The following is a 42183-nucleotide window of genomic DNA, read 5'->3' on the forward strand; positions in this document are numbered from 1 at the left end:
AAAGAGACGGGGGGGGCGGGGGGGGGGGGGGGGGTGGGGGGGGGGGCGGGCTACGCCGGGCCGAGGGTCCAGCTGATCACCGAGAGCGTCGCCATCGACACCAGCGTCGACCAGAGCACCGCGTCCCGGGCGAGCTCCGTGCCCTGCCCGTACTCGCGGGCGTAGGTGAACACGTTCTGCGCGGTCGGCAGTGCGGAGAACAGGACGACGGTGAGGAGCTGGTGGGCGGGCAGGTGGAGCAGCGGGCCGGCCACGGCGAGCGCGGCGAGCGGCTGGACCAGGGTCTTGACGGCGACGGTCAGCCCGACCTCGGCCCGGAGCGAACGGCCCTCCGCCGGTGGGCGGTTGTGCAGCGATATGCCGAGGGCGATCAGGGCGGTCGGCACGCCGGCGCCGCCGAGCAGTTCGCAGGAACGATTCAGCTCGGCGGGCAGGTGCACCCCGGTCGCCGAGGCGACGGCGCCCAGCGCGGTGGCGAGCAGGATCGGGTTGCGCAGCGGCAGGGTGCGCAGGGCTCGGCGGCCGGCCGCACCGCCGTCCAGCACGGCGAGGACGGCGGGGGTGACCAGCAGGATCTGGAACAGCACCACGGGGGCCACGAAGGAGGCGTCGCCGAGGACCTGCACGGCCACCGGGATGCCCAGGTTGGCGGAGTTCACGTACCCCGAGGCCATCGAGCCGATGGCCAGTTCGCCGGGCTTGCGCCGGAAGAGCAGTCGCCCGGCGAGCAGTCCGAGGCCGGTCGCCACGGCGGTGCCGGCGGCGAAGGCGAGCATCGACGGGTTGGCGAACCGGCCGAGCGGGGTGCGGGAGATCATCAGGAAGAGCGCGGCGGGCATCGCGACGTGGAAGACGAACCGGTTGAGCACCGCCTCGGCGTGCGGCCCGAGCAGGCCGGAGCGGCCGACGACGTAGCCGACTCCGGTGAGCGCCCAGATCGGGGCGAAGCCGGACAGCAGCGGATGCAGGGATGGCATGGTTCCTCGGATCGCTCGGACGTGCCTGCCGGGTGTGGCGGGGTCGCCCGCCGGGGGGCGTCAACTCCCGGGCCGGTGGACCTTCGAAGCCGTGAACTCCCCCGGGGCAGTAAACCAGTGGCCGCCGGAGCGTTGATCACGGGCCTACGATGAGCCGATGGACGAGCCGAGGGTCGAGCCCGTGGACGACGAGTACCTGAGCCTGAACGAGGTGGAGGCGATCGCCCGCCGTGCCCACCGGGGACAGGTGGACAAGAACGGCCACCCGTACAGCGAGCACATCGCAGCGGTGGCGCGCGGGGCGGCCGCGCGCGGCGGCAGCGAGGCGCAGATCGCGGCCGGCTGGCTGCACGACACCGTCGAGGACGACCGGCTCAGCCGGGAGTGGCTGGCGGCGGCCGCGCTGCCCGAGGAGACCAAGGCGATCGTGGACGCGCTCACCCGGCGCCCGGACGAGCCGGTCGAGGAGTACACCGCGCGCATCCTGGCCACGCCCGGCGCGCTGCTGGTCAAGCGCGCCGACCTGGCGCACAACTCCGACCCGGCCCGGCTGGCCTCGCTGGACCGGGCGACCGCCGAGCGGCTGGCGGCCAAGTACGCGCGGATGCGCGAGCTTCTGGGGCTGACGGGGGAGCTGTGACGGCCGGCGGGCCTGAAGGCGGCCGGGCCTGAAAGCGGGCGGCCCTGAAGGCGGCCGGCCCCGAAAGCAGGCGGCCCTGAAACGGCCGGGCCGTAGCGGCGCCCGGGCCGGGGGCCGGAGCGCCGGGGGAACCACGAGAGGGCCCGGGCCACGCGGATCGCGCGGGTCCGGGCCCTCTCGGGCACCCCGGTGGTCCCTGTCCGACCCCCGGGGTGAGGGGAGTGGTCAGGGTGCGGGAGGGGAACTGGGGTCGGCTTAGTACCAGTGGTGGTTCTGCCAGAAGGCCCAGGCGGCGTTCGGGCTGCCGTAGCGGGTGTTCATGTAGTCCAGCGCCCACTTGATCTGGGTGCGGGGGTTGGTCTTCCAGTCCGAGCCGGCCGAGGCCATCTTGGAGCCCGGCAGGGCCTGGGCCAGGCCGTAGGCGCCGGAGCTCGCGTTGGTCGCGGTCACGTTCCAGCTCGACTCGTGGGAGATGATGTGGCTGAACGAGGCCAGCTGGTTCGCCGGGACGATCTGGGCGGCGATCGCCTGCGGGGAGACGGTGGCGGCGTTGGCGGTGGCGGGCAGGACGCCGGCGCCCAGGGCGGTCAGACCGGCGGCACCGGCAAGAATCGCGGCCGAAGTACGCATACGGAGCTTGAAAGCGGGCATGAAGAACAAGACCTCAATCGGGTTGGGCCGGGTCACGCCCCACCCAGGACCACGGCCGGACAGGGGCCGTTGCGGTCACGGGGCGTGACTCGGCGATAAGCCGTTCACCGGCGGGACAGGTGCCGGTGCGGCTGGCGACGGAAGCCATTGTTGCCAGACCGGATCGGCACCCGCCAAGACCCCCTCGTTACGACCGGCGGTCGTACACGGGCGGTTGCCGTGGATTCGAAGGGCCGGTTGCGCGGAGCGCGCCGACCCCGTCTGACGTGGGCGGACGTGGGGGGTCCGGGGGAGGGGCGGATGGCCCGGCGGCGTCTACTACGGCCCGTCGTGGCCGTTGATTCCGTGTGAGCGCACTCACCGTTCGGGCCTCCGGCGCCGTCACCGGCGGGTCCGGTGGCGGCACTTTGGGTACAGACGATCAATCCGTCGCTGAGACCGGCGCCACACCCGGGTCGGATGGCCGGTGGAGGTCGCCCAGCCGCCGGTGCCGCACCGCCCGGGCCGCGAGCCGCTCCGCTTCGGAAGCCGTCGCGAGGGCGCCCAGCGCGGCGCCGACCGCCTGGCCGAGCCTGGCGCAGAAGGCCTCCGGTTCGTCGGCGGCGTCCGGCAGCTCCGGGACCACCTCGTCCACCAGCCCGACCTCCGTCAGGTGCCGGGCCCCGATGCCCTGGGCCCGGGCCAGCTCGGCGGCGTGACCGCCGTCCTGGTGGACGATCGCCGAGGCGCCCTCCGGCGGCAGCGGCGCCAGCCAGGCGTGACCCGCCGCGAGCACCCGGTCGGCCGGGAGCAGGGCGAGTGCGCCGCCGCCCGAACCCTGCCCGAGCAGCACCGCGAGGACGGGGGTGCGCAGGGCGAGCAACGTGGTCAGGCAGTGCGCGATCTCCACCGCGATGCCGTCCCGCTCGGCCTCGGCGGACAGCTCGGCCCCGGCCGTGTCAACGACGGTGACCAGCGGCAGCCCGAGCTGTTCGGCGAGGTGTGCGGTGCGCCGGACGGCCCGCAGGTCGGCGGCGGTGAAGGGGCGCTCGTGCTCCGGCGTCCCCCGCTGCTGGCCGACCACCAGGACGGGCCGGCCGGCGAGGACGGCGAGCGCGCGGACCAGCGCACCGCCTCGGCCGCCGGGGGCGTCCAGCAGCACCAGCTCCTCGGCGGTGTGCCGCAGCAGTTCGCGGGTGCCGGGGCGGTCGGGGCGGCGGGTGCGGCGGACGGAGTCCCAGGCGTCGGGCTGCTCGGCGGAGGCGGGTCCGGTGGCGTCGGTAAGAGGGGTGCCGGTAGGAGGGGTGTCCGTGGCGGGGTTGTCCATAGGAGGGGTGTCCGCGGGAGGGGCGTCCGGCGCGGGCGGCGGCGGGGTGCACAGGACGGCGAGCGTGCGGCGGACCAGCTCGCGCAGTTCCTGCGGCGCCACGACGGCGTCCACCAGTCCCTGCTCGGCCAGCGTCTCGGCCCGCTGGACGTCCGGCGGCAGCTCCACGCCGCGCAGTTCCTCGTACACGCGAGGGCCGAGGAAGCCGAGCCGGGCGCCCGGTTCGGCGAGGACCAGCTGGCCGAGCGTGCCCCAGGAGGCGAAGACCCCGCCCATGGTGGGGTTGCGCAGGTAGGTGAGGTAGGGCAACCCGGCTGCGCGGTGGGCCTGGACGGCGGCGGTGATCCGGAGCATGCAGAGGAAGGCCGCCGTGCCCTCCTGCATCCGCGTGCCGCCGGAGACCGGCAGGGCGAGCAGCGGCAGCCGCTCGGCGGTGGCGCGTTCGACGGCCCGGGTGATCCGCTCGGCGGTCGCGACGCCGATCGATCCGCCGAGGAAGCCGAACTCGGAGGCGATCAGTGCGACCGGGCGCCCGTCGATCAGGCCGAGGCCGGTGAGGACGGCCTCGTCCAGGCCGGTGCGTGCGCGGGCCCGGTCGAGCGAGGCGCGGTAGTCGGGGTCGGCGGGCGGCGGGCCGGGCGGCTCGTCCCAGCGCTGGAAGCCGCCGGGGTCGACCAGCAGGCCGATCAGCTGGTGGGCGGTCAGTGCGGCCCGCCGTGCGAGCGGTGGAGGCGTGGCCCCCGCGTCGTCCCCGTGCGCCGCCATGTCCACCCCGTCAGAGATCGTTCCGGTCCGTCGTGATCCGTCACTCTATGCGGCGGGGTCCGGGCGCGGCGAGGCCCCGTGGGGCGGGGCGGGACGGCTCCGGCACTAGTTCGATGACGGTCGACCGTTGCACCGTCAGGGCGGTTCGTGGACGGTGTCGGCGGTCCGGCCGGGGAGAGGCGTCGGGGTCGGGGTACGGGCCAAGTCCTCGCAGGTAAAGGGTAGTTACTCGCCGGTTAATACTTTGGTGGAGGGCTTCCGGACTTGACCGTGTCTCGCCACACTGGGGGACATGACTCGCACTCTACGCGCGTGGAAGACCCGCGCCGCCGCCGTCACCGCCGTCGCCCTGATGACCCTCGCACCGATCGCCGTCGCCACCGAGGCGCACGCCGACGTGAGCGGCACGGTGTGCCTCTCCACCCTCCCGCCGGAGGCCACCGACACCCTCAACCTGATCGCCTCGGACGGGCCGTTCCCCTACTCCCAGGACGGCGTGGTCTTCCAGAACAGAGAGCACGTCCTGCCCGGCGAGTCCTACGGGTACTACCACGAGTACACCGTCGTCACCCCGGGCTCCCCGACCCGTGGCGCCCGCCGGATCGTGACCGGCCAGGGCGACCAGGAGGACTACTACACCGGCGACCACTACGCCACGTTCTCCCTGCTCGACCAGACCTGCTGACCCTCCCGGCAGCACGGTGGCCCCGGCGCACCCCCTGAATGCACCACCCCGCCGGGGCCACCGTCGTACCGGAGGCCGGGGCCGGTCCCGGCCGCGACTCCGGTCGGAGAGTCGGGACCCGGCCGGGACCCGGTCAGAGCTCCGACGGCCCCCAGGCACCCACCGCCAGCTCGTCCCCCACCCGCAGCGTGCCGCCCCGCAGGACGGCGAACTTGCTGCCGAACGCGACCCCGCCCGCCGCCGCCCGCCGGTACCGGGCCAGCGTGCGCAGCGGCTCCGGGCCCGCCTTGGACCCGGTGGACTGGTCCACCATCGTCACCGCGCAGCGGATGGCCAGCTTGGCGTAGGCCAGCACGGCGCCGCCCACCGCGATCCGGCGCGTCAGGTCCTCGGTGTGCGGCTCCGGCCAGCCGTCCACCACGACGTTCGGGCGGAACCTGTCCGCGGACAGTGCGGGAGCGTCGGAGAGCTCGTTGAAACGCTCCAGCGTGGAACGGGACAGCAGGTGCACGGCGCAGCTGTCGGCGTAGCCGGAGGTGCCCGGGACCAGGCCGTCCGTCACCCGGTCGTGCTCCGGCGGCACCCGGACCAGCCGGCTGCGCGCACCCAGCACCTCGGACAGCCAGTCGGCGGCCTCCGCGCCCTGGTCGATGCCGCGGAACGGCGCGCCGAACAACCGCACCTCCCGGCGCGGCCCCTCCGAGTCGACCGCGAACGCCACCGGCTCCACCTCCGGGGCGAAAAGCGCCAGCCGACGGCCGTCGTCCTCGACGGCCGGGCGGACCGTCGCCAGCAGCGGATCGCGCCGCTGGGAGCGGAACACCCCCTGTTCGTCCACCACCATGAACGCCCGGTCGTGGGCCAGACCCGCCCGGGTCAGCTCGGCCTGCGCCGCCGAGACCCCGGCGCACCCCTTCACCGGGTAGTACCGCAACTCCGTCACCGTGGCCATGACGTCCCCCCGTTCCTCCTGGACTCGACGACTCCGAAGGGTAGTTGAGCGGCCCGGCGGGAGGTGCCGGAGGGCCCGGAGGTGCGGGGCGTCCGGGGTGCGGGTGCCGGTGCGGGTACGGGTGCGGGCGGGCGCGGACCGGCCCGCCTGCCGCCCGCCCTGCCATCCGTCCGCCCGCTGTCCGTTCGGCCCGCTGTCCGTTCGCCCACCCCGGCCGCTTGCTAGGGTCGGGCCCATGGCACCGAGCAGCGCGAACCCCCCGGGACGGCTCCGGCGGGACGCGCAGCGCAACCGCGACCTGCTGCTCGCCGCCGCCCGCGGCATGTACTCCCGGAACGGCCTGGACGTCCCGCTGGACCAGATCGCCAAGGAGGCCGGGGTCGGCAACGCCACCCTCTACCGGCACTTCCCGACCCGCGAGGCCCTGATCGGCGAGGTGTTCGCGGATGCCGGAGCCGTCCTGGCCGGGGCCGGCGAGGAGGCGCTCGCCGCCGAGGACGCCTGGACCGGCCTCGAACGGTACTTCGCGCGGATCTTCGAACTCGTCGCCGCCGACCGGGGCATCAACGACCTGGTCACCCAGGCCATCCCGACCGTCCCCGGCATGATCGAGATCAGCCGCCGGCACGCCACCACCGTCGGGGTTCTCATCGCCCGCGCCCAGGACCAGGGCACCATGCGCCGCGACGTCGTCACCATGGACCTGCTGTTCCTGCTCGGCCCGCTCTGCCGGGCCCTGCCCGCCGCCACCGAGCTGCGCCCCGACCTCTGGCGCCGCTACCTCGCCCTGCTCCTGGACGGCTTCCGCACCCGGGCCACCCACCCGCTGCCGGTCCCGCCGATCGGTGAGGAACACCTGGACCGGATGTTCGCGGACCTCTGGGAGGCGCGGCCCCCCGAGGCCTGAGCATGCGGCGCCCCGGACGTCAGGGTCGCGTACGGAACACCGGGCGGCGCGTCAGGACCCCGTCAACGCCCCGCGGCCGCACGGCCGCGGGGCGTTTTGCTGGGTGCCACGGGGTGACCGGCGCGGCGCCCCGGCGGTACCGGGTCGCGGCGGGAGAGGCAGGGGACAGGCATGGTGGACAACGCGGACAGTGGTGCGGACGGGCGCCGGATCGTGGTCGGCGTCAGCGGTTCCCTCGGCAGCCTCGCGGCCCTGCACCACGCCGCCACCGAGGCCCGGCGGACGGACGCCGAGGTGCTCGCGGTGCTCTGCTGGGTCCCCCTGGGCGACGAACTCGGCTACCGCCGCACTCCCTGCCCGCCGGTGATCACCGCCGGTCGCGACGCCGCCGTGGTCCGCCTGCGCCAGGCCCTCGACGAGGCCTTCGCCCGCCGGTACGCGGGTCTGCGCCTGCGCTGCCAGGCCGTCCGCGGCGACACCGGCCACACCCTGGTGCGGTGCGCCGACCGCCCCGGCGACCTGCTCGTCCTCGGCGCCGGACGCGAACGTGGCCGCCTCGCCCGGCTGGTGCACCCGTCGGTCAGCGCCTACTGCGTCCGGCACGCGGCCTGCCCGGTGCTCACCGTCCCGCACCCGCCGCTGCAGCGCGACCTGGAGGCGCTGGAACGGGGCGGGCACGGACTGCGGGCTGCGGCTGCGGGGAACTGAGCGGCGGGTCACGGCCGGTCGCCGTGCGCCTCCGCCGTGACCACGGGCCGGGCGCGGTGCCGCGACGGCCCGGGTGCGTTTCCCGTCGGCCCCGGCCCCGGCCCCAGCCCCGGACCCGGCCACGGCCCGGCTCGGCCGGTGCGACAGCCGGGCCCGGCCGTCACGACAGCCCGGCCGTCACGACAGCCGGCCGTCACGACAGCCGGCCGTTACGACAGTCCGGCCGCCTCGGCGAGGACGGAGGCGGTACGGCGGCCGGCCGCCACGGTGTCGGCGGCGGTGGCGGGGATGCAGCGCCCGGCCTGCGGGCTGTAGACGGTCAGCACCACGCCCGCGTGGTCGGTGGGGAGTTCGACCAGCGTGGCGGCCGGTACGGCGGTGCTCAGCTCGCGGGTGTGCCCGGCGTCCACGATCTCGTCCGCGGTGCCGTGCACCAGCCAGAGCGGGACGGGGGAGGGGGTCGCGGCCAGCCGTGCGAGCGGGGCGTCGCCCGTCGTCACGGCCGGGTCGGCGTACTTCGAGGCGATGCCGACGGCGGCGCCGGGCCGGAGTTCGGCAGGGGTGTCCGGATGGGTGGCCACCGCGACCGCCTCCCGGCCGCCGAGCGACCAGCCGGCCAGCACGAAGCGCGCCGGGTCCCCGCCGAGGCCGGTGGCGATGCGGCGGGCGTGGGCGAGCGAGGCCAGCAACTCGGCGGCGCCGCCGTCCGGCTGCTCGGAACTCCAGTCCGGGACGAGCACCAGCAGCCCGAGTCCGGCGGCCTCCCGGGCCAACGGGCGCAGCACGTCCCGTTCGTTGGGTCCGCGTCCGTGCCAGAGCAGCACGACCGGCGCCGGTCCGGCGGTGTGGACGGTCGGCCGGTGGACGTCCATCAGCCGCCCGTCCGCGTACGGAACGACTTCGGGTGGAGCGCTCGTCATGCGGGGTTCGCCTCCGGTTCGGTGACTGATCACTGAGCTGGTACTGTACTTCTCGTCGCGAGGGAGATCGATTCCTCGTCAGGCGTCAGTGGTGCTACCAGAGCACGTCCTACTTTCAGTAGGGAGAGTCCGTGCGACCCGGGCCTGGCGCTCTACCGTCGGACGGGGTCCGGTGCCTTCACGGGTGACGGGCCCCGTCCGCGTTTCCGAGCCGGGCCAGTTCCTCCTCGCTGAGCACCAGTTCCCCCGCCGCCGCCGAATCGCGGATGGTCTCCGGGCGGCTCGCGCCGGGGATCGGAAGGGTCACCGGGGAGGCGGCCAGCAGCCAGGCGAGCGCGACCCGCTGGGGGCTGACTCCGCGTTCGGCGGCGATCGCGGCGAACTCCGTCCCGGCACCGCCGAGTTCGGCGGAGCGGCCGATGCCGCCGAGCGGGCTCCAGGGGAGGAAGGCCAGGCCGAGTTCGGTGCACAGGTCCAGGACGGGCTGGTGCCGGCGGACGGCGGGGGAGTACTCGTTCTGCACCGAGACCAGGGCGTCGCCGAGGATCTCCCGGGCGAGCCGGACCTGGGCCACGTCGACGTTGGAGATGCCGGCCGCGCGGATCTTGCCCTCCTCGTGGAGTTCGCGGATCGCGCCGAGGGAGTCCGCGTACGGGACGTTCCGGTCCGGGTGGTGCTGCTGGTAGAGGCCGATCGCCTCGACGCCGAGGCGGCGCAGCGAGCCCTCGCAGGCGCGCTTGAGGTGGGCCGGGTCGCCGTCGACGGTCCAGGAGCCGTCCCCGGGGCGGCCGCGGCCGCCCTTGGTGGCGACCAGGACGTGGTCGGCGCCGGGGCCGTAGGAGGCGAGGGCCCGGGCGATCAGCTCCTCGTTGTGGCCGTACTCGTCGGCGTGCCAGTGGTAGGAGTCGGCGGTGTCGATCAGGGTGATGCCCGCGTCGAGTGCGGCGTGGACGGTGGCGACGGCGCGGGCCTCGTCCGGGCGGCCCTCGACGGAGAGCGGCATCGCGCCGAGGCCGACGGCGCTGGTGCGGACGCTGCCGAGGAGGCGGGTGGCGGTGGTGGCGGTCATGCGGGGAGCTCCTGTCCGCGGAGGGTGGCGGCGACCAGGCCGGGCAGCCAGTCGCGGGTGTGGGAGAGGGGGTGGCCGAGCTGCTCGGCCCGGGAGTTGTCCATGCCGTAGTAGCGGTCGAAGGAGAACGGTGAGGCCTGCTGCCCGGGGCCGGGGGCGGCGGTGCGGTAGGGGCGGCCGGCCGCGATCAGGTCGCAGAGGTCGGTGGCGGTCAGTTCGCCGTGCGAGGCGAGGTTGACCGGGCCGGTGAACCGCTCGCCCGCCGCCCACGCGAGGAAGGCGGCCGCCTCGGTCTCGTGGGTGTAGGAGGAGGGCAGGTTCTCCGGGTGCACCAGGACGGGCAGGCCTGCCCCGATCCGCTCGGCGTAATGGGCCAGGCGCCCGGTGAAGTCGGTGGCGCCCAGGACGTGTCCGAGCCGGACGGAGACGAACGGGAACGGCGCGTCGCGGGTGAACACCGCCTCCGCCTGGCGCTTGCCCTCGCCGTACGACGTCTCGACGAACTCCGTTTCCGACCGGGGGAGTTCGAGGCTGACCGGCCATCCTGACGGGTCGACGGCGGCTTCGGCCAGCGGGCGGTCCGCCGGGTGTGCCACGCCGGTGTCGTAGACCTCGATCGTGGAGGTCATCAGGTAGCGGCCGGTCCTTCCGGTGAAGGCGCGGACGGCGAGTTCGGCCTGGGCCGGGGTGTAGCAGACCTGGTCGACCACCGCGTCGAAGTCCCGGCCGGCGAGGGCACCGGCGAGCGCCGTCCCGTCCGTGCGGTCGGCGATGAGCGGGGTGACGCCGGGCGGTGGCGGCGTCGAGCCGCGGTTGAGCACGCTGACCCGGACTCCGGAGTCGCGCAGCCGGGTGACCAACTGCCGTCCGAAGTACCGGTTTCCCCCGATGACGAGCACGTTTTCCATACCCACAAGTGTTATGGTGCGGCGCGGTTCGATGAAGGGGTGATCGTGGGAGTTCAGGCGCTGCGACCGAAAGACCGACGGCAGTCCGGCGGTTCGACCGACGATTCGTCGGTGGGCCCCCGCAGCGGCCTCGGCGGTGGTGTCGGCAGCCCCGCCGGTGGCACTGCCGGTGGCGGGGCCGGCGGCCTGGACGCGGTCGACCTGCGGCTGCTGGAACTGCTGCAGTCCGAGGGGCGGATCACGCTCAGCGAACTGGGCCGGCGGGTCAACCTCAGCCCGGCCGCGGTGGGCGAGCGGGTGCGCCGGCTGGAGTCGAACGGCACGATCACCGGGTACGCGGCGCTGGTCGCGCCCGAGCGGCTGGGCTACGGCATCCGGGCCTTCGTCCGGGTGTCGCCGCACGCCCGGATGACGGTGAAGTACCTCCGCAGCCAGGACCTGCTGCACCGGCCGGAGGTGCTGGAGGTGCACCACGTGATCGGCGAGGACTGCTGGGTGTTCAAGGTCGCCGCGCGGGACACCTCCCACCTGGAGGAGCTGATCGAGGCGATCGCGGTGCTCGGCCGGACGACGACGTCGGTGATCCTCTCCTCGCCGGTGGACCAGCGGGTGCTTCTGCCCTCGGACTGAGGAACCGACGAACCGACGAACCGAGGAACCGACGAACCGACGAACCGAGGAACCGAGGAACCGAGGAACTGACGGAGCGCCGGAGCGTGGACGGGCCCGGGCCGCCGGGTCAGGACGGCTGCCGGTCGGAGCCCAGCTCGCGCGAGATCCGCAGCCCGACCTGCGCCACCACCGGCCCGAGGGTGCGCACCCGGGTGGCGGTCATCCGTGAGGTGAGCCCGGAGACGGAGAGCGCCGCCGTGACCTCGCCGGTGTGGTCGAAGATCGGCGCGGCGACGCAGCGCACCTCGGGCTCGTTCTCCCGGTCGTCGATGGAGTAGCCGCGCGCGCGGATCCGGGCGAGGTCCGCGCGCAGTCGTGGCTCGTCGGAGATGGTCCAGGCGGTCACCGGGCGCAGGCCGGCCGCGACCACCTCGGCGACGGCCTCCTCGGGGAGCCACGCGAGGATCGCCTTTCCGGTGGCGGTGCAGTAGGCAGGGGCCCGGCTGCCGACCCGGGAGGCCATCCGCACGTTGGTCTCGTCCTCGACCTTGTCCAGGTAGACGATCCCGGGCGCCTGCCAGACGGTCAGGTGGACGGTCTCGCCGGCCTCGCGCTGGAGCCGGCGCAGGTGTTCGGCGGCGACGCTGCGCAGATCGAGGGTGGTCAGGTAGGCCTGGCCGAGGCGCAGCGAGCCGTGGCCGAGCCGGAACCAGCCGGTCTCGCGGTCCCGGTCGAGCAGGTGCTCGTCCAGCAGCGGTCCGGCCAGCCGCAGCACGGTGCTCTTGTTGAGGTCGAGGGCCTCGGCGAGTTGGGCGAGCGGGACTCCGCGTCCGTCGCCGTGGTCGCGGACGTAGCCGAGGACGGCGAGCGCGCGGCGCAGCGAGGAGGACTGGTTGCGTTCGGTCGCGGGCTTCTTGGGTGCCGTCTCCGTCATGGGTCCGTTCCCTGGTGGTGGTTCGGCGGGGACTCGTTCTGTGGGGGCGTGTTCCGGGGGCGCGTGTTCCGGGGCGTGTTCCGCAGGGCCTGCGTGTCCGGTGTTCCGCGTGGTGTTGTGTGCGGCGTTCCGTGGTGTTCCTCCGCCTGTCGGCGGCGGTTGTCAGAACGTACCCGTTCGGGGTCGGGTCGCCGCGTCTTCGATACAACGTTGTGCAGTGCAAAACTTTCGTCAACCCCCTCTTGTTGGCGCCGATCGCCCACGCCTAACGTCCCTGCCATCGAGCAGGCGACGTCGCCCCACCCGAGCGCTGCGCCCTGCCGCACCCCCACCACTTCACCCACCATCGGCCCCGGTCAGGGCCTGCTTCGACGTGTCCGTCCCAGCGGTGTGCGTCGCGGCGGCAGCTGTCGGGAGGGGAGGTCTCCACCATGCGACTCACCGGACGGACCGCAGTGGCCGCCGTGCTCGCCGCCGGCTGTCTGGCCGCCACCGCCTGCGCGCCGGGCACCGCCTCGACCGCGGGTGGCAAGGCCGGCGACGACCGGACCGGCACGCTGAAGGTCTGGCTCTACAACGAGGCGGGCAACGCGGCCAAGGAGGCCGTGATCGCCAAGGCCGTCACCGAGTTCCAGTCCTCCCACCAGGGCGTCACCGTCGACGTCAGCTACATCGACACCGACGCCTCGGCCCGCGCGGCCAAGATGAAGGGCGCCTTCAACGACCCCAACAGTGCCCCCGACCTGGTCGAGTTCGGCAACACCGACCTGCCCGGCTACGTCGCCGCCGGCGGCCTCGCCGAGATCGGCGCCGAACTGGACGGGTGGAAGGACAAGGGCGACCTCGACCCGGCGATCGCCAGGACCGCGGTGGTGGACGGCAAGACCTACGGCCTGCCGTGGTGGGTGGGCGTGCGTGCGCTGTACTACCGCACCGACCTGTTCACCGAGGCCGGGCTCACCCCGCCGACCTCCTACGCCGAACTGGTCACCGCCACCCAGCGGATCCACGCCGCGCACCCGGACACCTTCGGCATCGCGGTCGGCGGCAAGTACACCTTCGCCGCACTGCCGTTCGTGTGGGACGCGGGTGGCGACATCGCCGCCAAGGACGGCACGACGTTCAAGGCCGCCATCGACTCGCCCGCCTCGCAGGCCGGGATCAAGCGCTACACCGACCTGTTCGGCGCCGACGGCTGCCCCGCCCAGCAGTGCGCGGACCTGACCGGCGGGAAGACCGTCGACCTGTTCGCGGCCGGGAAGTCGGCGATGGCCGTCCTGCTCAACTCCAACCGCGGCAAGGTGGACGCGGGCGCGGTCAAGGGCAAGTACGGCGTGGTGCCGCTGCCTGGCGAGAAGGCCGGCTCGATCGCCCCCGCCTTCGCCGGCGGCAACAACCTGGGCGTCATGAAGGCGGCCAAGCACCGCACGCTGGCCGTCGAGTTCGCCGAACTGCTGGCGGGCCCGGCCTACCAGGAGCAGATGTACGACGCGATGGGCAACCTGCCGACGCTGAAATCCGTCAGTGGCAAGGTCGCGGCGAAGGACGCGTTCCTGAAGCCGTTCACCGACACCATCGCGGCCGGCACCAGGTTCGTGCCGCTCGACCAGGGGTGGGCGCAGATCGACGCCCAGTCGGTGATCCCGACGCTGCTCCAGCAGGTCGTCACCGGCAAGGCGGACGTGGCCAAGGCCTCCGGTGACGCCGCGGGGCAGATCGACTCGGCCTTCGCCGCGCACTGACGGTCACGCACTGACGGTCACGCACCGGCCGTTGCGTACCGGCGGCCGTGCACCGGCCGCCACGCCCGGACCGCCGTGCACCGGCCGTCGTGCACCCGACCGCTGCGCACCCGACGGTCCCCTTCCGGTTCGTCACAGAGAGCAGGTTCCGCCCGTGTCCGCATCCACCACGACCGCCCCGTCGGCGGCTCCTTCCCCGCAGGGGCGCCGTGGGGGCGGGGCGCCGGCCGCACCCCCGGGCGGTCGGCGCCGCAGGCCCCCGTTGCTCCTGCTCCTGCCGGCCGCCGTCATCCTGGTCCCGCTGGTCGGCTACCCGATCTACCAGCTCGGGCTGTTGTCCGTCCTGGACTTCGGGCAGGCCCAGGCGTCCGGCGGGGTGCCGACGTCCTTCGTCGGCTTCGGCAACTACGCGAAGGTCCTGGAGGACGGCCAGTTCTGGTCGGTGCTGCTGCAGACGGTCGGCTTCGCCGCGTTCTGCGTGGTCGCCACGCTGGCCGTCGGCGCCGCCCTGGCGGTGCTGCTCACCAAGGTCGGCCGGTGGCCGCGGCTGGTGCTGACCACGGCGGCGATGGCGGCCTGGGCGGCGCCGGCGATGACCGGGTCGACGGTGTGGAGCTTTCTGTTCGACACCAACCTCGGCCTGGTCAACCACACCCTGGAGCGGATCGGGCTCACCGGCTTCCACGAGTTCAACTGGTTCTACGACAAGTGGACGGCGTTCCTGGTCGTCGGTGCCGTGGTGGTGTGGCACTCCTTCCCGTTCGTGATGGTCACCCTCTACGCGGGCATCCGCGCCATCCCGGAGGAGGTCCTGGAGGCGGCCGCGCTGGACGGCGCCGGCACCTGGACCACCTTCCGCCGGATCACCGCGCCGATGCTGCGGCCGATCCTGACGATCGTGGTGATCCAGTCGGTGATCTGGGACTTCAAGGTCTTCACCCAGATCTACGTGATGACCGAGGGCGGCGGCATCGCCGGCCAGAACCTGGTGCTCAACGTGTACGCGTACCAGAAGGCGTTCGCCTCCTCGCAGTACGGGCTGGGCGCGGCGATCGGCGTGATCATGCTGCTGATCCTGGTGATCCCGACGGTCCTGTACATCCGCAGCCTGCGACGGACGGGGAACGAGCTGTGAGCACCCTTCGGAACTCCCGCGGCCGGCGGCGGCTCGCCGCCGACACGGTCGCGGTCGTGCTGGCCGCCGTCACCGCCTTCCCGATCTTCTGGATGGTGCTCTCGGCGTTCAAGCCCAAGGGCGAGGTGCAGTCGCTGGACCCGAAGCCCTGGACGGCGCACCCCACGCTGGAGAGCTTCCGTCAGGTGCTCGGTGTGGACGGCTTCGGCCGGTACTTCGCGAACAGCCTGGCGGTCGCGCTGTCGGTGGTGGTGCTCTCGGCGGCCGTGGTGTTCCTCGCGGCGGTGGCCGTGACCCGCTTCCGGTTCAGGTTCCGCACCACCGTCATGGTGATGTTCCTGATCGCCCAGATGATCCCGGTCGAGGCGCTGACCATCCCGCTGTTCTTCATGTTCCGCGACGCGGGGCAGTTCGTGCCGGGCATCGGGCTGAACACCCTGGCCTCGCTGATCCTGGTGCAGTTGGCGTTCTCGCTGCCGTTCGGGATCTGGATGATGCGCGGCTTCGTCGCCGCCGTTCCGGTCTCGATCGAGGAGGCCGCGCAGATCGACGGCGCCTCCCGCACCCGCATCCTGTGGCGGATCCTGCTGCCGCTGGTGGCCCCGGGCCTGGCCGCGACCAGCGTGTTCTCCTTCATCACGGCGTGGAACGACTTCGTCTTCGCCAAGACCTTCATCATCAGCGCCACCGAGAACCAGACGTTGCCCTCGGCGCTGCTGGTGTTCTTCAAGCCGGACGAGAACGACTGGGGCGGCATCATGGCCGCGTCCACGCTGATGACGGTGCCGGTGCTGGTCTTCTTCATCGCGGTGCAGCGCAAGCTGGTGTCCGGGCTGGCGGGAGCGGTGAAGGACTGAAGGGCCGAAGGGCTGAAGGACCGCCGGGCGGCGGGTGGCACTGTGGAGGGCCGCCGGGCGCGGGGCCGCTCAGGCCGCCTCCGCGGACTCCCGGGGCGGGACGGCGACGAGGACGAACACCGCACCGGCGTCGTCCCGGACCAGCGCGGCGCGGCCGTACGGCGTCGGCGCGGGCCCGGTGAGGACGGTGCCGCCGAGCTCGCGCAGCCGCTCGGCCGCACGGTCGGCGTCGGCGGCGCCGAAGTGGGCCAGCCAGCTCGCGGGCGCTCCGGACGGGCCGATGCTGCAGGCGGGGAGGCCGGCGGCCCGGGCGAGGGCGTGGCCGGCCCGCGGCCGGTCGTAGGTGTAGCCGAAGACGCGGCGGTAGAAGGCACGGGCCGTGTCGGGGTCGGGGGAGAGGTGCTCGTTCCAGGCGAGGGCGCCGGGCTCGTCGACGAGGCCGGCGCCGTCGATGGTGCCGGCCTGCCAGAGGCCGAAGGCCGCGCCGAGCGGGTCGACGGCGAGTGCGGCCCGGCCCTGGTCGGGCACCTCGTACGGGTCCCGGGTGATCCGGCCGTCCGCGGCGCGGACGAGCGCGGTGGTGCGGTGCAGGTCGGCGCAGGCGAGGTGGGTGGTCCAGGCAGCGGGTGCCGCGGTGCCGACGGGCGGGCCGATCGCCGCGACCTGGGCGCCGTACCGGGTGGCGACCGCCTCGGCGGGGCCGGTCGGGACGAACTCCCAGTCGAACAGCGCGCCGTAGAAGCGCTGTGCGGCCGGGGCGTCCGGGGTCGTCAGGACGACCCAGCACGGGACGCCCTCGTGGTACCTGCCCGCCTTCGGCACACCGCCCTCCTGGTGCCACCGGCCCCTGTCGCCAGCCTCCGCGCCGGGCGGGCGGGCGGCAACCTGGGCCGCTGCGCGGGCCCGACCGGCCGCAGGCGCGGGCGCAGGCCGTCCCGTGCCGCCCGGTGCTGTCCCGTGCCGTCCGGTGCCGTCCCGTGCGGCCGGCCCGGGATTCGGTCCAGGGGCTCAGGCGACGCCCTGCGGCCGGAACTGGATGCTGATCCGGGGGCCGACCGGGCGGGCGGTCTTGGGGACGGCGTGCTCCCAGGTGCGCTGGCAGGAGCCGCCCATCACGACCAGGTCCCCGTGGCCGAGCGGGTGGCGGACGACGGTCCCGCCGCCGTACCGGGGCCGCAGTGCCAGGGTGCGGGGCTCGCCGACGGAGAGGATCGCCACCATGGTGTCCTCGCGGGCGCCGCGCCCGATCCGGTCGCCGTGCCAGGCCACGCTGTCCCGGCCGTCCCGGTAGTAGCAGAGCCCGAGGGTGTGGAACGGCTCGCCCAGCTCGTCGGCGTAGTGCCGGCTCAGCGCCGTGCGGGCCTGGCCGAGCACCGGGTGCGGCGGCTCGGCGTCCGCCCGGTACGAGGCCAGCAGCCGGGGGACGTCGACCGTCCGTTCGTACATCTCGCGGCGCTCGGCCCGCCAGGGCACGGTCGCGGCCAGCTGTTCGAACAGCTCGTCCGCGCCGTGCAGCCACCCGGGCAGCACGTCCAGCCAGGCTCCGTCGCCGAGCACCTGCCGCCGCAGGCCGTCGAGCGGGCCGAGGCGGAGGCCGTCGTGCTCCGCGTCGTCGAACAGCGAGGGCTGGCGGTGGAGGGTGTCGTGCATGGGGCCAGCGTACGCCTTGATTCGAACACATGACCGAATCTCGGGGGCGGTGATCCGGCCCCGGCCGGCGTCGGGGGCTGTGACTGGTCGAGGTGGTTGTCACCTGGTCGCGACGTCTGTCACCACCCCCTTCCCGGATCCCTCCCCGAGGAGGGCGCGGGCAGCTCGGCGCAGAAGGCGAGAGCCGTGCCGCCGCCCTCGTCGGTCAGGTCGAACCGGACCCGCCCGTGCGGGTCGAGGGCCGGCTCCAACGGTCGAGGTCCAGCTCCGACAGGGTCGGCGGATCGTGGGCCGTGACGGCGCCGGAGGCGGTCACGGTGCGGCCGTCGGGATCGGTGGCCGGCAGCGCAGTACCACCGTGCCGCCCTCCGCCGGATCCAACCGGTCGGCGGCAGCCGGCCGGCGCCGCAGCAGGGTCGGGCGCGACAGGTGCCGCCACGCCGAGGCCACCGGCTGCGGGTAGTGACGGTAGAAGCGCACAGCCTGGTGACCTGCGTCGATGGCGACGATCCTGTCGTCGGGCCCGGGGACGCTCGGGGTGCCGGTCACGCTCCGATCACCGCCTGCCGCCACCGTTGCGGCACCCCGGACTGCGTCGACGGAGGAGGCTGGGCCCGCCGCGCGGGAGCCCGCTGCGCGGCTCACGAACGGCGAGTCCGTGAGCCGCGCGCGGGTACGTCCCGCACCGAGCCTTCGGCCTACGCCCCGGACACCGCGCGCGACAGGTGCAGCGGCGCCTCGACGGCGTCGGCAGCGCCGAGTTCGCGCACCGCCTCCCGCCGCGTCGCCGCGACCGGAGCCCCGAGCCGAGCCGGGGTCGCCGCCGGGGCGTGGACCGTCAGCTCGAAGTCGTGGCTCGTCTTGGCGTCCGGGGCGAGCGGCAGGCGGATGCGGCCGTCCGCGACCATCCGGCGGACCCGGCTGCGGCTGAGGCCGAGGCCGGACATCAGCAGGCGTTCGACTCGGACCGGTACCGGCAGCTCGAAGCTCACCAGCACCGTCAGCGGGGTCGGATCGTCGATCGCGTGGAGCGGCGTGCGTGCCTCCAGCTCCCAGGTGCCGCTCCAGTCCAGGCTGTAGCCGTTCTTGGCGGCGAGCGACGCACTCATCGTCAGTTCCCGCACCACGGCAGGGTCGTTGTTCTCGTACGCCTCCCTGCGGGCGGGTTCCAGCGACGACGTGTGGACGCGCTCGTGGACGGGCACTTTCGAGGTCCGGTCGCAGCCCGCGCAGCTGAGCAGCAGCCAGACGTCGAGGAGTTTGCCGTTGGCGTTGACACGGATCTTGCCCGAGGGCCGATGCCGCGTGCCGGAGCAGTCCGGGCAGCTGCGGACGACGGTGGGCAGCGCGGACTGGCGCACGGCCCAGCGGGCCTTGCGTTCGGTATGCATGGTGGTCTGTTTCCTGGTTCAGCAGGAACGCGCGCAGGCCGGATCGGCTGGATCGGCCGGGGCTCCTGGGATCTGACGAGTGCTCACGAGGGCGCGTGTCATCGCCTCGGGGCGGGTGGCCGCATGGCGGGCGTCCCGAGGTCGATCGCGCAACAGGTCGTATCTCTCCGTGGCAACTCGCGACAGCGCATCCCATCGCCTCGGGACATGGCCGCATGGCGGCATGGCCGAGCGCCGAGGGCGGTCGATCGCGTGAGCGCGCGTGTCATCGCCTCAGCGCCGCGGCCGGTGGCCCGGCGCAGAGGTCGATCGCGTAGGGGTGAGTTGCTACGTGGCAGTCGTCAGCACAGGTACATGCCGCACATCGTGATCTGGGCCGCGCTCCACCGCAACCGGTTTTTCGGACCAACGCCGTCAGGCCGGCGCCGCCGGTTCCCCGCGCGAACCGACGCCGAGCTTCGGACAGGCCTTCCAGAGGTGGTAGCCGACCGTTCGCGAACTCGGGAAGAGCTGGGCGGCGATGTCCCGGTCGGACATCCCCTGGGCGGCGAAGCGGACGATCTGCGTCGCCTGGGGCGTCGGGCCGGCGTAGCGCTCCGGTGATGCGCACGGCGGTCGTCACCCGCCGGGTTGGAGCGCCGGCCTTGACCGGCCGGTTCGCTGCCCCGGGCGGTGACAACCGCCGTGACCGGGCGAGGCAGGTGACAGCAATCTCGGCCACGTGGTGACAGCCGGCGCGACCACGGCGAGGCGAACCCGCAGGTCGTAGGGCGCCCCGGGTGACAGCTGCCTCGGCCGGTCACCGGGGCCTAGCCTGCGGGTATGGCGATCAACGGCTTCGGTGTGACCGAGTTCCAGCTGGTGCTGCTGCGCCGGATGGCCGACTACCGGCCCGACCTGGTCGAGGAGGCGGTGCGGCGGCTGGGCGCCACCCGGGCCTCGATGCGGGAGGCGAACAAGCGGTGGCAGGCGATGGTCCGGGCGCCCGGGTTCCCGCGCGGGGCCGCCCGGTACGCGGCCGTGCTCGGGCCGGCGGAGGCGAGTGTGCCGCGGCGGATCGGGGACCTGGCGTGCACCGCGCGGCAATGGGTGCAGCCGCTCTGGCCCGGGCTGCGGTTCGAGGTCCTGCTCGGGCCGGCGGAGATCGGCTCGCCGGTGCTGAACGAGTGGCTGGTGCGGGCGGCGGGGGTGCCGGGGCCCGTCATGCGGACCCTGGCCGACCTGGTGCCGTGGGGCTGTGTGGTGGCGGACGTGGGTGCCGCCTTCCCGTCCGCGGTGCCGCGCGAGGGGAGTGCGCCGAACCGCTTCCGGCTGGACTTCGACGCCGCGGACGGCGCCGGTCGGGTCTGCCGGTGGACGGCGGACTTCACCTGGGGGCTGCTCCAGGAGGTCCGTCCGGCGGACGGACCGGCGGGTGGGTCGGCAGACGGACCAGCGGACGGACCGACGGGTGGGCCGACGGGTGGGGCAGGCTTCCGAGTGGCCGAGTGATGCAAGGAGATATTCAGTTAATGCCTTTGATTTGCAGGCCAGCGTCGACGTGTGGCAGCATAATCGCAGACACTGTAAAGGCTTGACATCGGAAAGCGAAGGATCATGTCGGACGGCGCCCGCGTCATCGTCGGAGTCAGCGGATCACTGCACAGCCTGACCGCCCTGCACCGGGCCGCGGAGGAGGCCCGGGAGCGGCAGGCCACCCTGGTCCCGGTGCTCGCCTGGACCCCGGTCGGCGGCGAGCGCAACTACCGCGCGCGGCCGTGCCCGCCGCTGCTGCGCGCCTGGCAGGACCTCGCCGACACCCGGATGGACAACGCGCTGGAGCGGGCCTTCGGCGGCCTCCCGATCGGGGTGCCGGTGCGGCCGCTGGTCGTGCGCGGCGACGCCGGCACGGTGCTGACCGGGCTGGCGGACCGCCCCGGTGACCTGTTGGTGGTCAGCACCGGCGAGCAGGCCGGCGCGCGCACCCGGCTGCGTCGGCTGACGCGCCGCTCGGTCACCCGCCACTGCCTCGACCACGCGCGCTGCGGCGTGCTCGTCGTCCCGCCGTCCACGCTCCACGAGGACCTGCGCGCCCTGCACCGCGGCATCGACCTGCGGGAGCTGGTCGCGGCCTGACGGTCCGCCGGGAAAACGGTCAGGACCTCGTCAGGACCCGTGCACCGTCCGGCCGTCGACCACGGTGCGGGTGGGGAGCAGATCGCGCAGCGCGTCCGCCGGGCAGGTCAGCGGGTCGAGCGGCCACACCGTGAGGTCGGCGAACGCCCCCGGCCGCAGGCTGCCGCGGGCGGCGCCCTCACCGGTCAGGCGGGCGGCGTTCACGGTGTGCAGCGCGACCGCCTCGGACCGCTCGATCGCGTGCTCGGGTCCGACCACCCCGGCCGTGGTGCCCCGCGTCGTCATGCCCCAGACCGAGACCATCGCGCCGTACGGGCCGACCGGGAAGTCCGAGCCGCCGGTGAGCAGCGCGCCCTCGTCCAGCCACGCGCGCAGCGGGAAGAGCGCGGCCGTGCGCTCCTCGCCCCAGGCCCGCTGCTGGGCGAGCGCGCCGTCGTGCAGCAGCGGGTGCTGGACGGTCACCGGGATGCCGAGCGCGATCGCGCGGGCCCGCTGGTCGGGGCGGGCCAGCCCGCCGTGCTCGACCACCAGGGTGCCGGGCGGCAGGCCGGGGCGGAGCTTGAGCACCTGCTCGAACACGTCCAGCAGGACGCGCAGACCCCGGTCGCCCCAGGCGTGCACGCCGACCCGCCAGCCGCGCCCGACCACCCGGTCCACCGCCGCGAGCAGCTCGGCCGGCTCCCAGAGCAGCCGGCCGTGGTAGCACGGCTGTCCCTGGTACGGCTCCTCCAGCGCGCCCGCCTCGAAACCGCCGTCGATGCCGAACTTGACGCCCCACAGCCGCAGTCGGTCGTCGTCGCGGCCGTCCGCGCGCCACTCGTCCATCCGGTCCAGCAGCGCGTCCACCTGCTCGGCCGTCCGGGCGGCGAAGCCGGAGACCAGGGCCCGCACCCGGACCGCGAGGGCGCCCTCGGCCCGGGCCGCGTCCAGCACGTCGAGGTCCTCGACCGGGACGAGGCAGTCGCGGACGGTGCCGATCCCGGTGGCGGCGTAGTCCGCCGAGGCGGCCCGCAGACCGTCGATCCGCTCGGCGAGGGTGGGCCGGGGCAGCACCCGCTCGACCGGTTCGACCGCCCGGTTGATCAGCCGGCCGGTCAGCCGCCCGTGCTCGTCGCGCTCGATCACGCCGCCGGGCGGCGCCTCGGTGGCCCCGGTGATCCCGGCCAGCCGCAGCGCGGCCGAGTTGAGCACCATGTTGTACGCACCGCGGCGCACCAGCACCGGGTGGTCGGCGGTGGCGCCGTCCAGCTCCTCGGTGGTGGGCATCCGCTGCTCGGCCAGCAGCACCTCCTGCCAGTTCACCGTGGTGTGGATCCACTGCCCGGCGGGGGTGCGGGCGGCGCGCTCGCGGATCAGGTCGAGGAACCCGGCGAGGTCCCGGGCCCGGTGGACCGGCACACCGTGGACACTCTGCGCGGCCAGGATCAGGTGGGTGTGGGTGTCGTCGAAGGCGGGCAGCACGGTCGAGCCCGGGACGTCCAGGACCTCGGTGGCCGGTCCGATCAGGGCGTCCAGGCCGTCGGGGGCGGGGGAGAGGGCGGTGATCCGGCCGCCGGTGACGGCGACCGCCCGCCGCGGCGGCTCGCCGGGCACGAGGGTGTGCACGGCACCGGCCCGGATCAGCAGGTCGGCGGGCGGCTGGGGGGTCATGACGGCTCCTCGGGGTGGGACAGACCGGTCACCTTCTCGACGTACCGCAGACTGGGCTCCGCGAGCAGCCCGTGCAACTCGGTGAAGAGGGCCCGGGCCGGGACGGCGTTCCAGTCGGCGGGCAGCAGCCGTGCGGGCAGCCCCGGGTCCAGGTAGGGCAGGCGGCGCCACTGGGTGAGCATCGGGACGTAGTCGCGGAACGCCTCGGCCGGGTCGAACCGGGGTGCCCGCCGCTCGCCCGGTCCCGGCGGCTCCGACGGTCCCCGCTCCGCTGCGGACCCCTGCGGCTCCACCGGCGTCCGCAACTCCGCGGCCACCGGGTGCCAGGCGTCGGTGAAGGCCGCGTACTGCGCCTCGATGGCCGGGAGGTCCCACCAACTCGCCACCGCCGTCCGGAGGTCGGCGAATCCGGCGTACTCGGCGGAGAGGAAGAGGTGGACGTAGGCGCTCAGCCCGAGGCGTTCCAGCAGGCGACGGGCGTCCGGCAGCATCCGGGCGGGGGCCAGCCAGACGCCGGGGGCGGCGTTGCCGAAGCCGAGCCAGCTCAGCCGGGAGCGCAGCTGGTGGCGGTGGGCGCGCTCGGACTCGGGTACCGAGAAGACCGCCACCACCCAGCCGTCGGCGAGCTCGGCCGGCTCCAGGCTGTGGAAGATCCGGCGGTCGCCCTCCTCGAACACCGGCCCCATCGCGGGGGCGAGCCGGTAGCCGGTGCCCGTGCGGCGTTCCTGGAGGAGGGTGCCCGCCTTCTTCAACCGGGACATCGCCGAGCGGACCGCGGGGCCGTCGACGTCCAGTTCGGCCATCAGCGCGATCAGGTCGGCGATGGATATCCAGCCGCCGAGCCGGCGGACGAACTCGCCGTAGACGGTGTGGATCAGGGAACTCGGCCGGGGCGTGCTCTCCGACATGCGCGCTCCTCCCCGGCGGTCGGCAGTGACCCGGTCTCCGGTGGCGGCCCGGTGACCGGTGGTGATCATAGCGGTGCTCCCCGGCGCCCCGGGGTGGTCCGGTGGCCCGCTGGTTCAGACCTCTGCGTAGGCCCCGGAGAGCAGGTGCCCGGCGCCGGGCGCCACGGCGGGCAGGCCGAGGGCGCGGAGCAGTTGGTGCGCGGTGCAGATCGAGGCCGACACCACCGGCTTGCCCAGCTGCTGTTCGGCCTCCTCGACGGCGGACAGCGAGGGCATCTGCACGCACGCGGAGAGCACCACGGCGTCCGCCTCGGCGTGCGCGAGGCCGCGGGCGATCGCGGGCAGCCGGGCCGGGTCGTGGGCGGCCACGTCGAGGTTGTCGGCGATCTCCAGGGCGGCGTGGTCGAGCACCTCGACGCCCTCCTGCGCGAGGTAGTCGACGACGGTCCGGGCCAGCGGCCGCAGGTACGGGGTGACCATCGCGACCTTCTTGGCGCCGAGCGTCCGCAGTCCGGCGACCAGGGCGCCGGCGCTGGTGACCACGGGGGCGGGCGCGCCGTTCTCGACGGTGCGCCGGTGCAGCCGCCGTTCGGCCTCGCGGTGGTAGCCGGGGCCGGTGGCCATCACGGCGACCAGACAGGCGTAGCCGATCACGTCCACCCGGGCGTCCGAGAGTTCGGCGGCGCAACGGTCCGACTCGCCGTCCATGGCGCGCAGTTGCTCGGGGGTGACCCTGGTCATCCGCATCCGGCTGGAGTGGAACGTGAACCGTTCGGGGGCGACGGTCTCGCGGGCCCGCAGCAGGGCGGGGACCTCGGTCTCCATGGTGACGTTGGAGCTCGGGACGATCTGGCCGATCCGGTACGTCGACATCGGGTGAGGGGTCCTTTCCTCGGACGGGCTGCACGGGCTGCACGGGCTGCGCGGGCTGCGCGGGCTGCGCGGGCTGCGCGGTGGCCCGTCTCGGCGCGCGCTGCGCGGGCTGTGTGGCGGTCCTGCCTCAGCGGGCGTCGATCACGGGGTTGGCGAGGGTGCCGATCCGCTCGATGGTGGCCTCGACCAGGTCGCCGGGCTGCAGGAACTGCGGCGGCACCATGCCGGCGCCGACCCCGGAGGGGGAGCCGGTGGCGATCACGTCGCCCGGTTCCAGGGTGACCCCGGAGGAGATGTCGGCGATCAGCCGGGCGATGCCGAACAGCATGTGGCGGGTGTTGGAGTCCTGCCGCATTTCGCCGTTGACCTTCAGCGAGAGGTCGAGCCGCTGCGGGTCGGGGATCTCGTCGGCGGTCACCACGGCGGGGCCGAACGGCGCGTAGCTGTCCTGGCCCTTGGAGAAGAACCACTGTCCGGAGCGGCGCTGGTCGCGGGCGCTGACGTCGTTGACGATGCTGTAGCCGAACACGTGCCGCAGGGCGTCCCGTTCGGCGACCTGGAAGGCGGGTTCGCCGATCACCACGGCGAGTTCGCACTCCCAGTCGAGCTGTTTGGTGAGGTTCGCGTTGTGCCGGATGGGCTGGCCCGGGCCGGTGACGGCGGTGGACGGCTTGCCGAACAGCACCGGACGGTCCGGCAGTTCGCGATCGGTGTCCAGGGTGCGGTGCGACTCGGCCACGTGCTCCACGTAGTTGAGGCCGACGCCGACGATCTTGCCGGGGCGCAGCGGTGCCCGCAGCGACACCTCGGACAGCGGCCGGGTGGCCGCCGCCCCCGCGACCAGCCCGCGCGCGGTGGCCAGGGCCGGTGCCCCGGCGCGGATCAACCCGAGCAGGCTGTCGGGCAGTTGCGCTCCGGCGGCGGTGGCGAGGGCGGCGAGGTCCGCGACCCGGTCCCCGGCGAGCAGTGCGCCGAGGCGCGGGGTGTCGTCGCCGTCGGCGCAGTAGGTGAGCAGGTGCATGGTGGTGGGTCTCCCGGTCAGGCGGTGGTCGTGGTGGGCTGGTGCCCGTCGTGGTCCGGGTAGGACTCCTCGCGGTACAGGCCGAGCGAGTGCGTCACCGGGAAGTCGTTGAAGGAGAACAGGCAGGCGTCCTCGCCCTGGTCGAGGTTCGCGTGCTCGTGCCAGGCCCAGGACGGGACGACGAAGATGTCGCCCTGCTGCCACTCGAAGCGCTGTCCGGCGACCACCGAGACGCCGCGCCCCTTGGCCGCCGTGTAGACCACCGAGCCGGTGTGCCGGTGTGCACGGGTGGCCTGGCCCGGGCGCAGCAGCTGCAGGTGGGCGGCCATCGTCGGCATCACCGGGCCGCCGGTCACCGGGTTGGTGTACTCCATGATGACGCCGTCGTACGGCGATCCCTCGCTCGCGCGGGCGAGTCGGCACAGCGCCTCGTAGCTGGGTTCCCAGGGCCAGCCGAACAGTGGCGAGTACGGCCGGGTCCACTTCTCGGCGCCGTACGGCAGCAGGTTGCCGCCGTAGCTGAGCAGCGAGGAGTTCACCACCGGGCCGGGGCGCTGGTACAGCTCGGGGTGGACCTCGTAGAAGTTGGCGTCGAGCGTGTTGACCAGCGGGATGTCCAGGCCGTCCTGCCAGATCACCGGGGCGTCGTCGGACTCGTTGCCGTGCTCGTGCCAGGTGTTGTTGGGGGTGATCGCGAAGTCGCGCGGGCCGACCTTGAGCCGCTGGCCGTCCACGATGGTCCAGGCGCCGGTGCCCTCGTGGACGAAGCGCAGTGCGGAGGCCTGGTGGCGGTGCGCGGTCATCGCCTCGCCGGGGCCCATGATCTGCAGGCCGGTGTACAGCAGGCCGACGGCGGCGCTGAGTTCGCGGCGGCCGGGGTTGACCAGCATGACCACCCGGCGGCCGGCGTCGTCGGCCTTGACCAGCGGCAGCGCCTTGCGTACCAGCGGGCGCAGGTCCGCGTAGCGCCAGAGCACCGGGACGGACTTGGGCTGCGGGTACCAGGGCTCGATCTCGTTCGCCACCGTCCACAGTGCGCCGGCCGAGTGCTCGGCCAGCTCCTCGTAGTAGGCGAGGAGTTCGGGGCTCTCGGTGACTCTTGCGCGGCCGATCCGGTCGTCGTCGTGGTCCTTGTCGCGGGCCTCGTCGCGGGCCTCGTGGTGTGGGAGGCCCGCGCGGTTCGAGCGGCCGTCGGGACCGGTCATGACTCCTCCTCGGGGAACACCAGGGGCCGCAGCGGGCGGTCGTCCACGTGCAGCCGGAACACGTCGAAGCGGTTGTAGTGGCCGACGATGTCGTGCATCTGCTTGGGCTGGATGCAGCGGCCGAGGTCGATCTCGGCGTAGACGATGCCCTCCTCGTCCACCAGGGGTTCGGTGACGGCCCGCCCGTCCGGGCCGAAGATCCCGGACAACGCGCTGCGCGGGCGGGCGAGTTGCTTGCGCAGCTGCTGGTCGTCGCCGGCGATCAGGTCCACGATCTCGGGTGAGATCGTGGAGCAGGAGACCACGGTGAACAGCTTGCCCTCGAAGCAGTGGGCCGAGGCGCGCAGCGCGATGGCCTCCGCCATGTCGTAGTCCTCGGGGGCCACCGGCAGGGCGATGTAGCTCGCGGCGTGGACGAGTTCGCCCTGGGCGAGCAGGGTGAAGCGGGCCAGGGTGTTGGTGTTCTCGCCGCAGGCGAGCGCGCCGAGCGGGCCGACGGCGGTGCGGTGCACCTTCAGGGTGCTGCCGTCGCCCTGGGTCCAGGTCAGCTTCTCGGCCCAGGTCGGCACCAACTTGCGGTGGACGCCGAGCAGTCCGCCGTCCGAGTCGATGATCAGCAGGGTGTTGTACAGCACCCCGAGGCTGTGCCGGCCGCGCTCGTTGACGCCGATCACCAGCACCACGCCGGCCTGCCGGGCGGCGGCACGCAGGGTGTCCACGTACGGGCCGGGGACGTCCACGGCGGCCCGGTACAGGCGCTCGTACCAGGGCGAGCCCTGCACCGGGTTCATCGTCCAGTTCCAGTACGGGTAGCCGGGCACGAAGACCTCGGGGAAGACCACCAGTTCGGCGCCGTGACCGGCCGCCTCCTGGATCAGCGCGACGGCCTTGTCGACGGTGGCGGCCGGGTCCAGGTAGACGGGCGCGGCCTGGACGGCGGCGGCGGTGAAGCGGGGCAGGTGGGGCACGGTGCTCGTCACTCCTCGGGCGGGGTCGGCAGCCAGCGGCGGTGGACGGGGGCGGGCGGCTCGCGCAGCAGCTGCAGCCGCGGGGCGACCCGGTCGGCGCCGGGGCCGGGCGGCTTGCGGCTGCCCGCCAGCCAGGGCTCGGGCCAACGGGCGCCCGGGCCGGTGTAGCCCTGGTCGGCGGCGGCGTGCAGGGTCCAGAGCGGGTCGTGCAGCTGGGCCCGGCCGACCGCGACCAGGTCGGCCCGTCCGGCCAGCAGGACGGAGTTGGCGTCGTCGGGGCCGGAGATCGCGCCGACCGCGACGGTCGGCAGCCCGGTGGCGGAGCGGACCAGTTCGGCGAAGGGTGTCTGGTACCCGCGCCCGTACGGCGGACGCTGGTGCGCCACCACCTCGCCGGTGGAGACGTCCACCGCGTCCGCCCCGGCCTCGGCCAGCGCGCGGCAGATCGCCACCGCCTCGGCCTCGGTGGTGCCGCCGGGCGCCCAGTCGCTCGCCGAGATCCGGACCAGCAGCGGCTGTCCGGCCGGCCAGGCGGCGCGCACCGCGGTCAGCACCTCCAGCGGGAGCCGCAGCCGGTGGGCGAGCGGGCCGCCGTGGCGGTCGGTGCGCTGGTTGGTGAGCGGGGAGAGGAACGAGGAGACGAGGTGCCCGTGGCCGAACTGCAGCTCCAGCACGTCGAACCCGGCCCGCGCCGCGCGCTCGGCGGCCGCCGCGAAGTCCGCCGTGACGGCTGCCAGTTGGAAGTCGTTGGCCTCGTGCGGCACCGGACTGTCGGCGTCCCACGGGATCGCCGAGGCGGACAGCAGCGGCCAGCCCCCGGCGAGCGGGCGCCCGATGCCGTCCGGTCCGGGGACGGCGGTGGCGCCCCGGCGTCCGGCGTGGGTCAGCTGGATGCCGAGCGGGGTGTCGCTCACGGCCTTGACGGCGCGGACGAGTTCGCGCCAGGCGCCCTCCTGGCGGTCGGTCCACAGGCCCGGGCAGCGGTCGGTGGCCCGGCCCTCGGCGCTGACCGCGGTCATCCCGGCGAGGACCAGCCCGGCGCCGCCGAGCGCGTGTCCGGTCAGCTGGGCCCGGTCGAAGGCACCGGGCAGCGTGTCGGAGGAGGTGAAGGTCGCCAGCGGCGGCACCACGACGCGGTTGCGCAGCTCCAGCGCGCCCAGTTTCAGCGGCCGGAACATCGGCGGCACCCCGGGCGAGCCGCCGAAGGCGGTGTCCACGGCGTCCACGAAGGCGGCGTCGCGGGCCCGGAGGTTGCCGTAGGTGACCCGACGGCTGCGGGTGAGCAGGTTGAAGGCGAACCGGTCGATGTCCTGCCCGGTGCGCCGCCCGACGGTCTCGAACCACTCCAGGCTGGCCTGCGCGGCGCGCTGGGTGGACTCCACCACCGGGCGCCGCTCGGCCTCGTACGCGACCAACGCCTCGTCCAGGGAGGGCTGTTCGCCCAGTGCGGCGGCCAGGGCGAGGGCGTCCTCCAGGGCCAGTTTGGTGCCCGAGCCGATCGAGAAGTGCGCGGAGTGCGCGGCGTCGCCGAGCAGCACCACGTTGCGGTGGTGCCACCGCGCGTTCCGCACCGTGGTGAAGCGGATCCAGCGGGAGGCGTTGGGGATCAGCCGGTGGCCGTCCAGGTGGCCGGCGAGCAGCTCCGCGCAGCGCCGCACGCTCTCCGTGTCGCTCTCGCCGCGGGCGAACTCCCGTGCGGCGAGGGCCTCGAAGCCGGCCCGGCGCCAGGCGTCCTCGGCGATCTCCACGATGAAGGTCGAGCGGGTGGCGCTGTACGGGTAGGCGTGCACCTGCAGGGTGCCGAAGTCGAACCGCTCGACGATGAAGGTGAAGGCCTCGAAGACCTTGTCGGTGGCGAGCCAGATGTAGCGGCAGTGCCGTTCGTCCGCGTCGGGGCGGAAGGCCTCCGGGTACGTCGCCCGGGTGCCGGAGCGGATGCCGTCGGCGGCCACCACCAGGTCGTACCCGGCGGCGAGCCGTTCGACGGGCGGGGCGGTGGTGCGGTAGCGCACGTCCACGTCGAGTTCGGCGCAGCGCTCGCGCAGGATGGCGCGCAGCCGGTTGCGGTCCAGGGCGGCGAAGCCGTGCCCGCCGCTGGTGCGCACCCCGCCCGCGTAACGGACGTCGATGTCGCTCCAGCGGGCGAACTCGGCGCCGATCGCGGCGAAGACCTGCGGGTCGGCCTGGGCGATGCCGTCCAGGGTCTCGTCGGAGAAGACCACGCCGAAGCCGGACTCGTCCTCCCGGCCGTCCCGTTCGAAGACGGTGATCTCCCGCTCCGGGGCCGCCCGCTTGGCCAGGGCGGCGAAGTAGAGCCCGCCGGGGCCGGCGCCGATCACCGCGATCCGGCGCGCCCGGGTGCCGGGGCCCGCCGCCGGACGGGCCCCGGCCGCGCCGGTCACGCGACCACCTCCGGCTGCTGCGGTCCGGACTCGGTCAGTGCCCGGCGCACCCGGACGGGCCACGGCTCGGCGCCCTTGGTGTGCGGTGCCGCGTGCACCACCGACATCCGGCCGCTCGCGGCCAGGCCCTGCGGGCCGTGCACCTCGAAGGCGTAGTGCAGCGAGGAGCCGCCGACCCGGACCACCCGCAGCTCGGTGCGGACCACGTCCCCGAACCAGAGCCGTTCGCGGTAGTCGGCCTCGAAGTGCACCCGGGGGATGCGCCCGAACAGCTCCGCCAGCCCGAGCCGGCGCAGCAGCGCCGCCTCCGCCGCCTCGGCCCAGCGCTGCACGGCGGAGAAGTGGTAGTGCCCGGCCGCGTCGGTGTCGGACCACTCGACCCGGCGCTCGATCGCGACGCTGGCCGGGGTGAGCGAGGCCCGCCGCCGCAGTTCGGCGCGGTGCAGCTTGCCGGTCGCGGTGCGCGGCAGCTCGGTGACGAACTCCACCACCCGCGGGTACTTGTACGGGGCGATGGTGCGCTTGACGTGCTCCTGGAGGTCGCGCACCGCGTCCGGCCCGGCCGGTGCGCCGGCGCGCAGCACCACGTACGCGGTGACCACGCTGCCGCGCCGTTCGTCGGGCGTGCCGACCACGGCGCAGTCGGCCACGTCGGGGTGCGTGGCGAGCGCCTGCTCGACCTCGGGCCCGGCGATGTTGTAGCCGGCCGAGACGATCATGTCGTCGTTGCGCGCCTGGTACCAGAAGTAGCCGTCCCGGTCCCGGACGTAGGTGTCGCCGGTGAGGTTCCAGCCGTCCCGGACGTAGCTCGACTGGCGTTCGTCGTCCAGGTAGCGGCAGCCGGTCGGGCCCTTGACGGCGAGCAGCCCGGGTTCGCCGTCGGGCACCGGGCGGCCCTGCGCGTCCAGTATCGCGGCGCGGTAGCCGGGGACGGGCTTGCCGGTGGCGCCGGGGCGGACGGACTCGTCGGCGGCGGAGATGAAGACGTGCAGCAGCTCGGTGGCGCCGATGCCGTCGATCAGTCGCTGCCCGGTGGTGGCGTGGAAGGCCTGCCAGACGGCGGCGGGCAGCGGTTCGCCGGCCGAGACGCAGCGCCGCACCCCGGCCAGCCGGTCGGCCAGTCCGGCGGCCAGGATCGCCCGGTAGGCGGTCGGTGCGGTGAACAGCACGCTCACCCGGTGCCGCCGGACGTGTTCGGCCAGCTGCTCGGGCGTGGCCTGCTCCAGCAGCAGGCTGGCGGCGCCGGCCCGCAGCGGGAAGACCAGCAGGCCGCCGAGGCCGAAGGTGAAGCCGAGCGGCGGGGTGCCGGCGAAGAGGTCGTCGGGGGTGGGGTGGAGCAGGTGGCGGGAGAAGGTGTCCGCGTTGGCGAGCACGTCGCGGTGGAAGTGCAGGGTGGCCTTGGGGCGCCCGGTGGTGCCCGAGGTGAAGGCGATCAGCGCGACGTCGTCGGCGGCGGTCGGGACGGCGGTGAAGCCGGGTGGTTTGGCGGCGCAGCGGGCGGTGAGGTCCTCGGGGCCGTCGCCGCCGTAGGGGACGATCCGCAGGCCGGGGGCTCGTGCCCGGTCGAGGTCGGCCAGGTAGCGGTGGTCGCACAGGGCCAGGGCGGGCTTCGCGATGTCGGCCAGCTGGGTCAGTTCGGTGGCGCGCAGCAGCGGCATGGTGGTGACGACCACCCCGCCGGCCTTCAGGACGCCGAGCCAACAGGCGGCCAGCCAGGGCGTGTTGGGGCCGCGCAGCAGCACCCGGTTGCCGGTGGCGAGGCCGAGGTCCTCGGTCAGCAGGCGGGCGATCCGGTCGGCGTGGTCGCGCAGTTCGCCGTAGGACCACTGCTCGGTGGGCGTGAGCAGGCAGCGGCGGTCCGGACCGAGGCGGTCGATGGTGTCGTCGAGCAGGGCGGCGGCGCAGTTCAGGCGGTCCGGGTAGGCCAACTCCGGTAGTTCGAAAAGGAGTTCCGGCCACTGATCGAAGGGTGGGAGGTGGTCTCGGCAGTACGTGTCCACGTGCGCCGAGGGGGAGAGCTCCATGGGCGGCACCTCGTCGTGCGAGCGGGAGTGAGGCCAGTATGGCGCTTCGGTGACGCCAGTCAAGAGAGCGATACATGCATTCGGGCGACGCCGCCGGACCCCGGCGGCGCGCGGCCCTCGCCCCCGCGCGGGGGTGGGGCGGGCCCTCCGCCGGGGTGGGGCGGGCCCTCCGCCGGGGTGGGGCGGGCCCTCCGCCGGGGTGGGGCAGGCCCTCCGCCGGGGTGGGGCAGGCCACACTCCTGCGCCGACCACGGGTCCGGCGGGCACCGGCTGGTGCAGAGTGGAGACGTCGAAACACGGGGGCGAGGAGCGGGGATGTCGGAACAGTCGGTGTCGTGGGGCGTACGCGCCGGAGCGGGGTTCGTCCGGGCCTGTGCGGTCGCGGCCGTCACCCTGCTGGTCCCGGCGGTGTGGGCCGCCGCCGTCGCGCTGGGGATCCGGTGGGGGCCGGCGAACCCGTGGTCGTGGCTGCTGCCGGTCGTCCTGGTGTGCACCGGCACGCTCGCCCTCGCCCGCCCGGTCTGCCGGACCGTGCGCCACCTGGTCGAGCGGTGGACCGGCACGGCCGTGCCCGCCGGTTACCGGGAGCCCGGGCCGGTCACCCGGATGTCCACCGGGTACTGGTGGAACGGGCACTCCTACGAGCGCAGCCGCCGGGACGCCGTCATGGACCAGGCGTGGCGGACCTGGTGGGGCGACCCGGCCACCTGGCGCGACCTGCGGTTCACCGGGATCGCGCCGTTCACGGCGGGCCTGGCCGCGGCCGTCCCGCCGGCCGCCGCGGCCGGTGCGCTCCTCGGGCTGCTCCGGCCGGAGCCCCTCGCGCACGCCGCCGGGGCGCTGGCCGCGGTCGTGGCCGTCGCCTCCGCCCCGTACGCCTGGCGGCTGGTCGAACCGGTGGCGGTCCGTTTCCTCGGCCCCTCCGCCGCGATGCGGCTGGCCGACCGGGTGGAGGAACTGACCGCCCAGCGCGCGGACGTGACGGTCGCCCAGGCCGCCGAGATCCGCCGGATCGAGCGGGACCTGCACGACGGGGCGCAGGCCGGCCTGGTCGCGCTCGGGCTCTCCCTCGCTACCGCCGAGAAGCTGATGGAGACCGATCCGGCGCGGGCCAGGGCCCTGATGCGGGCCGCGCGGTCCGGCGCCGCGAGTTCGCTGGCCGAACTGCGGGACCTGGTCCGGGGGATCAACCCGCCGGTGCTGACCGAACGCGGGCTGGTCGACGCCGTCCGCGCCCTCGCCCTGAACAGCCCGCTCGACGTGACCGTGGCCGCCGACCGGCCCCTCCGGCCGGAACCGCCGATCGAGTCCGCCCTGTACTTCGGGATCGCCGAACTGCTCACCAACGCCTCCAGGCACGCCCGGGCGACGAGCGTGCGGATCGCCGTCGCGCACAGCGGGACCGGCATCGTCGTCGACGTCGAGGACGACGGTCGCGGCGGAGCGGTGCCGGGCGGTGCGGGCGGACTGGCCGGGCTGCGGCGCCGACTCGCGGTGTTCGACGGCACCCTGGAGATCACCAGCCCCGAGGGCGGACCGACCCGGGCGACGATGATGGTGCCATGCGAATCGTCGTAGCCGAGGACCTGTACCTGCTCCGGGACGGACTGGTCCACCTCCTGGAGGCCTACGGGCACCAGGTGGTGGCCACCGCCGCCACCGGCCCCGAGACCCTCGACGCCCTGCTGACCCACCGCCCGGACGTCGCCGTCGTCGACGTCCGCATGCCGCCGACCCAGTCGGACGAGGGCCTGCGGGCGGCCCTCGCCGCCCGACGCGAGGTGCCGGGGCTACCGGTGCTGGTCCTCTCCCAGCACGTCGAGCAGCTGTACGCCCGCGAGCTGCTGGCCGACGGCGCCGGCGGCATCGGCTACTTCCTCAAGGAGAGCGTGTTCGACGGCGAGCAGTTCGTCGACGCCCTGGAGCGGGTCGCCCGGGGCGGGACGGCCATGGACCCGGCCGTCATCGCCGCACTGGTCTCCTCCGCCCCGTCGAACCGGCGCCTCGACCGGCTCACCGAGCGCGAACAGGAGGTGCTCGCCCTGATGGCCGAGGGCCTCTCCAACCAGGCCGTCGCCCGGCGGCTGTTCCTCAGCGACAGCGCGATCAGCAAGTACACCACCTCGATGTTCGGCAAGCTCGGGCTCACCGACGACGAGAACGGCAACCGGCGGGTCCTCGCGGTCCTCGCGTACCTCGACAAGCCCTGACCGTCAGCCGGTTGCGGCCGCGGTCGAGGCGGCCGCGTCGGGGGTGCGGCCGTCCTGGGCCTGCCGGGCGCGCTCGGCGAGCAGCTCGGCGAACACCGTCAGCCAGGGCGCGGTGACGGCGGCACCCGGCCCGTCGTCGCGCACCAGGAGCAGCACGGCGCCGACCCGGACCAGCGCCACCGCCGTCGACGAACCGCGGGTTCGGACGGCACTCTGGTCGCCGATCCGGGGGAGGGCCACCGCCCCCGAGTCCTCGCCGGCGGTGCGGTCGAGCGTGGCGCCGAAGGCCCGGGCGGCCGTCTCGGGCGAGCCGAAGGCGACCGCGGTGAAGTTCGCGGTCCGGATGTCCGCCGCACCGAACCGAACCGTGGCGTAGGCGAGTTGCTGATCGCAGGAATCCGGCAGCAGGCACGGCACGTCGGCGCCCGAACCCGTGCCCGCCTCCGGCCCGCTCCGCACCTCCCACCCGGCCGGCATGGCCCGCGCGTCGGGCAGCACACCCCGCACCAGCGCCGGGTCGCGCAGCGGCTGCGCGGCGTGCGCCAGACCGGGGCCGCCCGGCTTCAGCAGCGGGCGCGAGCCCAGGTGAATGCCGAGGGCGACCAGGGCGGCGATCAGGACCAGCGCCAGGGCCACCACGATCCCGGCACTGCTGCGGCGCGCGGCGAGGGCCCGGGCCCGGGCGTCCGCGGGGCCTACCCGCAGCTGGACGGTCGTCGGGCCGGTCGGCGGAGACCCGGCACCGGTCCGCAGCTGGACGGTGCTCGGCCCGGTCCGCAGCTGCACGGTCGACGGATCGGTGGACCGCCCCAGCCCGGTGGTCGCCAGGTACTGCGCGAACGCCTCGTCGGTGGCGAGCAGATGGGCGACCGCGGCGGTCAGCTGCGCCCGCGCCTGCACGTCCTCCGGGCCCGTCTCGGCCGAGGCCAGTGCCCGCGTCCCCTCCGGCACCATCCGCAGCCGTGCCCGCACCACGTCCGCCACCGCCTGGTGCGGCCCGCCGGTCAGCAGTGCCTCCACGACGTCGGGTACCATCCCGCGGCCGTCCCCCATGGCAACTCCCCTTGCCGGACCAGTCGTTCTCCCCAGGATCCCGGACCGGCCGGTACTTCGTACGCCCGCCGACACGGAACGGAGACGCAACTGCAACCGCTCCCGGAGCGGTGAGGTGCGGAGCGGTGAGGTGAGGATCGACGCAGCCGGACACGGCCTCGGGGAAGGCCGCCGCTCGTGCACTGCCTCGGCCGGTGTCCGGGTCTGTGCCCCGGCGCTGACCTGCACCCCGCAGTCCACGGGGACGGCGAGGTCGAGCAGGTGCCGGGCTGCCTGGCGGGCCGTTCGCCGGGAGGGCGTCCGCAGGATCGGGAGGGCGCTCGACGTGCTCGTGCCGCAGGAGCGTGGCAGAGGCGATTCCGCAGGTCACAGGGTTTCTCCGGCCTGCCGAGGTGACGTTCCGGGCCCGGCCGGCCGCGCGGTGCCGCCGGACCACGTTCCCCGTACCAGTGCCGCGATGACCTCCGACGGCAGCGCCGGGTTGGCCGCGGCGGCTTCGGCGGTGCGCTCGTCCGGGGAAGCGAGGCAGCGGGTGAGGGCCTCGGGCCCGGCGTGGGGGTGGGCCGCGATGGCGCGCAGGGCCTTGGCCGGGACCGGCTCGGTGGTGGCGATGCGGTCCAGCAGCGCCGTCGGGGCGTCCGGGTTGGCGGCGACGGCGGTGGCGAGCACGGTGCCGAACCGGTCGAGCAGGGCGGCGAGCCGCGTCGGCGCGAGGCCGGGGTGCGGGGCGACCGACGTCGCCACCGCGGCGTCCGGGTCGTCGGCGAGCGCGTCCCGGACGGGGGCGGGCAGGGTGCGGTGCCGGGCGACGAGCATGCGGACCCGGGGCTCCGGCGAGCGGGCGAGCCGGGCGAGTTCGGCCGGGTCGGCGTCGGCGATCCGGGGGAGCAGGGCCGGTCCGATCCGGACGGTGACGGCGAGCCGTTCGAGCAGGTCGAGCGGGATCGCCGGGTGGTGCGCGAGCCTGCGCCGCACGTCGCACCCGTCGTCGGTGGCGAGCCGGTGCATCAGTGTCGGGTCGACCCCGGGGTTCTCGGCGAGGTTGCCCCGGACCCAGGGGGCGGGGTCCTCGGCGAGCTGGTGGTAGACGTGGGCGGGCAGACCGGGGTGCTCGGACAGCTGCTGCCGGACCATCGGGTGGTCGTCGACGTGCCGGGCGGCCGCCGCGCCGGGGGTCGTCGGGTTGCCGGCCGCCTGGCGGCGGACCCGGACGTCCGGGTCCGTCAGCAGCGTCGTCAGCAGGCCGGCCGGTGCGGCCTCGTTCGCCGCGACCCACCGCCGCACCTCGGCATCGGGGTTCCCGGCGAGCCGGACCAGCAGGTCCGCCCGGTCGGTGTGGAGGCCGAGGTCGCCCAGCACTTCGGTGTCCGCGTCGGCCGCGAGCAGGTCGGCGGCCCCGTCCGGCAGACCGGGGCAGGAGCCGAGCCGCATCCGGACGTACGGGTCGGGGTTCCGGGCCAGCTGTCCGGCCCAGGCCGGGTCGCCGCGTCCCTCGTCCAGCAGAGCGAGCGCGACGAGGGGCCGGGTGACCGGGTCGACGTCCGGTGCACGCAGCAGGCCTCCGTAGGCGAGCCGGACGGCGGTGCCCTGATCGCGTCCGGCCAGCCGCCGGACCTGCTGCGGTGTGAGGTCGGGCCGGTCCGCGAGAGCCTGGGCCAGTTCCTCGTCGGTGTCGCCGGCGCGGAGCAGGTGTCGGAGGAGGTCGGGCGGCAGCGCGGGGTTGAGGGCGACGGCGTACAGCAGCGACGGCATCCGGGCATTGTGCCCGGCGTCCGGCCGCGGGTGCCGCCGAATATCGCGGCGGGCTCGCCGCGGCCCTCTCGTCCGCTGCGGCCCTCTCGTCCGGCACGGCCCTCCCGACCGGTGCGGTCGCCCGTCAGCACATCCCGTCGGCACACTCCGCGACGCGATCCGTCGGCGCGGTCGGTCAGCGCAGGTCGAAGACCAGCCGGGCGGAGACCCGGCCGGCCAGCACCTCGTCGAAGCAGGCGTTGACCTCCTCCAGCCGCCGGGTCTCCCGGATCACCCGGGTCCGGCCGAGGGCGTGCAGGCGGAACACCTCGGCGAGGTCCTCGCGGGTGCCGACGATCGAGCCGATCACCCTGGTGCCGTTCAACACACTGTCGAAGACCGGCAGTTCGAGCTTCCCGCCGGCCGGGAGCGCCACCAGGACGAGCGTGCCGCCGCGCCGCAGCGCGCCGTACGCGGCCTGGAAGGAGGCGTTGCTGACGGCGAGCGCGACGGCCGCGTGGGCGCCGCCGAGCGCCTGGACCTCGGCCGCGACGTCCTGGCTGCGGGCGTCGAGGACGTGGTCGGCGCCGAGGTCGCGGGCGAGGGCGAGCTTGTCGTCGGTGACGTCGACGGCGATGGTCTCGGCGCCGCAGATCCGGGCGTACTGGAGCGCGAGATGGCCGAGCCCGCCGATGCCGGAGACCAGTACCCGGGTGCCCGGTCCGGCGCCGGAGACCTTGAGCGCCTTGTACGTGGTGACGCCCGCGCAGGACAGCGGCGCGGCGTCCAGCGGGTCGATGCCTTCAGGGACGGGGACGACGTAGTCGCCGTGCGCGAGCGCGTGCTCGGCGTAGGCGCCGTCCACCGAGTAACCGCTGTTGTGCTGCCGGGGGCAGAGCGTCTCCCAGCCGGACACGCACTGGTCGCACCGCCCGCAGGCGTCGGCGAGCCACGGGATGGCGACCCGCTCGCCCACCCGGACGTGCCGGACCAGCTCGCCCGCCGCCTCCACGACGCCGACGCCCTCGTGCCCGGGGACGAACGGCGGGGCCGGCCTGACCGGCCAGTCGCCGCGGGCGGCGTGGATGTCGGTGTGGCAGAGGCCGGAGGCCTCGATCCGGACCCGGACCTGGTGCGCGGCCGGCTCGGGCACCGGTCGGTCCTCGATGACCAGCGGCGCGGTGAAATCGCGGACGACGGCGGCCTTCATACGCTGCTCCCTCGGGCGTCCGGGCCGGTGCCGGTGGCGGTGGCGGTGGCGGTGGCGGTGGCGGGGCGGGCCGGTGCCGGTGGCGGGCGGGTGCCGGTGGTGGCCGCGCGCGGGTCACGGCCACCACCAGGCTCGCCCGACGGGGTGACCCTCGCCGTCCGGGCTGGGCCGAAGGAGTGACCGACCGCCCGCCCGTGGACCGCCGCCGGTCAGCGCACCGGCATCGACATGTAGACCGCCCGCCGCCCGTAGCAGGTCGGCACCGCGACCTCCCGGTGCGCGCGGTAGCCGATCAGCCTCAGCAGGATCTCGGCGCCGCGCACCGCGACCATCGAGATCCGTTCGAAGCCCAGTTCCTCCGCCCGCTCCCGGAAGTGCCGCATGAACCCCAGGGCGACCTCCCGGCCGCGCAGGTCCTCGGCGATCACCAGGTCGTGCACGTGCAGGTTGTCCGACTCGTACCGCGTCTCCTCCGGCCGGGTGAGGTCGGGGCAGCGCAGCGGCGGGTACGGCAGGCTCAGCAGGTAGCCGCGGACCGTGCCGCCCTGTTCCAGTACGAAGCAGGTCTCCGGTGAGCCGAGCGCGCGGGACTGCAGCGCCTCCCGGCCCTCGGACAGGCCGTCGGCCGCGTAGGCGTCGTGTTCCAGCGCGACCACGGCGTCCCAGTCCCCGTCGGCCAGCCGCCGGATCCGGAGGTCCCCGCTCACCGGGACGGTCCCTCCGGGGCGGCGTCGGGTCCCTCCGGTGCGGCGCCGAGCCCCTCCGCGCGGGCGGCGGCCACCAGCGCGGCCCAGGCGTCCACCAGCACCGCCCAGCGCTCGGCGTCCTGCTGCGCCTCGTCCAGGAGCTGCTGCCGCTGCCCGGCCACCACGTCGGCGAGCTCGGCGTACTTGCCGCCCAGCTTGCGGTAGGAGCGGTCCAGGACGTCCAGGCAGTGCTCGTTCCCGGCCCGGTCCCAGTCGACGCTGCCCCGCACCAGGTCGAGGATCGGCTCCGCCTTCACCCCGTGCCGCTCGTCCAGCATCCCGCGGCCGAGGTCGATCATCCCACCGTAGACCGGGTACAGGTACAGCATCGAGAGCAGGAACTTGACGAACCGCAGCTGGTAGGCGACGAATCCGGCGCCGGTGCGGCGCTCGGGCGTGTAGTAGTTGACGATGTGGCGGTTGTGGGTGACGCCGGGCAGCCGGGAGTGGACCAGGGCGTGCAGCAGGGCGTAGTCGCTGCCGATGGTCTCGATCGAGGGCAGCAGCGGAAGCACCTCGTAGGCCCGGTGGTCCAGGGCGATGTTGCACATGTAGACGTCCCAGATGTCGGGCACGCCGAGGACGGACTCGTCGGTGCCGAACGGCTCGGAGCCGGCGCCCTTGAAGGACACGTCCACCATCGCGTCCCGCTCCTCCTCGGACCACACCGGCGGGGTCCACAGGCGCACCACGTCGCGGTAGACGGCCGGGTCCAGCTCGTGGATCTCGCTGATGTCCACGTTGAGTTCGCCGATGAAGGAGCCGCTGACCAGCATCACCGGCTTGTCCGCGTCGGCCGGGTCGAGCTCGGAGCGGGACACGCCGGCCGCCGCCTCGCCGGCCGGCCGCCCGATCGAGAGCAGCTCGTGGTGGATCGGGAAGACCTTCAGACCGTCGACGACCTGGAAGTCGGCGTCGTCGTTGCGCAGGTGCACGGAGGTGCAGCCCAGGGCCGCCGCGCCCAGGAAGAGCCGGTTGACGCACGAACCGTACGCGACGGCCCGCGGGAGCATCAGGTCGAGCAGCAGTTCGGGGTCGGCGGCGCCGGAGCCCTCGGCCGCCCGGCGCAGGAACTCCCGCTGCTGCGCCTCGCCGAGGTGGTGGACGACCACGCCGGGCGTGGGCTCCAGTGCGGCCACGGCGCCCGCGTTCTCCGCGAACGCGACGGCGCCGGTGGTGTCGAGGACGAGGAGGTGCACCTCGACCCCGAAGTTCGCGACGGCGTGGGCCGCCTCCTCCGCGAGTTCCGTGATGGTGTCGGGGCAGGACCGCATGGTGGGCAGGGCGAGGCAGACTCTTTGCATGGTGCGGGCTTCTCCATCGGATCGTCAGATACGTTTCCACGGCGGCCAGTTGGGCGCACGGGAGGTCTCGGGCACGGGCTGGCGCCGGTCCGCCGGACCAACTTGGACTAGACCATTTGTGATGTCAACGATTGACAGCCGGGCCTCGGCGGGGTGGAATACGCCCCCTTCCGTGCGATCGGCCGCACCCGCACGGGCGCCCGAATCGCACGCGGGGGCGAACGGCCCCCGCTGAGTCGAACGGCCGGGCGAGTACGGGCGGTTCAATGCCGCGCATTGCGCCGTCGGGGTCAATCCGCGGCCCCGACCTGCCGATACCGGAGGTGATGCCCTCAGCAGTTCGGAGGAGACCGCCATGCCCGACCTGTGGCTGCCCGGCGCCGAGGTCCACGACCTCGGCGACCACGCACCGACCGACCAGCAGTACCCGCCGAAGGCCATCGCCCACATCACCTGGGACCGCAACGCGACCGCCGCCGCCCCGCAGGACTGGTGCACCTACGAGGAACTGGTGGGCTACTTCACCGGCAGTGGTGCCGGCGACGCTCCACACCTGGTCTGGGACCCGTTCAGCGGCCGGACGGCGCAGCTCCTCCCGGCCGACTCCCGCTCGAAGAGCCTGCTCAGCCCGGCCGAGAGCCCGACCCGCACCAACCGGGCCGGCCGGGTGGTGATCCAGATCGAGGCGGTGTTCTTCCCGTACTGCCGCTACCAGGGCCGGGTCTACCCGCGGCTGGTCGACACCCCCTGCGCCGGCTGGGGCCGGATCCACGCCTGGATCGCCTCCTGGGGCGTCCCCGACGTCTGGCCGATGGGCCGGCCGGTCGACTTCTCCGGCCACCGCGACGAGAGCGTCTGGGAGACCCGCGGCGGCTGGTACGCGCACGCCCACGTCCCGTTCAACGACCACACCGACCCCGGCTCCTGGCCCGACCTCACGGCCGGCGGCGGCACCCAGGACCCCCCGCCCTCGCAGCAGCACCCGGCACCCCCCGGGGACACCACGCCCGCCCGCTACCAGGTCTCGATCAACGGCCTGCCCTACGGCTACGGCGCCCAGGGCTACCAGGTGACCGCGGTCGGGCAGGCGCTCGTCTCGCACGGATTCGGCGACCACTACCGCTCCGGCCCCGGGCCGACCTGGACGGACGCGGACACCGAGAACTACGCCGACTACCAGGGGAGTCTGGGCTACTCCGGGCAGGCGGCGGACGGCGTCCCCGGCGCCGGCTCGCTGAACCGGCTGCTCGGCTACCTCCCCGGGCAGCGGTCGGTGTCGGTCTCCCACGTGGTCTCCGCCGCGCGGACCGACCCCGGCGCCGAACAGGGCCACCGCACCTACGGGTCCGAGGTGGCGATCGTGGAGCAGGCGCTGGTGGACGAGGGGCTGCTCGAACAGCGCTGGGTGGACGGCTCCTTCGGCAGCCGCACGGTCGCCGCGTACGCGGCCTGGCAGCGGCGCTGCGGGTACCAGGCCGGCGCGGCGGACGGCATCCCCGGGCAGGCCTCGCTGCACCGGCTGGGCGCGGCGCGGGGGTTCGCGGTGACGGACTGAGCCGCGCGGGTCCGCCGAGTGCGGGGTACAGGGTGCGGGGTACGGGATGCGGGGTCCGCGGGTGCGCCGACCGGCCGCGCGGGTCCGCGGCCCTTTCCGGGTACTCCCGGGGAAGGTGTGTCGGCACGCCCTGGCGAGCACGCGTACTCGCCAGGGAGTAGCCGACGTTACTTCCGTCGCCGGATGCCCGATGACGGGCGGACGGGGGAGTCTGGGGCCGTCCTCGTGGCCCCGACTCGAAGGAGGTGCCCGTGCGCCCGTCCACCGGACCGGTCGGAGCCGTGGCGACGCCCGAAACGACCCTCGGCGACCGGCGGCGACCGGCGGGCCGCCGCCTGGCGCTTTTACACAAATCCGAGCCCACGAGTCCCTCTTCTATGGCGGTTGGGGGCTGGGGGT

At 74.4% G+C, this 42183-nt stretch carries 38 protein-coding genes and 2 pseudogenes; 13 read left to right on the forward strand and 27 right to left on the reverse strand.

The features are described 5' to 3' along the window. Window positions 1-50 precede the first annotated feature (50 nt). Window positions 51-977 carry an AEC family transporter gene (locus tag ACFV0O_RS24770; protein WP_380345374.1) on the reverse strand — a complete coding sequence of 309 codons (927 nt, stop codon included), beginning with the start codon at window positions 975-977 and terminating at the stop codon, window positions 51-53. Between the two features lie 157 nt (window positions 978-1134). Here ACFV0O_RS24770 and ACFV0O_RS24775 point away from each other — a divergent pair, with 157 nt between their 5' ends. Further along, a complete protein-coding gene (locus tag ACFV0O_RS24775) occupies window positions 1135-1617 on the forward strand; it encodes an HD domain-containing protein (RefSeq protein WP_360258104.1) in 483 nt (160 codons plus the stop codon). A gap of 255 nt (window positions 1618-1872) precedes the next feature. On the opposite strand, the gene ACFV0O_RS24780 is transcribed toward ACFV0O_RS24775, so the two are convergent. Further along, window positions 1873-2247, reverse strand: a complete 375-nt coding sequence (locus tag ACFV0O_RS24780; protein ID WP_380345376.1) for a transglycosylase SLT domain-containing protein — start codon at window positions 2245-2247, stop codon at window positions 1873-1875. Window positions 2248-2689: 442 nt separating this feature from the next. Beyond that, window positions 2690-4339: a carboxyl transferase domain-containing protein gene (locus ACFV0O_RS24785; RefSeq protein ID WP_380345378.1), complete on the reverse strand. Its 1650-nt coding sequence runs from the start codon at window positions 4337-4339 to the stop codon at window positions 2690-2692. A 292-nt stretch (window positions 4340-4631) separates the two neighbouring features. Here ACFV0O_RS24785 and ACFV0O_RS24790 point away from each other — a divergent pair, with 292 nt between their 5' ends. Then, window positions 4632-5024, forward strand: a complete 393-nt coding sequence (locus ACFV0O_RS24790; RefSeq protein WP_380345380.1) for a ribonuclease — start codon at window positions 4632-4634, stop codon at window positions 5022-5024. Window positions 5025-5157: 133 nt separating this feature from the next. On the opposite strand, the gene ACFV0O_RS24795 is transcribed toward ACFV0O_RS24790, so the two are convergent. Beyond that, window positions 5158-5976 carry an MOSC domain-containing protein gene (locus ACFV0O_RS24795; RefSeq protein ID WP_380345382.1) on the reverse strand — a complete coding sequence of 273 codons (819 nt, stop codon included), beginning with the start codon at window positions 5974-5976 and terminating at the stop codon, window positions 5158-5160. 235 nt (window positions 5977-6211) lie between these two features. Between ACFV0O_RS24795 and ACFV0O_RS24800 the strand changes: the two genes are divergently transcribed. Continuing rightward, window positions 6212-6883: a helix-turn-helix domain-containing protein gene (locus ACFV0O_RS24800; protein WP_360258113.1), complete on the forward strand. Its 672-nt coding sequence runs from the start codon at window positions 6212-6214 to the stop codon at window positions 6881-6883. A gap of 171 nt (window positions 6884-7054) precedes the next feature. Beyond that, window positions 7055-7591, forward strand: coding sequence for a universal stress protein (locus ACFV0O_RS24805; protein WP_380345384.1), 537 nt, complete (start codon window positions 7055-7057; stop codon window positions 7589-7591). A gap of 209 nt (window positions 7592-7800) precedes the next feature. Here ACFV0O_RS24805 and ACFV0O_RS24810 read toward each other — a convergent pair whose 3' ends face one another. The 3 genes from ACFV0O_RS24810 to ACFV0O_RS24820 form a co-directional block, all read right to left on the reverse strand. Next, window positions 7801-8511, reverse strand: coding sequence for an alpha/beta hydrolase (locus tag ACFV0O_RS24810; RefSeq protein ID WP_380345385.1), 711 nt, complete (start codon window positions 8509-8511; stop codon window positions 7801-7803). A 178-nt stretch (window positions 8512-8689) separates the two neighbouring features. After that, window positions 8690-9580 (reverse strand): aldo/keto reductase, encoded by an 891-nt coding sequence (locus ACFV0O_RS24815; protein ID WP_380345387.1) that lies wholly within the window; start codon window positions 9578-9580, stop codon window positions 8690-8692. Next, window positions 9577-10488 (reverse strand): NAD-dependent epimerase/dehydratase family protein, encoded by a 912-nt coding sequence (locus tag ACFV0O_RS24820; RefSeq protein ID WP_380345388.1) that lies wholly within the window; start codon window positions 10486-10488, stop codon window positions 9577-9579. The genes ACFV0O_RS24815 and ACFV0O_RS24820 overlap by 4 nt, the downstream gene beginning before the upstream one ends. Window positions 10489-10599: 111 nt before the next feature. Between ACFV0O_RS24820 and ACFV0O_RS24825 the strand changes: the two genes are divergently transcribed. Further along, window positions 10600-11118, forward strand: coding sequence for an Lrp/AsnC family transcriptional regulator (locus ACFV0O_RS24825; protein ID WP_380345390.1), 519 nt, complete (start codon window positions 10600-10602; stop codon window positions 11116-11118). Window positions 11119-11227: 109 nt separating this feature from the next. Here the strand turns inward: ACFV0O_RS24825 and ACFV0O_RS24830 are convergent, their stop codons facing one another. After that, complete coding sequence (locus ACFV0O_RS24830; RefSeq protein ID WP_360258125.1) at window positions 11228-12034, reverse strand: IclR family transcriptional regulator; 807 nt, start codon at window positions 12032-12034, stop codon at window positions 11228-11230. 431 nt (window positions 12035-12465) lie between these two features. Between ACFV0O_RS24830 and ACFV0O_RS24835 the strand changes: the two genes are divergently transcribed. The 3 genes from ACFV0O_RS24835 to ACFV0O_RS24845 all read left to right on the forward strand — a co-directional run bounded on the left by ACFV0O_RS24835 (window position 12466) and on the right by ACFV0O_RS24845 (window position 15768). Continuing rightward, window positions 12466-13776, forward strand: a complete 1311-nt coding sequence (locus ACFV0O_RS24835; protein WP_380345391.1) for an extracellular solute-binding protein — start codon at window positions 12466-12468, stop codon at window positions 13774-13776. A 154-nt stretch (window positions 13777-13930) separates the two neighbouring features. After that, window positions 13931-14911 (forward strand): carbohydrate ABC transporter permease, encoded by a 981-nt coding sequence (locus tag ACFV0O_RS24840; RefSeq protein ID WP_380345392.1) that lies wholly within the window; start codon window positions 13931-13933, stop codon window positions 14909-14911. Next, complete coding sequence (locus tag ACFV0O_RS24845; RefSeq protein WP_380345394.1) at window positions 14908-15768, forward strand: carbohydrate ABC transporter permease; 861 nt, start codon at window positions 14908-14910, stop codon at window positions 15766-15768. Before ACFV0O_RS24840 ends, ACFV0O_RS24845 begins: the two co-directional genes overlap by 4 nt. 69 nt (window positions 15769-15837) lie before the next feature. On the opposite strand, the gene ACFV0O_RS24850 is transcribed toward ACFV0O_RS24845, so the two are convergent. The 5 genes and pseudogenes from ACFV0O_RS24850 to ACFV0O_RS24870 all read right to left on the reverse strand — a co-directional run. Continuing rightward, on the reverse strand, window positions 15838-16590 hold the full coding sequence (locus ACFV0O_RS24850; RefSeq protein WP_380345396.1) for a VOC family protein: 753 nt from the start codon (window positions 16588-16590) through the stop codon (window positions 15838-15840). Window positions 16591-16776: 186 nt separating this feature from the next. Continuing rightward, on the reverse strand, window positions 16777-17418 hold the full coding sequence (locus tag ACFV0O_RS24855) for an alpha-ketoglutarate-dependent dioxygenase AlkB (protein ID WP_380345398.1): 642 nt from the start codon (window positions 17416-17418) through the stop codon (window positions 16777-16779). Between the two features lie 312 nt (window positions 17419-17730). Continuing rightward, window positions 17731-17967, reverse strand: coding sequence for a hypothetical protein (locus tag ACFV0O_RS24860; RefSeq protein WP_380345400.1), 237 nt, complete (start codon window positions 17965-17967; stop codon window positions 17731-17733). Between the two features lie 149 nt (window positions 17968-18116). Then, a complete protein-coding gene (locus ACFV0O_RS24865; RefSeq protein WP_380345402.1) occupies window positions 18117-18809 on the reverse strand; it encodes a DUF1062 domain-containing protein in 693 nt (230 codons plus the stop codon). Between the two features lie 414 nt (window positions 18810-19223). After that, window positions 19224-19373, reverse strand: a pseudogene (locus tag ACFV0O_RS24870) (helix-turn-helix transcriptional regulator); the annotation flags it as partial. A gap of 258 nt (window positions 19374-19631) precedes the next feature. On the opposite strand from ACFV0O_RS24870, the gene ACFV0O_RS24875 reads away from it, so the two are divergent. Both ACFV0O_RS24875 and ACFV0O_RS24880 read left to right on the forward strand, forming a co-directional pair. After that, window positions 19632-20300 (forward strand): hypothetical protein, encoded by a 669-nt coding sequence (locus ACFV0O_RS24875; protein WP_380345403.1) that lies wholly within the window; start codon window positions 19632-19634, stop codon window positions 20298-20300. Between the two features lie 105 nt (window positions 20301-20405). Continuing rightward, window positions 20406-20924: a universal stress protein gene (locus ACFV0O_RS24880; RefSeq protein WP_380345405.1), complete on the forward strand. Its 519-nt coding sequence runs from the start codon at window positions 20406-20408 to the stop codon at window positions 20922-20924. Between the two features lie 30 nt (window positions 20925-20954). Here the strand turns inward: ACFV0O_RS24880 and ACFV0O_RS24885 are convergent, their stop codons facing one another. From ACFV0O_RS24885 to ACFV0O_RS24925, 9 genes and pseudogenes are all read right to left on the reverse strand, one after another. Further along, window positions 20955-22574, reverse strand: a complete 1620-nt coding sequence (locus ACFV0O_RS24885) for an amidohydrolase (protein ID WP_380345407.1) — start codon at window positions 22572-22574, stop codon at window positions 20955-20957. Then, window positions 22571-23482 carry a PaaX family transcriptional regulator C-terminal domain-containing protein gene (locus ACFV0O_RS24890; RefSeq protein WP_380345408.1) on the reverse strand — a complete coding sequence of 304 codons (912 nt, stop codon included), beginning with the start codon at window positions 23480-23482 and terminating at the stop codon, window positions 22571-22573. Before ACFV0O_RS24890 ends, ACFV0O_RS24885 begins: the two co-directional genes overlap by 4 nt. Before the next feature lie 114 nt (window positions 23483-23596). Further along, on the reverse strand, window positions 23597-24355 hold the full coding sequence (locus tag ACFV0O_RS24895; RefSeq protein ID WP_380345410.1) for an Asp/Glu racemase: 759 nt from the start codon (window positions 24353-24355) through the stop codon (window positions 23597-23599). Between the two features lie 127 nt (window positions 24356-24482). Beyond that, the gene (locus ACFV0O_RS24900; RefSeq protein WP_380345412.1) at window positions 24483-25376 is read right to left on the reverse strand and encodes a fumarylacetoacetate hydrolase family protein; all 894 of its coding nucleotides are present in this window, start codon (window positions 25374-25376) and stop codon (window positions 24483-24485) included. 17 nt (window positions 25377-25393) lie between these two features. After that, complete coding sequence (locus ACFV0O_RS24905) at window positions 25394-26581, reverse strand: cupin domain-containing protein (RefSeq protein ID WP_380345414.1); 1188 nt, start codon at window positions 26579-26581, stop codon at window positions 25394-25396. Then, window positions 26578-27549: a carbon-nitrogen hydrolase family protein gene (locus tag ACFV0O_RS24910; RefSeq protein WP_380345416.1), complete on the reverse strand. Its 972-nt coding sequence runs from the start codon at window positions 27547-27549 to the stop codon at window positions 26578-26580. Before ACFV0O_RS24910 ends, ACFV0O_RS24905 begins: the two co-directional genes overlap by 4 nt. An 8-nt stretch (window positions 27550-27557) precedes the next feature. Beyond that, window positions 27558-29951: an FAD-dependent monooxygenase gene (locus ACFV0O_RS24915; RefSeq protein WP_380345418.1), complete on the reverse strand. Its 2394-nt coding sequence runs from the start codon at window positions 29949-29951 to the stop codon at window positions 27558-27560. Then, on the reverse strand, window positions 29948-30397 hold the full coding sequence (locus ACFV0O_RS24920) for a thioesterase family protein (protein WP_360258264.1): 450 nt from the start codon (window positions 30395-30397) through the stop codon (window positions 29948-29950). The genes ACFV0O_RS24915 and ACFV0O_RS24920 overlap by 4 nt, the downstream gene beginning before the upstream one ends. Next, window positions 30377-31975, reverse strand: a pseudogene (locus ACFV0O_RS24925) (AMP-binding protein); the annotation flags it as partial. The gene ACFV0O_RS24920 and the pseudogene ACFV0O_RS24925, both read right to left, overlap by 21 nt. A gap of 315 nt (window positions 31976-32290) precedes the next feature. On the opposite strand from ACFV0O_RS24925, the gene ACFV0O_RS24930 reads away from it, so the two are divergent. After that, the gene (locus ACFV0O_RS24930) at window positions 32291-33553 is read left to right on the forward strand and encodes a sensor histidine kinase (RefSeq protein WP_380345420.1); all 1263 of its coding nucleotides are present in this window, start codon (window positions 32291-32293) and stop codon (window positions 33551-33553) included. Beyond that, window positions 33538-34185: a response regulator gene (locus tag ACFV0O_RS24935; RefSeq protein WP_380345422.1), complete on the forward strand. Its 648-nt coding sequence runs from the start codon at window positions 33538-33540 to the stop codon at window positions 34183-34185. Before ACFV0O_RS24930 ends, ACFV0O_RS24935 begins: the two co-directional genes overlap by 16 nt. A 3-nt stretch (window positions 34186-34188) precedes the next feature. On the opposite strand, the gene ACFV0O_RS24940 is transcribed toward ACFV0O_RS24935, so the two are convergent. The 5 genes from ACFV0O_RS24940 to ACFV0O_RS24960 all read right to left on the reverse strand — a co-directional run bounded on the left by ACFV0O_RS24940 (window position 34189) and on the right by ACFV0O_RS24960 (window position 40229). Beyond that, the gene (locus ACFV0O_RS24940) at window positions 34189-35220 is read right to left on the reverse strand and encodes a hypothetical protein (RefSeq protein WP_380345424.1); all 1032 of its coding nucleotides are present in this window, start codon (window positions 35218-35220) and stop codon (window positions 34189-34191) included. A gap of 384 nt (window positions 35221-35604) precedes the next feature. Next, a complete protein-coding gene (locus ACFV0O_RS24945) occupies window positions 35605-36990 on the reverse strand; it encodes a hypothetical protein (protein WP_380345425.1) in 1386 nt (461 codons plus the stop codon). Between the two features lie 175 nt (window positions 36991-37165). Then, window positions 37166-38179, reverse strand: coding sequence for a zinc-dependent alcohol dehydrogenase (locus tag ACFV0O_RS24950; RefSeq protein WP_380345427.1), 1014 nt, complete (start codon window positions 38177-38179; stop codon window positions 37166-37168). A gap of 209 nt (window positions 38180-38388) precedes the next feature. Continuing rightward, a complete protein-coding gene (locus tag ACFV0O_RS24955) occupies window positions 38389-38886 on the reverse strand; it encodes a GNAT family N-acetyltransferase (protein ID WP_380345429.1) in 498 nt (165 codons plus the stop codon). After that, entirely contained in the window at window positions 38883-40229 is a 1347-nt protein-coding gene (locus ACFV0O_RS24960) for a DUF6271 family protein (RefSeq protein WP_380345431.1), read from the reverse strand. Before ACFV0O_RS24960 ends, ACFV0O_RS24955 begins: the two co-directional genes overlap by 4 nt. Before the next feature lie 355 nt (window positions 40230-40584). Here ACFV0O_RS24960 and ACFV0O_RS24965 point away from each other — a divergent pair, with 355 nt between their 5' ends. Next, window positions 40585-41784 (forward strand): peptidoglycan-binding protein, encoded by a 1200-nt coding sequence (locus ACFV0O_RS24965; protein ID WP_380345433.1) that lies wholly within the window; start codon window positions 40585-40587, stop codon window positions 41782-41784. Window positions 41785-42183: the final 399 nt, after the last annotated feature.

The sequence above is a fragment of the Kitasatospora sp. NPDC059577 genome (genome assembly GCF_042735475.1).
Classification (GTDB): domain Bacteria; phylum Actinomycetota; class Actinomycetes; order Streptomycetales; family Streptomycetaceae; genus Kitasatospora.

What these genes read in the sequence shown, in the direction of transcription:
- ACFV0O_RS24900 (WP_380345412.1), bottom strand. Translation starts at nt 25,376, where the DNA reads ATGCACCTGCTCACCTACTGCGCCGACGGCGACGACACCCCGCGCCTC.
- ACFV0O_RS24960 (WP_380345431.1), bottom strand. Translation starts at nt 40,229, where the DNA reads ATGCAAAGAGTCTGCCTCGCCCTGCCCACCATGCGGTCCTGCCCCGAC.
- ACFV0O_RS24775 (WP_360258104.1), top strand. Translation starts at nt 1,135, where the DNA reads ATGGACGAGCCGAGGGTCGAGCCCGTGGACGACGAGTACCTGAGCCTG.
- ACFV0O_RS24790 (WP_380345380.1), top strand. Translation starts at nt 4,632, where the DNA reads ATGACTCGCACTCTACGCGCGTGGAAGACCCGCGCCGCCGCCGTCACC.
- ACFV0O_RS24785 (WP_380345378.1), bottom strand. Translation starts at nt 4,339, where the DNA reads ATGGCGGCGCACGGGGACGACGCGGGGGCCACGCCTCCACCGCTCGCA.
- ACFV0O_RS24810 (WP_380345385.1), bottom strand. Translation starts at nt 8,511, where the DNA reads ATGACGAGCGCTCCACCCGAAGTCGTTCCGTACGCGGACGGGCGGCTG.
- ACFV0O_RS24965 (WP_380345433.1), top strand. Translation starts at nt 40,585, where the DNA reads ATGCCCGACCTGTGGCTGCCCGGCGCCGAGGTCCACGACCTCGGCGAC.
- ACFV0O_RS24800 (WP_360258113.1), top strand. Translation starts at nt 6,212, where the DNA reads ATGGCACCGAGCAGCGCGAACCCCCCGGGACGGCTCCGGCGGGACGCG.
- ACFV0O_RS24820 (WP_380345388.1), bottom strand. Translation starts at nt 10,488, where the DNA reads ATGGAAAACGTGCTCGTCATCGGGGGAAACCGGTACTTCGGACGGCAG.
- ACFV0O_RS24830 (WP_360258125.1), bottom strand. Translation starts at nt 12,034, where the DNA reads ATGACGGAGACGGCACCCAAGAAGCCCGCGACCGAACGCAACCAGTCC.
- ACFV0O_RS24895 (WP_380345410.1), bottom strand. Translation starts at nt 24,355, where the DNA reads ATGTCGACGTACCGGATCGGCCAGATCGTCCCGAGCTCCAACGTCACC.
- ACFV0O_RS24905 (WP_380345414.1), bottom strand. Translation starts at nt 26,581, where the DNA reads ATGACCGGTCCCGACGGCCGCTCGAACCGCGCGGGCCTCCCACACCAC.
- ACFV0O_RS24890 (WP_380345408.1), bottom strand. Translation starts at nt 23,482, where the DNA reads ATGTCGGAGAGCACGCCCCGGCCGAGTTCCCTGATCCACACCGTCTAC.
- ACFV0O_RS24950 (WP_380345427.1), bottom strand. Translation starts at nt 38,179, where the DNA reads ATGAAGGCCGCCGTCGTCCGCGATTTCACCGCGCCGCTGGTCATCGAG.
- ACFV0O_RS24940 (WP_380345424.1), bottom strand. Translation starts at nt 35,220, where the DNA reads ATGGTACCCGACGTCGTGGAGGCACTGCTGACCGGCGGGCCGCACCAG.
- ACFV0O_RS24945 (WP_380345425.1), bottom strand. Translation starts at nt 36,990, where the DNA reads ATGCCGTCGCTGCTGTACGCCGTCGCCCTCAACCCCGCGCTGCCGCCC.
- ACFV0O_RS24835 (WP_380345391.1), top strand. Translation starts at nt 12,466, where the DNA reads ATGCGACTCACCGGACGGACCGCAGTGGCCGCCGTGCTCGCCGCCGGC.
- ACFV0O_RS24815 (WP_380345387.1), bottom strand. Translation starts at nt 9,580, where the DNA reads ATGACCGCCACCACCGCCACCCGCCTCCTCGGCAGCGTCCGCACCAGC.
- ACFV0O_RS24880 (WP_380345405.1), top strand. Translation starts at nt 20,406, where the DNA reads ATGTCGGACGGCGCCCGCGTCATCGTCGGAGTCAGCGGATCACTGCAC.
- ACFV0O_RS24795 (WP_380345382.1), bottom strand. Translation starts at nt 5,976, where the DNA reads ATGGCCACGGTGACGGAGTTGCGGTACTACCCGGTGAAGGGGTGCGCC.
- ACFV0O_RS24805 (WP_380345384.1), top strand. Translation starts at nt 7,055, where the DNA reads ATGGTGGACAACGCGGACAGTGGTGCGGACGGGCGCCGGATCGTGGTC.
- ACFV0O_RS24885 (WP_380345407.1), bottom strand. Translation starts at nt 22,574, where the DNA reads ATGACCCCCCAGCCGCCCGCCGACCTGCTGATCCGGGCCGGTGCCGTG.
- ACFV0O_RS24865 (WP_380345402.1), bottom strand. Translation starts at nt 18,809, where the DNA reads ATGCATACCGAACGCAAGGCCCGCTGGGCCGTGCGCCAGTCCGCGCTG.
- ACFV0O_RS24935 (WP_380345422.1), top strand. Translation starts at nt 33,538, where the DNA reads ATGCGAATCGTCGTAGCCGAGGACCTGTACCTGCTCCGGGACGGACTG.
- ACFV0O_RS24875 (WP_380345403.1), top strand. Translation starts at nt 19,632, where the DNA reads ATGGCGATCAACGGCTTCGGTGTGACCGAGTTCCAGCTGGTGCTGCTG.
- ACFV0O_RS24855 (WP_380345398.1), bottom strand. Translation starts at nt 17,418, where the DNA reads ATGCACGACACCCTCCACCGCCAGCCCTCGCTGTTCGACGACGCGGAG.
- ACFV0O_RS24930 (WP_380345420.1), top strand. Translation starts at nt 32,291, where the DNA reads ATGTCGGAACAGTCGGTGTCGTGGGGCGTACGCGCCGGAGCGGGGTTC.
- ACFV0O_RS24780 (WP_380345376.1), bottom strand. Translation starts at nt 2,247, where the DNA reads ATGCGTACTTCGGCCGCGATTCTTGCCGGTGCCGCCGGTCTGACCGCC.
- ACFV0O_RS24770 (WP_380345374.1), bottom strand. Translation starts at nt 977, where the DNA reads ATGCCATCCCTGCATCCGCTGCTGTCCGGCTTCGCCCCGATCTGGGCG.